At 55.8% G+C, this 55,594-nt stretch carries 55 protein-coding genes and 1 pseudogene (1 of these 56 cut by a window edge); 17 read left to right on the forward strand and 39 right to left on the reverse strand.

Annotated elements, in window-relative coordinates; all coding sequences use genetic code 11:
* Positions 1–148: 148 nt before the first annotated feature.
* From ACFZPT_RS23685 to ACFZPT_RS23700, 4 genes are all read right to left on the reverse strand, one after another.
* Positions 149–781 carry a DUF1493 family protein gene (locus tag ACFZPT_RS23685; protein ID WP_249745140.1) on the reverse strand — a complete coding sequence of 211 codons (633 nt, stop codon included), beginning with the start codon at positions 779–781 and terminating at the stop codon, positions 149–151.
* 4 nt (positions 782–785) lie between these two features.
* On the reverse strand, positions 786–1,268 hold the full coding sequence (locus tag ACFZPT_RS23690) for a hypothetical protein (RefSeq protein ID WP_034111358.1): 483 nt from the start codon (positions 1,266–1,268) through the stop codon (positions 786–788).
* Positions 1,269–1,473: 205 nt separating this feature from the next.
* Positions 1,474–2,073, reverse strand: a complete 600-nt coding sequence (locus tag ACFZPT_RS23695; protein ID WP_034095364.1) for a putative adenosine monophosphate-protein transferase Fic — start codon at positions 2,071–2,073, stop codon at positions 1,474–1,476.
* Positions 2,073–2,243 (reverse strand): YhfG family protein, encoded by a 171-nt coding sequence (locus tag ACFZPT_RS23700; protein ID WP_080758663.1) that lies wholly within the window; start codon positions 2,241–2,243, stop codon positions 2,073–2,075. The genes ACFZPT_RS23695 and ACFZPT_RS23700 overlap by 1 nt, the downstream gene beginning before the upstream one ends.
* A gap of 175 nt (positions 2,244–2,418) precedes the next feature.
* On the opposite strand from ACFZPT_RS23700, the gene ACFZPT_RS23705 reads away from it, so the two are divergent.
* The 3 genes from ACFZPT_RS23705 to ACFZPT_RS23715 all read left to right on the forward strand — a co-directional run bounded on the left by ACFZPT_RS23705 (position 2,419) and on the right by ACFZPT_RS23715 (position 6,212).
* Positions 2,419–3,594, forward strand: a complete 1,176-nt coding sequence (locus tag ACFZPT_RS23705; protein WP_034095365.1) for a tetratricopeptide repeat protein — start codon at positions 2,419–2,421, stop codon at positions 3,592–3,594.
* A 225-nt stretch (positions 3,595–3,819) separates the two neighbouring features.
* Entirely contained in the window at positions 3,820–5,757 is a 1,938-nt protein-coding gene (locus tag ACFZPT_RS23710) for an ATP-dependent DNA helicase RecQ (RefSeq protein WP_099312097.1), read from the forward strand.
* Positions 5,758–5,780: 23 nt separating this feature from the next.
* Entirely contained in the window at positions 5,781–6,212 is a 432-nt protein-coding gene (locus ACFZPT_RS23715) for a thioesterase family protein (RefSeq protein ID WP_034095367.1), read from the forward strand.
* A gap of 66 nt (positions 6,213–6,278) precedes the next feature.
* On the opposite strand, the gene ACFZPT_RS23720 is transcribed toward ACFZPT_RS23715, so the two are convergent.
* The 4 genes from ACFZPT_RS23720 to ACFZPT_RS23735 form a co-directional block, all read right to left on the reverse strand.
* A complete protein-coding gene (locus ACFZPT_RS23720) occupies positions 6,279–6,758 on the reverse strand; it encodes a glycine zipper domain-containing protein (RefSeq protein ID WP_034136493.1) in 480 nt (159 codons plus the stop codon).
* Between the two features lie 207 nt (positions 6,759–6,965).
* Positions 6,966–9,314: an FdhF/YdeP family oxidoreductase gene (locus ACFZPT_RS23725; RefSeq protein WP_099312095.1), complete on the reverse strand. Its 2,349-nt coding sequence runs from the start codon at positions 9,312–9,314 to the stop codon at positions 6,966–6,968.
* Positions 9,311–10,150 (reverse strand): formate dehydrogenase accessory sulfurtransferase FdhD, encoded by an 840-nt coding sequence (gene fdhD, locus ACFZPT_RS23730; RefSeq protein ID WP_034136495.1) that lies wholly within the window; start codon positions 10,148–10,150, stop codon positions 9,311–9,313. Before fdhD ends, ACFZPT_RS23725 begins: the two co-directional genes overlap by 4 nt.
* A gap of 96 nt (positions 10,151–10,246) precedes the next feature.
* Positions 10,247–11,134: a LysR family transcriptional regulator gene (locus ACFZPT_RS23735; protein ID WP_034095371.1), complete on the reverse strand. Its 888-nt coding sequence runs from the start codon at positions 11,132–11,134 to the stop codon at positions 10,247–10,249.
* Between the two features lie 132 nt (positions 11,135–11,266).
* Between ACFZPT_RS23735 and lysM the strand changes: the two genes are divergently transcribed.
* Positions 11,267–11,707 (forward strand): peptidoglycan-binding protein LysM, encoded by a 441-nt coding sequence (gene lysM / locus ACFZPT_RS23740; protein ID WP_034111333.1) that lies wholly within the window; start codon positions 11,267–11,269, stop codon positions 11,705–11,707.
* Between the two features lie 42 nt (positions 11,708–11,749).
* Here lysM and yrfG read toward each other — a convergent pair whose 3' ends face one another.
* Entirely contained in the window at positions 11,750–12,412 is a 663-nt protein-coding gene (gene yrfG / locus ACFZPT_RS23745) for a GMP/IMP nucleotidase (protein WP_034095373.1), read from the reverse strand.
* Positions 12,413–12,498: 86 nt separating this feature from the next.
* Here yrfG and nudE point away from each other — a divergent pair, with 86 nt between their 5' ends.
* On the forward strand, positions 12,499–13,065 hold the full coding sequence (gene nudE, locus ACFZPT_RS23750; protein ID WP_034095374.1) for an ADP compounds hydrolase NudE: 567 nt from the start codon (positions 12,499–12,501) through the stop codon (positions 13,063–13,065).
* Complete coding sequence (cysQ, locus tag ACFZPT_RS23755; protein ID WP_034095375.1) at positions 13,062–13,898, forward strand: 3'(2'),5'-bisphosphate nucleotidase CysQ; 837 nt, start codon at positions 13,062–13,064, stop codon at positions 13,896–13,898. Before nudE ends, cysQ begins: the two co-directional genes overlap by 4 nt.
* 62 nt (positions 13,899–13,960) lie before the next feature.
* Here the strand turns inward: cysQ and ACFZPT_RS23760 are convergent, their stop codons facing one another.
* From ACFZPT_RS23760 to rfbB, 7 genes are read right to left on the reverse strand one after another with little or no spacing between them, the layout of a single operon-like run.
* Complete coding sequence (locus ACFZPT_RS23760) at positions 13,961–14,416, reverse strand: thioesterase domain-containing protein (RefSeq protein ID WP_099312093.1); 456 nt, start codon at positions 14,414–14,416, stop codon at positions 13,961–13,963.
* 26 nt (positions 14,417–14,442) lie between these two features.
* A complete protein-coding gene (locus ACFZPT_RS23765; protein ID WP_034095377.1) occupies positions 14,443–15,828 on the reverse strand; it encodes a sigma-54 dependent transcriptional regulator in 1,386 nt (461 codons plus the stop codon).
* Positions 15,825–17,633, reverse strand: coding sequence for an ATP-binding protein (locus tag ACFZPT_RS23770; RefSeq protein ID WP_034111337.1), 1,809 nt, complete (start codon positions 17,631–17,633; stop codon positions 15,825–15,827). Before ACFZPT_RS23770 ends, ACFZPT_RS23765 begins: the two co-directional genes overlap by 4 nt.
* 36 nt (positions 17,634–17,669) lie before the next feature.
* Complete coding sequence (gene rfbD, locus ACFZPT_RS23775) at positions 17,670–18,539, reverse strand: dTDP-4-dehydrorhamnose reductase (protein WP_099312091.1); 870 nt, start codon at positions 18,537–18,539, stop codon at positions 17,670–17,672.
* Positions 18,536–19,081, reverse strand: coding sequence for a dTDP-4-dehydrorhamnose 3,5-epimerase (gene rfbC, locus ACFZPT_RS23780; RefSeq protein ID WP_034111339.1), 546 nt, complete (start codon positions 19,079–19,081; stop codon positions 18,536–18,538). Before rfbC ends, rfbD begins: the two co-directional genes overlap by 4 nt.
* The gene (rfbA, locus tag ACFZPT_RS23785; protein WP_047881470.1) at positions 19,078–19,953 is read right to left on the reverse strand and encodes a glucose-1-phosphate thymidylyltransferase RfbA; all 876 of its coding nucleotides are present in this window, start codon (positions 19,951–19,953) and stop codon (positions 19,078–19,080) included. Before rfbA ends, rfbC begins: the two co-directional genes overlap by 4 nt.
* On the reverse strand, positions 19,950–21,032 hold the full coding sequence (gene rfbB, locus ACFZPT_RS23790) for a dTDP-glucose 4,6-dehydratase (protein WP_099312089.1): 1,083 nt from the start codon (positions 21,030–21,032) through the stop codon (positions 19,950–19,952). The genes rfbA and rfbB overlap by 4 nt, the downstream gene beginning before the upstream one ends.
* 152 nt (positions 21,033–21,184) lie before the next feature.
* On the opposite strand from rfbB, the gene ACFZPT_RS23795 reads away from it, so the two are divergent.
* The 3 genes from ACFZPT_RS23795 to ACFZPT_RS23805 all read left to right on the forward strand — a co-directional run bounded on the left by ACFZPT_RS23795 (position 21,185) and on the right by ACFZPT_RS23805 (position 25,801).
* Entirely contained in the window at positions 21,185–24,094 is a 2,910-nt protein-coding gene (locus ACFZPT_RS23795; protein WP_379555803.1) for an aminotransferase, read from the forward strand.
* 120 nt (positions 24,095–24,214) lie between these two features.
* Positions 24,215–25,321: an agmatine deiminase gene (gene aguA, locus ACFZPT_RS23800; RefSeq protein ID WP_034095384.1), complete on the forward strand. Its 1,107-nt coding sequence runs from the start codon at positions 24,215–24,217 to the stop codon at positions 25,319–25,321.
* Positions 25,322–25,558: 237 nt separating this feature from the next.
* Positions 25,559–25,801, forward strand: coding sequence for a hypothetical protein (locus ACFZPT_RS23805; protein ID WP_034095385.1), 243 nt, complete (start codon positions 25,559–25,561; stop codon positions 25,799–25,801).
* On the opposite strand, the gene ACFZPT_RS23810 is transcribed toward ACFZPT_RS23805, so the two are convergent.
* Positions 25,798–27,885, reverse strand: a complete 2,088-nt coding sequence (locus tag ACFZPT_RS23810; protein WP_379555806.1) for a TonB-dependent receptor — start codon at positions 27,883–27,885, stop codon at positions 25,798–25,800. The genes ACFZPT_RS23805 and ACFZPT_RS23810 overlap by 4 nt on opposite strands.
* 409 nt (positions 27,886–28,294) lie before the next feature.
* Between ACFZPT_RS23810 and ACFZPT_RS23815 the strand changes: the two genes are divergently transcribed.
* Entirely contained in the window at positions 28,295–29,587 is a 1,293-nt protein-coding gene (locus tag ACFZPT_RS23815; protein ID WP_034095387.1) for an OprD family porin, read from the forward strand.
* A 74-nt stretch (positions 29,588–29,661) separates the two neighbouring features.
* Here ACFZPT_RS23815 and ACFZPT_RS23820 read toward each other — a convergent pair whose 3' ends face one another.
* On the reverse strand, positions 29,662–31,791 hold the full coding sequence (locus ACFZPT_RS23820; RefSeq protein WP_099312085.1) for a M48 family metallopeptidase: 2,130 nt from the start codon (positions 31,789–31,791) through the stop codon (positions 29,662–29,664).
* A 323-nt stretch (positions 31,792–32,114) separates the two neighbouring features.
* Here ACFZPT_RS23820 and ACFZPT_RS23825 point away from each other — a divergent pair.
* From ACFZPT_RS23825 to ACFZPT_RS23835, 3 genes and pseudogenes are all read left to right on the forward strand, one after another.
* Positions 32,115–32,270: pseudogene (locus tag ACFZPT_RS23825) on the forward strand (transcriptional regulator); the annotation flags it as partial.
* Between the two features lie 271 nt (positions 32,271–32,541).
* Positions 32,542–32,703 (forward strand): hypothetical protein, encoded by a 162-nt coding sequence (locus ACFZPT_RS23830; protein WP_158231129.1) that lies wholly within the window; start codon positions 32,542–32,544, stop codon positions 32,701–32,703.
* A 200-nt stretch (positions 32,704–32,903) separates the two neighbouring features.
* Complete coding sequence (locus ACFZPT_RS23835; RefSeq protein ID WP_099312081.1) at positions 32,904–33,230, forward strand: colicin E1 family microcin immunity protein; 327 nt, start codon at positions 32,904–32,906, stop codon at positions 33,228–33,230.
* Positions 33,231–34,078: 848 nt separating this feature from the next.
* Here the strand turns inward: ACFZPT_RS23835 and ACFZPT_RS23840 are convergent.
* The 3 genes from ACFZPT_RS23840 to ACFZPT_RS23850 form a co-directional block, all read right to left on the reverse strand.
* Positions 34,079–35,437 carry a hypothetical protein gene (locus ACFZPT_RS23840; protein ID WP_379555808.1) on the reverse strand — a complete coding sequence of 453 codons (1,359 nt, stop codon included), beginning with the start codon at positions 35,435–35,437 and terminating at the stop codon, positions 34,079–34,081.
* 155 nt (positions 35,438–35,592) lie between these two features.
* The gene (locus ACFZPT_RS23845) at positions 35,593–36,405 is read right to left on the reverse strand and encodes a putative phage abortive infection protein (RefSeq protein WP_379555810.1); all 813 of its coding nucleotides are present in this window, start codon (positions 36,403–36,405) and stop codon (positions 35,593–35,595) included.
* Positions 36,406–36,664: 259 nt separating this feature from the next.
* Positions 36,665–37,219 (reverse strand): hypothetical protein, encoded by a 555-nt coding sequence (locus ACFZPT_RS23850; RefSeq protein ID WP_379555812.1) that lies wholly within the window; start codon positions 37,217–37,219, stop codon positions 36,665–36,667.
* An 815-nt stretch (positions 37,220–38,034) separates the two neighbouring features.
* Between ACFZPT_RS23850 and ACFZPT_RS23855 the strand changes: the two genes are divergently transcribed.
* Positions 38,035–38,157 carry a hypothetical protein gene (locus ACFZPT_RS23855; protein WP_379555881.1) on the forward strand — a complete coding sequence of 41 codons (123 nt, stop codon included), beginning with the start codon at positions 38,035–38,037 and terminating at the stop codon, positions 38,155–38,157.
* Between the two features lie 88 nt (positions 38,158–38,245).
* On the opposite strand, the gene ACFZPT_RS23860 is transcribed toward ACFZPT_RS23855, so the two are convergent.
* The 15 genes from ACFZPT_RS23860 to ACFZPT_RS23930 all read right to left on the reverse strand — a co-directional run bounded on the left by ACFZPT_RS23860 (position 38,246) and on the right by ACFZPT_RS23930 (position 51,450).
* On the reverse strand, positions 38,246–40,714 hold the full coding sequence (locus ACFZPT_RS23860; RefSeq protein WP_379555813.1) for a DEAD/DEAH box helicase: 2,469 nt from the start codon (positions 40,712–40,714) through the stop codon (positions 38,246–38,248).
* Between the two features lies 1 nt (position 40,715).
* A complete protein-coding gene (locus tag ACFZPT_RS23865; RefSeq protein WP_379555815.1) occupies positions 40,716–41,522 on the reverse strand; it encodes a hypothetical protein in 807 nt (268 codons plus the stop codon).
* Positions 41,477–41,758 carry a hypothetical protein gene (locus tag ACFZPT_RS23870; protein ID WP_379555817.1) on the reverse strand — a complete coding sequence of 94 codons (282 nt, stop codon included), beginning with the start codon at positions 41,756–41,758 and terminating at the stop codon, positions 41,477–41,479. Before ACFZPT_RS23870 ends, ACFZPT_RS23865 begins: the two co-directional genes overlap by 46 nt.
* A 1,030-nt stretch (positions 41,759–42,788) precedes the next feature.
* Positions 42,789–43,118, reverse strand: a complete 330-nt coding sequence (locus tag ACFZPT_RS23875; RefSeq protein WP_099602149.1) for a hypothetical protein — start codon at positions 43,116–43,118, stop codon at positions 42,789–42,791.
* A 1-nt stretch (position 43,119) separates the two neighbouring features.
* Entirely contained in the window at positions 43,120–44,454 is a 1,335-nt protein-coding gene (locus tag ACFZPT_RS23880) for a tyrosine-type recombinase/integrase (RefSeq protein WP_379555819.1), read from the reverse strand.
* Positions 44,455–44,792: 338 nt separating this feature from the next.
* Positions 44,793–45,209 carry a transposase gene (locus tag ACFZPT_RS23885; protein WP_379559090.1) on the reverse strand — a complete coding sequence of 139 codons (417 nt, stop codon included), beginning with the start codon at positions 45,207–45,209 and terminating at the stop codon, positions 44,793–44,795.
* A 69-nt stretch (positions 45,210–45,278) separates the two neighbouring features.
* A complete protein-coding gene (xerC, locus tag ACFZPT_RS23890) occupies positions 45,279–46,427 on the reverse strand; it encodes a tyrosine recombinase XerC (protein ID WP_379555821.1) in 1,149 nt (382 codons plus the stop codon).
* Complete coding sequence (locus ACFZPT_RS23895) at positions 46,424–46,636, reverse strand: hypothetical protein (protein ID WP_019360433.1); 213 nt, start codon at positions 46,634–46,636, stop codon at positions 46,424–46,426. Before ACFZPT_RS23895 ends, xerC begins: the two co-directional genes overlap by 4 nt.
* 90 nt (positions 46,637–46,726) lie before the next feature.
* Positions 46,727–46,969, reverse strand: coding sequence for a hypothetical protein (locus ACFZPT_RS23900; RefSeq protein WP_379555822.1), 243 nt, complete (start codon positions 46,967–46,969; stop codon positions 46,727–46,729).
* 95 nt (positions 46,970–47,064) lie between these two features.
* Entirely contained in the window at positions 47,065–47,355 is a 291-nt protein-coding gene (locus ACFZPT_RS23905; protein WP_379555823.1) for a hypothetical protein, read from the reverse strand.
* A 5-nt stretch (positions 47,356–47,360) separates the two neighbouring features.
* Entirely contained in the window at positions 47,361–50,072 is a 2,712-nt protein-coding gene (locus ACFZPT_RS23910; RefSeq protein ID WP_379555824.1) for a toprim domain-containing protein, read from the reverse strand.
* On the reverse strand, positions 50,072–50,305 hold the full coding sequence (locus ACFZPT_RS23915) for a hypothetical protein (protein ID WP_379555826.1): 234 nt from the start codon (positions 50,303–50,305) through the stop codon (positions 50,072–50,074). The genes ACFZPT_RS23910 and ACFZPT_RS23915 overlap by 1 nt, the downstream gene beginning before the upstream one ends.
* A gap of 73 nt (positions 50,306–50,378) precedes the next feature.
* Positions 50,379–50,744 carry a hypothetical protein gene (locus tag ACFZPT_RS23920; protein WP_379555828.1) on the reverse strand — a complete coding sequence of 122 codons (366 nt, stop codon included), beginning with the start codon at positions 50,742–50,744 and terminating at the stop codon, positions 50,379–50,381.
* On the reverse strand, positions 50,741–51,220 hold the full coding sequence (locus ACFZPT_RS23925) for a YmfL family putative regulatory protein (RefSeq protein ID WP_379555878.1): 480 nt from the start codon (positions 51,218–51,220) through the stop codon (positions 50,741–50,743). Before ACFZPT_RS23925 ends, ACFZPT_RS23920 begins: the two co-directional genes overlap by 4 nt.
* 29 nt (positions 51,221–51,249) lie before the next feature.
* A complete protein-coding gene (locus ACFZPT_RS23930; RefSeq protein ID WP_379555830.1) occupies positions 51,250–51,450 on the reverse strand; it encodes a DNA-binding protein in 201 nt (66 codons plus the stop codon).
* 138 nt (positions 51,451–51,588) lie between these two features.
* Between ACFZPT_RS23930 and ACFZPT_RS23935 the strand changes: the two genes are divergently transcribed.
* Entirely contained in the window at positions 51,589–51,900 is a 312-nt protein-coding gene (locus ACFZPT_RS23935; RefSeq protein WP_379555831.1) for a helix-turn-helix domain-containing protein, read from the forward strand.
* Positions 51,901–52,000: 100 nt separating this feature from the next.
* Positions 52,001–52,186, forward strand: a complete 186-nt coding sequence (locus ACFZPT_RS23940) for a hypothetical protein (RefSeq protein WP_379555833.1) — start codon at positions 52,001–52,003, stop codon at positions 52,184–52,186.
* Positions 52,187–52,233: 47 nt separating this feature from the next.
* On the opposite strand, the gene ACFZPT_RS23945 is transcribed toward ACFZPT_RS23940, so the two are convergent.
* The 3 genes from ACFZPT_RS23945 to ACFZPT_RS23955 form a co-directional block, all read right to left on the reverse strand.
* The gene (locus tag ACFZPT_RS23945) at positions 52,234–52,491 is read right to left on the reverse strand and encodes an ogr/Delta-like zinc finger family protein (protein WP_379555835.1); all 258 of its coding nucleotides are present in this window, start codon (positions 52,489–52,491) and stop codon (positions 52,234–52,236) included.
* Between the two features lie 98 nt (positions 52,492–52,589).
* Entirely contained in the window at positions 52,590–53,435 is an 846-nt protein-coding gene (locus tag ACFZPT_RS23950; RefSeq protein WP_379555879.1) for a phage portal protein, read from the reverse strand.
* On the reverse strand, positions 53,347–55,404 hold the full coding sequence (locus tag ACFZPT_RS23955; RefSeq protein ID WP_379555837.1) for a terminase large subunit domain-containing protein: 2,058 nt from the start codon (positions 55,402–55,404) through the stop codon (positions 53,347–53,349). The genes ACFZPT_RS23950 and ACFZPT_RS23955 overlap by 89 nt, the downstream gene beginning before the upstream one ends.
* A gap of 163 nt (positions 55,405–55,567) precedes the next feature.
* On the opposite strand from ACFZPT_RS23955, the gene ACFZPT_RS23960 reads away from it, so the two are divergent.
* Positions 55,568–55,594 carry the 5' portion of a GPO family capsid scaffolding protein gene (locus ACFZPT_RS23960; RefSeq protein WP_379555838.1) on the forward strand. The gene runs 888 nt beyond the window's last position, so 27 of the gene's 915 nt are visible here — the first part of the coding sequence; its start codon is at positions 55,568–55,570; its stop codon lies beyond the right edge, outside the window.

A 55,594-nucleotide genomic window follows, 5' to 3' on the forward strand; every position in this document is an offset into this window, starting at 1 on the left:
TGCCAGTATAGGCATCGGATTTTGATTTCTTGCGGCCAAAGGTCAAGCGAGAAGGCTTAACTGACTGGCATTACCCCTTGTGGGCGGCTTTTTTATGGGCGCCAGGCTGGCGAAGATACCCTTGTGGGAAGGCTCAGTATTTTTGCGCTCAGCTCAGATTTTCCAGTGTTTGCGTGTCCCAGCTGTGGGTTTTGATGGCCAGGTAGAGCATGCCAATGGTTAGCGGGACCTTGTCGCCATGCCCTTTGCTGCGACGTTTGAGGAACACGTCAAAGACCGGTGGGTTGAAGTAGCGATAAGTGTCGTAGTCGCCCAGGTCGAGGGCAAACTCCTGCTCCAGTGCTTCCATAAGCTGCTTGGCTTCACTGCCGTCACAGCCCAAGTCGAAATTAAGTGAGGTTTGCAGGCGGATGGTCTTGTGTTTAGGTAGACCGATTTCTTCGTGCAGCAATTGCAAGAGTTGCTGCATAACGGGGTCTTCGGGGAAGTTGGGGGCGAGGTTCATGGTGGGGGCTGTGGTTAAGTGATGGCTGGTTTTTGCCTTGCAATAAAGATTTTGGGTGCTCAATAACCCGATACCGGTCACAAAGGCAACGACTGGCAAGCTTTCTAAGTGAGCCTCTCTGATCCAAGAGGTGGCATAGAAAAGAAGTGCTGGCCCAGTTACCAAAAGGCAGAGTCCAAACCACTTTCTGAGTGCTGGTAGCTTTATTGTTCTGTCGACGAGTGCGGCCAGTATGAGCAGGAGCAGCAGATTGGTCCACTGGGTGTAATCGCTCATCGTATCAGGCCCCCTGGAACTGTCGGACCATAGCCGACAGTGAACGCTGAGGGCCGATTCCGCCGCTGACCTGCGCGTCCAGGCCTATAACTACGTCGCCGGCGTGATAGCTGCGAATGATGCCTTTCACTGTCAGGGTGGCGGTCGCGCCAACAATGCCTCCGATAGGTCGAGATACCAGGCTGATAGGTGCAGCCAGAGCGCCTCCAATCAATCCTGAGATGATGTCTGCTCGAGTGTTGAGCACGTCTGCCTGTTGCCGATTCAGAGGCGTTGAAATCGCGAGCTTCATTTTGCAAGGTAAGTCGCGGGCAAGCATTTTTTCGTAAAGATCCCTGATGTGGCTCCTCAGCTCGTTTGCGGTGTTTCCTGCTCCCAGTAGGCATAGGTTGCCCAAAGCATTCCGATTTTCAGGCACAACAGTGAAGCGCATCACTGTGAACGTGACGCCATAGTGGCCGATGTGTTGAGTCCTTTCGATGTTCACGGGGTTCTGCCGAGAAAGTAGAGACCGCGTTATTTTCATGCAGTTACGGCTAGCTTCTATAGAGGGGTAAGCGGGCGTTTGGAGCAGTTTGGGAAGGGGATGTCGTGGCGTTTGGTGATTTCCTACAACTGTTTCCGGCATTCGTGGCTAGGCAGCGACGCACCGGGTAGAACTGGTCAAATGTGGAAGCCGGGCTTGGCCACAATCACTGATCTAAAGGTCTACTGATACACCGCTCAAAAATCGCCTCCAAGCCCCGATAGTCACACGCCACGGCATCAATATTCGCCGGTATCCATGCTGCCTGTTTCACCAGCCACCAATTCACCGAAAACCCCGCATTTACGATGATCTGTTCGAACAAAATTCGCTGCGCCCGGCCGTTGCCTTCGCGGAAAGGATGGATGACGTTGAGGTCGCCATAAGCTTCGGCGATTTGTGTCACCAGTTCGGCTTGGCTTGTGCCGACGAACCAGTTTGCCTCTTCCATATGCCGAATGATCTTTGCCGCTTCCGGCTGGATGCGTTCCGGGGTGCAGAACAGGGTGTCGCCTTTCTGGATGTTGACGCTGCGCAGTTCGCCGGCCCAGTCGTAAATGTCGCTGAACAGCGTGCGGTGGAGGTATTGCAGGCGTTCTAGGTCGTAGGGAGGAGGGAAGAGCGGAAGGTTGCTCACGGCAATTTCGGATAATTCCCGCTCGGCTTGGTGCAGTTTGTGTTCATCGTGCAAATCGAGGCGATTGCGCAGGACGCTGCTACCGGGGTAGCAGTACGGGTCCTGGCCTACCCCGTATTTGTCGAGCATCAGCGTGGAGTGTTGCGGTACTTGGCAAGCACGGCTTCGCGGGTCGGCAGGGGTTTGTCGGCGTCGGCCGGTTGGGTCTCGAACCCTTCCAGGCGCAGGCTGGCCAGGTAATTGGAACGGCGGATCTTGTGGTAGTGATCCTGTTTCTGCTCAAAGGTCAGTTCGCTCATCGCAGCGTCCTCCTGGGTGGCAAGGCTTGATTGTAGCGCAATGCGTCAGCTGGAAGGCGGGATAAAAACCACGTCACATTTTGTATAAATACTCCGCCATCGGGCTGAATTCAGCGTATGTTTCACCGCAAAATCTTGTAGGGCGATTCCGCCCTCTAATTAAAGGGAGTTAAGCATGGGTTTGCTTCGTGTTGCTTCGGCGATGTCATTGTGTGCGGTAGCTTTTTCGATCCAGGCTGAGCAATTGCCGATCGAAGTGCTCAGTGCGGTGGTCAAGGACCAGAAAATCGCCGACGCCGAAGTATTGCTGCAGCGCAATGGCGCACAGAACGTGGTGGGCCGCACCAACGCCCAAGGCCAAGTGACGCTGACCAGCGAAGCCGCCGATGATGCGAGCAATCTGCTGATCATCAAAAAGCCTGGCTATTCCAACCTGGTGGTCAAGTGTCCCTGCGCGGGCATGACCTATGCGATCAGCCCGGTTATGGAGAATCTCGACGGCCTGCGTGTCGTGCTGACCTGGGGCAAGACGCCGGAAGATCTCGATTCCCACATGATCTTCCCGGGCAACAATATCTACTTCGAAAACAAGCAGGGCACTGACGCCGAGTTGGACGTGGACGACGTCGACAGTTATGGCCCGGAAACCATCACCCTGCAGAAAAAACACTACGGCGAAAGTTATGTATATGCCGTGCATGACTTCACCAACATTGCTAATCCGGGCTCGCGCCAGCTGTCCAACAGCGAAGCCAAGGTGTTTGTGTACATGGGCCAGTCCCTGGTGCGCACTTACTATGTGCCGAAGAACCGCAGCGGCAACCTGTGGACCGTGTTCCGCATGACCGGCAGCGGTGACTTCCAGGACATCAACACCTTCAGCGGTGTAAAGGTGGACGCCAAGGACGTGCTCGACGAAGTCAAACCGCTGCTGGATGACAGCGTCGCGGTAACGGCAGTAGCCGTTAGCTCCTCCGCACAAGCGGATGCGAAACGTCTGAACGTGCAAGGTGAAGCGGCCTACCAGGCCGGCAATCTGGATCAGGCCATCGAGTTGTTCCGTCAGGCCATCGACCTGGATAACAGCTTCGGTAAAGCCTATGGCAACCTGGGCTTGGCCTATCAGAAGGCCGGTAACACCGCCGAGTCGATCTGGGCCAACCGCAAGGCCATCGCCCTGGCCACTGGTGCGAACGCTGCGACTGTACGTGCCGGTGCTTACTACAACATCGCACGGATCTACGAAGCGGCCGGGCAATTCTCCGACGCGTTGCGTCACTACCAGTTGGCCAAGGAACAGAAGGCTAACCCGGTATATGACACGGCGATTGAGCGCGTGCAGAATCGCTGATTCAGCACTTAGCGCTGTTCTGAACAACTGTGGGAGGGGGTGACCCTCCCACAGTTGTTTGTGGTGTTCCTACAACCACAGTCGCCCTTGTCGAATTTGGCCCAAGGCCATGGCTGTACCCTGTGTATCATCCTGTCTCGTTTTTCCATGCGACCTTTCTCGATTCGCTGAACCGGCTGAACTACGTTTTAAAGCCACCTTCAGCGGTCAATGGAGTGACAGCCTATGCACGACACCCTCCAGCAGGTCTTTGGTTATCCACAGTTTCGTACGGGCCAGGAAGACACCGTCAGCGCTGTGCTGGCCGGGCGTTCGGCCGCCGCCATTTTCCCGACCGGATCGGGTAAGTCTCTGTGTTACCAACTGTCGGCGGTGTTGCTGCCACATTTGACGTTGGTGGTATCGCCGCTGCTGGCGCTGATGCAGGATCAATTGGGCTTCCTGCAGCGTCACGGTATTTCGGCGGGCAGTATCGATTCGGCGCAAAGCCGCGAGGACGCCAATGACGTGATGGCCCGAGCGCGTTCCGGTGAATTGAAAATCCTGATGATTTCCGTGGAGCGCTTGAAGAACGAGCGTTTTCGCAACTTTCTGCAGAGCGTGCGGATATCGCTGCTAGTGGTGGATGAAGCCCACTGTATTTCCGAATGGGGCCACAACTTTCGCCCGGACTATCTGAAGCTGCCGGACTACCAGCGTCAGTTCAATATCCCACAGGCGCTGTTGCTGACGGCTACGGCGACGCCCGAGGTGATTGCCGATATGCAGACGAAGTTCGCCATCGCTGCGAACGATGTGGTCACCACCGGCTTCTACCGGCCCAACCTTAACCTGTTAGTCGAGCCGGTGAGCGGTGCAGACAAGCGTCGCAGGTTGATCCAGTGGATGAACGAGCGGGCCGGCCAGCCAAGTATCGTCTACGTCACCCTGCAGAAAACCGCCGAGCAGATTGCCGAACACCTGAACCGTCATGGCATCCAGGCCGAGGCTTATCACGCCGGTCTGCCCCACGATAAGCGCGAGGGCATTCAGCAGCGCTTCATGGAAGGGCGCTCCAATTGCATCGTGGCCACCATCGCGTTTGGTATGGGGATCGACAAAAGTGACATCCGCAATGTGGTGCACTTCGACCTGCCCAAATCCATTGAAAACTACAGCCAGGAAATCGGCCGCGCCGGTCGCGATGGCCGGCCGTCCGACTGTTTGGTGCTGGCCAACCGCGACAGCCTCAATGTGCTGGAAAACTTTGTATACGGCGATACGCCCGAACAGGAAGGCATCCTGCGGGTGCTGGAGCAGTTGCAGGCAGCGCGCGGTGAAGGGCAGTGGGAGTTCTTGCTCAGGTCATTGGCGGATCACAGCAATATCCGCGAACTGCCACTCAAGACGCTGCTTGTGCAACTGGAACTCAGGGGCGTAATCGCGCCCCGCTATGCGTTCTACGCCGAATACCGCTTTAAGTACCTGGTCGAGCCCGAGGCATTGTTGGCGCGGTTTTCCGGTGAACGGCAGCAGTTTGTCGCGGCGATCATCCAGGTGTGCAAGCGGGCAAAAACCTGGGCGACGGTAGATTTCGATGCGCTCCACCAGCAGCACAATGCCGTGCGCAGTCGTGTGGTGAAGGCCCTGGATTATTTTCAGGAGCAGGGTCTGATCGAGCTGGAAAGCAAGCAGATGACCGAAGTCTACAGCCTGCTGAATACCGACTTTGATCCACAGGCGCTGAGCCAGGAGTTATACACAGGCTTCAAGCAGCACGAGATTGCGCAGGTGGCGCGAATTCACGCCATGCTGGAGCTGTTCGCCACCGAGCACTGCCTGGGGCAGCGACTGGCGCGCTATTTCGGCGATGAAAACGCGCCTCAACGTTGCGGGCATTGTTCGGTCTGCCATGGCCAGGTGGCGCACCTGCCGCCGCCGCCGAGTTTGCCGGCGCTTGTGGATAAAAACTTTATGGGGCTGTGCGGTGATTTTATCCACAGGCATCATGAGCACACCGGCCACCTACCCGGCGCCGAGCGACTGACGCGCTTTCTGGGCGGTATCAGCGTGCCGTTGTTCACCAAGTTGAAAGCACGAACTATTCCCGGTTTTGCCGCGTTGGAAGACTATCCCTATGCCGAGGTTCGCGCCTGGGCCCAGGCCCATTTGAACGAACTGTAACGCCCATTCGAAGAGAGGTGCCGATGCCTGACTCAATGCCGCAACGTGCTGATTACCGTCACTTCCAGCCGATCATTACGCGCTGGCACGACAACGATGTGTATGGCCATGTTAACAACGTCACCTATTACAGCTTCTTCGACACGGCGGTGAATACCTACCTGATTGAACACGGTGGGCTGGATATTCATGACGGCGAAGTGGTTGGATTTGTGGTCAGTTCGTCTTGCGATTACTTTGCGTCGATCGCTTTCCCTGAGCGCATTGAGATCGGTCTGCGTGTAGGTAAGTTGGGCAATAGCTCAGTGCAGTACGAGTTGGCGGTGTTTAAAGCTGGCGAGGAGGAGGCCTGTGCGGCGGGGCGTTTTGTGCATGTGTTTGTGGATCGGGGGACGAACCAGCCGGTGACGATTCCGGGGATGTTGCGCGAGGCGCTGCAGAGGTTGGTGGTGTGACCGCAGAAACCCAATGTGGGAGGGGGCAGCCTCCTGCCACATTGGATTTTGCTGTGTTTTAAGAAATCAACGGTGGCGGTAGTGATGCTTGTTCTTGCGATGCCCGTAAGCATGGCCACGGCCTGGGTGATCGTCACGGTAGTAGCGACGGTCGTCGCGGCCACGATAATGACGGTCATCGTCATCGCTCTTGTTGCCCATGTAATTGCCCAAGGCACCGCCCGCGCCACCGCCTGCTGCTGAGCCGATCAGTGCACCCGTGCTGCCGCCGACACTGCGGCCTACGACGTTGCCGCCCGCTGCGCCCAATGCGCCGCCGATGGCTGCTTCGCCACGGCTACGTTTGTCGGCGCCGACCGCGCTACCGCCCGCGCCACCGAGGGCTGCGCCGATCGTCGAACCGGTGTTGCCGCCCAACTGCTGGCCGACCACAGAACCTAGAACCCCGCCCAATGCGCCGCCCACACCGGCTTCGGTGGTGCCACCGGCCATGGCTGCGCCACTGACCAGGCCAAGGGACAACAAGAGAATCGAGGAGAACTTCATTCGGGAAACCTCAAGGGGATGACGGCGCGATCCTGAGGCTGTATTGACATTGTGACAATAGAAATCCGACCAGTAACACGAGTTGTACACAATTCTCTAAGTTACTGTTTTGAATAGGGAACTTAAGTGATTTTTACGAGTCTTTAGCTACTTCGGAACGGCCGCTTTTATGCAAAAGCGGCCTTTTTTTGTGTCCGAAATGATCGATCAGGCCGAGCGCGACATGATCAAACCGCTCTCGCTCGCCGCTTCCAGACGAATCGCTATAAATTTCGACGTTGGTGTATGGCTGCCATCGCCTGTGCTTTCGAGCGGCACCAGTGGGTTCACTTCCGGGTAATAAGCGGCTGCTTGCCCGGCTGGAATATCAAATGCCAGCAGGGTGAAGCCCTTCACACGACGCTCACGGCCGTCCTCCCACAGCGACACGATGTCAGCCTTCTGCCCCGGCTTGAAGCCCAGACGGATGATGTCGGCTTCATTGACGAACAGCACGTCACGCTGACCTTTGACTCCACGGTAGCGGTCGTCCAGGCCATAGATCGTGGTGTTGTACTGATCGTGGGAGCGCATCGACTGCATGATCAGGTCCGGCACCCGGCCAGTGGCGTGGGTGCGCTCGTGGATCAAGTCCTTGGGCAGCACGTTCGGGCGGAAGTTGGCGCGTGTCGACGGCGTGTTCCATTTGCGCGCACCAGCCGCATTGCCCAGGTAGAAGCCGCCCGGGTTTTTGATTTTTTCGTTGAAATCCTTAAAGCCTGGAATGGTGTCGGCAATTAGATCGCGGATGCGCCCGTAGTCGGCCACCAGCCAGTTCCAGTCCACCGGCTGGCTGCCCAGGGTCGCGGCGGCGATGCCGGCCAGAATCGCCGGCTCGGACTTCATCAGGCTCGACAGTGGCTGCAGCTGGCCATTGGAGCCGTGCACCATGCTGAACGAGTCCTCCACCGTCACCGCTTGCGGCCCTTCGGCCTGGATATCGATGTCGGTACGGCCCAGGCACGGCAGAATCAGGGCGTCTTTGCCGTGCATCAGATGGCTGCGGTTGAGCTTGGTGCTGATCTGCACGGTCAGGTCGCAGTTGCGCAGTGCTTCGAAGGTGCGGGTGCTGTCCGGTGTGGCTTGGGCGAAGTTGCCACCCAGGCCGATAAATACTTTGGAGCGTCCTTCGAGCATGGCGTGGATCGCTTCGACCACGTTGTGGCCGTTGGTGCGCGGCACCTGAAACTGGAAGCGGCGCTCCAACGAATCAAGAAACGCAACCGGAGGGCGCTCGTTAATACCCATGGTGCGGTCGCCCTGCACGTTGCTGTGGCCGCGTACCGGGCACAGCCCGGCGCCCGGGCGGCCGATATTGCCGCGCAGCAACATCAGGTTGGCGATTTCCTGGATGGTCGGCACCGAGTGGCGGTGCTGGGTGATACCCATCGCCCAGCACATGATCACGTTCTTGCCTTTGGCGTACATACGCGCCGCTTGCTCGATTTCAACCAGACTCAGGCCTGACTGCTCGACGATCTCTTCCCAAGAGGTATCGTCGATCTGGCCCAGGTACTCCAGCACATTGGCGGTGTGTTCGTTGAGGAAGTCATGGTCGAACACCGTTTCGGTGCCTTCGGCTTGCGCCTGGCGTTCCCACAGCAACAGGAATTTGGCCATGCCGCGCAGGATCGCCATATCGCCGCCCAGCGCCGGGCGGAAGTATGCGGTGTTGGTTGGTTTGTCGCCGTTGGTGAGCATCTCCAGCGGGTGTTGCGGGTGCTGGAAGCGTTCCAGGCCGCGCTCCTTGAGGGGGTTGATGCAGACCACTTGGGCGCCACGTTTGACCGCTTCGCGCAGGGGTTCGAGCATGCGTGGATGGTTGGTGCCGGGGTTCTGGCCCCACACAAAAATCGCGTCGGCGTGTTCGAAGTCATCAAAGGTCACGGTGCCTTTGCCGACCCCCACGCTTTGCGCCAGGGCCACGCCGCTGGCTTCGTGGCACATGTTCGAACAGTCCGGGAAGTTGTTGGTGCCATAGGCGCGTACAAACAGTTGGTACAGGAACGCGGCTTCATTGCTGGCGCGGCCGGAGGTATAGAACTCGGCCATGTCCGGGCTGGGCAGGGCATTGAGGTGCTGGCCGATCAGGTCGAAGGCCGCGTCCCAACTGATGGGTTTGTAACGGTCGGTTGCGGCGTCGTAGCGCATCGGCTCGGTCAGGCGGCCCTGGTATTCCAGCCAATAGTCACTTTGCTCCAGCAGCGACATCACGCTGTGCTTGGCGAAAAACGCCGCATCCACCCGGCGCTTGGTGGCTTCCCAGTTCACGGCCTTGGCGCCGTTTTCGCAGAACTTGACCATGCCGCTTTCCGGCGAGTCGCCCCAAGCGCAGCCTGGGCAGTCGAAGCCGCCGTTCTGGTTGGTCTTGAGCATCATGCGCAGGTTTTTCAGCGCGTTATCGCTGGTCAACCACGCCTGCGCCACACTGATCAGCGCGCCCCAGCCGCCTGCCGGGCCTTTGTAGGGCTTATAGCGCGGTGTGGGGGTTTGGTCGGCTTGATGATGATTGCTCACGGCTGGTTCTCCATCGCAGGGCTGTAGACCCGCGGCGCACTTTTCTGCGGCAGGTGGATGAGATTGAGGTTGTGCCGACGGGCCCATTGCAAGGCCAGGCCGGTGGGCGACGACAGGCTGACCAGGGTCTGGATGCCCGCGCGCAGGACTTTCTGGATCAATTCGAGGCTGCAACGGCTGGTGACAATCGCCACGCCGCCGTCGGTTGGAATTTGTTGACGGACCAATGCACCGATCAACTTATCCAGCGCGTTGTGCCGGCCAATGTCTTCACGGCCGAGCAACAATTCGCCCTGATTATTCATAAACACCGCCGCGTGCACCGCACCGCTGTGCTGGCCGAGAGGCTGGAACGCGCTGATGCGCTGGCGCAGGCCGTCGAGCCACTCAGCAGGCGGCAGGGGCGCGCCGGCCAGCACTTGCAGATCCGGCAGGGCCTGTTCCACGGCTTCTACGCCGCATAACCCACAGCCGCTGGTGCCCGCTAACTGACGACGCTGCTGTTTGAGGTTCCAAAAAGCGCGGCTGGAGATCTGTACCTGGGCGTATTGCGCAGAGCCCGAGCCGCTAAGCTTCAGGTCATAGATATCGCTGATGTCGGCGATGATGCCGCTGCCCAGGCTGAAGCCGACGATAAAGTCTTCCAGATCCGTAGGCGTCACCAGCATCACCGCTTGGCTGATGTCGTTATAGGCGATCGCCAAAGCCACTTCTTCGGCCAGCGCGGTGCTGGCGACGTCTGAGTGTTCGAGGGTGCAATACTGGTAGCTCTGGCTGGCGGCCGACGCGGGCGTTTGTGCAGCAGGCGCCGCGCAGGCTGGGCGCTGGGCGTTCATGGGGCGTACCACCGGCGGATTGATCAGTGTTTAGACTAGGCGCGACAAAGCGTCGCGTCTAATTGCCAGTACTGATGCGCCGATAGATGACGTCGATCAAGACTCTATTTGCGATTTCTGATACAGCGCAAAGCACGCCTCGGCCAATGCCGAACGCGGTGCACTGCGACGCATGATCAGCCCCAGCCGCGCGAGGGTGTGGGCGTTTTCGATCGGTTGCAGGCGCAGGTGCTCGGTGAGCGCTTCCAGCCCGCCCTCCAGCGGCATGACCGCACAACATAAACCGCCGTGCACCGCCTGCAATAACTGATGAACGGCATCGGTCTGCAGCAGCGGTTGTGGGTGCAGGCCACGACTGTGGAAGTTGTGGTCGATGGATTGGCGGAAGTGCATGCCGCTGGTGAGCATGCCCAGCGGCAGTTCGATCAGCGCTTCCCAGCTCAACGGTGTGTCGCCGAAGCTGAAGAAACGCTGGTCATACAGCAGCCCCATGCGGGTTTCGCCCAGGGCCAGGGAGTCGAAGCGTTCCGTGTCGAGACGCTCCAGATACGACACGCCCAGGTCCAGGCGGTTACTGGCCAGTTGTTCGAGGATCTGCTCGGAACTGAGTGCCGACAGCTCGAAGCGCAGGTTCGGATGCTCTTTATGCAACTGCTGCATCAGTGCCAAGGGATCGAAGCTCGACAACGGCACCACCCCCAGGCGCAACGTGCCCACCAGGTTGCCGCGACACGCCGCCGCCTCGGCCTGCAAACCGTCGTAGGCCGCCAGCACCGTCCGCGCCCACGCCAGTACCCGTTCGCCTGGCGCGGTAAAGCCTTCGAAGCGCTGGCCACGGTTGACCAGCGGTAAGTCCAGCTCTTCTTCCAGGCTGCGCAGGCGCATCGATAACGTGGGTTGGGTGATATGGCAACGGGCTGCGGCCTGGCCGAAGTGACGGGTCTCGTCGAGGGCGATGAGGAATTTCAGCTGTTTGATGTCCATCTTCGCTCCAGGGCTTATTCCAATGGCGTGGGGATTCTAGCGCGTTTGGGTCTTTGGTCGGTCTGGAACCCAAGTCTGCAGGACTGGTCTAGTCTTGGGCATCTGGAATTCATATCCCAAGGAGAGCGCACCATGAGTCTTTTAAGCTTTGTTAAGGAAGCCGGCGAGAAGTTGATCGACCTGTTGACGCCGGGTAATGCCAATGCCAGTGAGCAGTTGAAGGAACACGTGGCCAAAGTGGGTCTGGGTAATCCGAACGTGCAGACCAAGGTGGAGGGTGACAAGGTGACCGTCACCGGTGAAGTCGCCAGCCAGGAAGAGAAAGAGAAAATTCTGCTGGCGCTGGGCAATATTCAAGGTGTTGCGAGCGTGGACGACCAGATCACAGTATCCGGCCCGGTGGTGGCTGCCGCACGTTTCGTCGTGGTGAAAAAGGGCGACACTCTAAGTGCGATTTCTCTGGCGGTGTATGGCAACGCCAACCAGTACAACAAGATCTTCGAAGCCAACAAGCCGCTGTTGTCGCATCCGGACAAAATCTACCCAGGGCAGACGCTGCGTATTCCTGAGTAATACACGGAAGAAAAGTGGGTGGGGGCTCATCCCCCTCTCACCTCAGAGACCGACTATAAGATCGCGGTAGTCACCGACCGCTGCAAACTCGCCAGTGTCTTTCGGCCCCTTCTTGCTATCCGGTTCTTTTACCGCCAGCAAATGCCTTACGCCAAACGCCCCGGCGCTGCGTAGGATCGGCAGGGTATCGTCGATAAACAGACTGCGGGCCGGGTCGAACTCTATATCCGCTTGCAAAGCGTCCCAGAATTGCGGGTTTTCCTTGGCGAAACCGTAGTCGTGGGAACTGATCAACCGTTCGAAATAGGGCGCCAGCTCGATGCGTTCCAACTTCAACGACAGCGAATCGCGGTGAGCATTGGTGATCAGGATCACCCGCTTGCCGGCCTGTTTGATGGCCTGCAAAAACGTGTCCGCATCCGGGCGCAGGGCGATCAGGTGCGCGGTCTCCAGCTTGAGTTCGCGCACCGGGAGGTTGAGTTCTGCGCTCCAGAAGTCCAGGCAATACCATTGCAACTGTCCAGCGTTACGCTCGAACAGGGGCTGCAATTCCATCTCGGCCATGGCGCGGCTGACGCCATGCAGCTCGGCGTAACGCTGAGGCAGGTGTTCCATCCAGAAATGGTTGTCGTAATGCAGGTCCAGCAGGGTGCCGTCCATGTCCAGCAGGACGGTGTCGATGGCGTGCCAGGGCAAAGAGGGCATGGGCGTTCTCATCTAAGTAAAGATATCCGACACAGACAATCGGAAAAGCCACGGTATAGTAACCCGATCACGCCAAGGAGCCGCTTATGCGCCAGAAACCCACCGTCCTCGCCCGCGAAATAGTCGCCAGTAGCCGTTTGTTCCGCGTGGAGGAAGTGCAGCTGCGCTTCGCTAATGGCGTTGAACGGACCTACGAGCGCCTGGTGGGCCGGGGGAACGGTTATGGTGCGGTGATGATCGTGGCGATGATCGATGAGGACCATGCGTTGCTGGTGGAAGAATACTGTGGCGGCACGGACGAATATGAAGTGTCGCTGCCCAAAGGCTTGATCGAGCCCGGTGAAGATGTGCTGGCGGCCGCGGATCGGGAACTCAAGGAAGAGGCAGGCTACGGTGCCCGGCAGTTGGAGCACATTACCGAGTTGTCGCTGTCGCCTGGCTATATGAGCCAGAAAATCCAAGTGGTGCTGGCTACCGATCTGTACGAAGAACGTCTAGAAGGCGATGAGCCCGAGCCGATGCGGGTGGACAAGGTCAACCTGCGCGAGCTGTCGAGCCTGGCGCAGAACGAGCAATTCAGCGAAGGTCGCGCCCTTGCCGCGTTGTACCTTGTGCGCGATCTGTTGACCCAGCGTGGAGCCTTCAACGCATGAGCGAACTGTTTCTGGGTCACCCGTTTATCGCCCCTGTCATTGAACTGGCCCGCCAGGCGGGTGAAGCGATCCTGCCGTACTGGCGCGCGGATGTGGCCGTGACCTCCAAGGCTGATGACTCGCCGGTGACGGCGGCGGACCTGGCGGCGCACCACCTGATCCTCGCCGGCCTGACGGCCCTGGACCCCAGCATCCCGGTGCTCTCCGAAGAAGATGCCGATATCGACCAAAGCGTGCGTGCCGGCTGGCAGCGCTGGTGGCTGGTGGACCCGCTGGACGGCACCAAGGAATTCATCGCCGGCAGCGAAGAGTTCACCGTCAATATCGCGCTGATCGAACAGGGCCGCGTGGTGTTTGGCGTGGTCTCGATGCCCACCACTGGCCGTTGCTACTTCGGTGGCGCGGGCCTGGGGGCGTGGCGTTCGGATGTCAATGAAGCCCCACGGCAGATTCAAGTGCGCCAAGCGCCGGCGGAGGGCGAGTGCTTTACGGTGGTGGCCAGTCGTCGACACAGCAGCCCTGAGCAAGAGCGATTGCTGGAGGGGCTGAGCGAAGGGCTGGGCAAGCTGGAGCTGGCGAATATCGGCAGTTCGTTGAAGTTTTGCCTGCTGGCTGAAGGCAGCGCCGATTGCTACCCGCGCCTGGCTCCGACCTCACAGTGGGACACCGCGGCCGCCCAAGGCGTGCTGGAAGGTGCCGGTGGCGAAGTGCTGGAATTGAGCGGTGCACCGTTCAGTTATCCGGCGCGGGAATCGCTGCTCAATCCGTTCTTTTTGGCGCTGCCGGCCAAGGCGGCCTGGCGTGAACGTTTGTTGAGCTTGGCGCGTTCTTAAGACCTCAAGCGAGCTGACTGTGGGACCTAGCCCCTTCCCACAGTTGTTTTGTGTAGGGGGTTCTAGCGGTGCAGGACGTATTGGCCAGTGAAGGCGACCGCTCTTTCGTCACTGCCCTCATTCACGATCCATGTGTCCAACGTCAACCGCGCCCGCCCATAGCGCTTGTAGGTGGCTAAAAAACGCTTCCACACCTTTTCCTCCGGCGCCTGGCAAATCACCGTGGCGTCCTGTGTCACCGGCAACGGATAACTGATCTGCCCCTCCTGAATCACGATATGCCCGTCCTCGATACCTTCCTCGCGCAATTGCAGGTGCAACCAACCCCAGCCCGCCAGCACCGCGCCGCAGTAGAGGCTGCCGCCGAACATGGTGCTCTTGTGGTTGATATTGGCATGCAAGGGCAGGTGCAACTGCAACTGGCGGTCTTGCCAGTCGAGCACCTTGAGCCCCATTTCCCGGGTCAGGGGAATGTCATGGTGAAGGATGGATTCCAGGTAACGGCTGTCGCGGCTCATGGTGGCCTCTTGGCGGGTAGGAAGGGTCATTCGTCGTCGGCACTGTGCTGGGCGCTGTCGGCGAAGTTCAGCCCGTGCTTGCGCAGTTTGTCGTGCAAGGTCTTGCGCGGTACGCCGAGGGCTTCGGCGAGGCTGCGCAGAGAACTGTGGGGGCGGGCGAGTTCGGCGGCGATCAGGCTTTTTTCGAACTGTTCGACCTGTTCGCTCAAGCCGCCCGGCGTGGATGTCAGCACGCTGCCGGTGGGGTTGTCCGCCGAGCTGTCCAGGGCCAGCTCCAGACCCAGTGCAAAGCGCTCGGCGGCATTCTGCAGTTCCCGCACATTACCCGGCCAGCTGTGGCGCAACAGCAATGCGCGCTGGCCCGGTTGCAGTTCGTGTAGCGGCAGGCCGTGGCGACTGCTGGCTTCGTCGGCAAAGTGTTGGAACAACATCAGCGCATCCTCGCCCCGTTCGCGCAACGGCGGGATGCGCAGCGGCGCCACGTTGAGACGGTAATACAGGTCGGCGCGGAAGCGGCCCTGGTCCGCGGCCTGGCGCAGGTCTTCCTTGGTCGCGGCGATGATGCGGATGTCCAGTGGGATCAACTGGTTGCCGCCCAGGCGCTCGACCACGCGCTCCTGTAACAGACGCAGGAGCTTGACCTGCACGTCCAGGCTCATGCTTTCGATTTCATCCAGAAACAACGTACCGCCATTGGCAAACTCGAACTTACCGATGCGGCGCTTCTGCGCACCGGTAAATGCGCCGGGTTCATGGCCGAACAGTTCGCTTTCGACCACCGACTCGGCCAGGGCCCCGGCGTTGATCGCCACGAACGGCCCGCTGCGTCGGCTCGACAGATCGTGCAACGCGCGCGCCACCACTTCTTTACCGGCGCCGGTTTCGCCGAGGATCAGCACGTCGGCCTTGGTCGCCGCCAGGGCGCCGATCTGCTCGCGCAGGCGCAGCATCTGCGGCGAATGCCCCACCAGGCGCGTGCTCAGTTGCTGGCGGTCACTAAGGGCCAGGCGCAGGCTGCGGTTGTCGAGCACCAATCGACGCAGAGCCAGGGCGCGGCGCACGCTATCGAGCAAAGCGTCGCTGGCGAAAGGCTTTTCGAGAAAGTCATAGGCCCCGGCGCGCATGGCTTGCACAGCCAGCGGTACATCACCGTGGCCGGTGATCAGCAACACCGGTAGATCCGGGTCCTGGCCGTGCAGCTCGGTCAGCAGTTCCAGGCCGTCCATGCCGGGCATGCGGATATCGCTGACCACCACACCCGGCCAGTCCCGCGACAGCTGCGCGGTGAGGCCGGTGGCTTCGGCCAAAGGCAGGACCTTCAGCCCGGCCAGGTCCAGGGTCTGGCACAGGGCCTGACGCAAGTGCGGATCGTCGTCGATCAGCACCACCTGAATCTGGTTATCGATACTCATACACTGCGGTCCTCGGACGGTTGCAGACTGACGCCCGGCGAGCCGGCACGCAGTTTCAAAGTTAACAGCGCGCCGCCTTCCTTGTGGTTGGCAAACAGCAGTTCGCCGCCAAAGGCGCGCATCAGGGTTTCACAGATGGCCAGGCCCAGCCCAAGGCCTTGTGTGCGCGTCTTGGTGGTATAGAACGGCTCGCTGGCGCGGCCCAGGGCTTCCATGCAGAAACCCGGGCCGTTGTCGCGAATGTAGAGGTTGACGCCGTGCTCGGTGGTTTCGGCACTCAGCCAGAGTTTGCGCGGCGGACCTTTTTCGGTCAGCGCGTCCAGGGCGTTGGCCAGCAGGTTGCCCAGTACCTGGCGCAGGCGGGTTTCGCCGGCCTGCACCCATAGCGTGGCTTCCGGCAGATCGCGGATCAATTCCACTTCCATCGAGCGGCGGCGCTTGGCCAGCAGCGCCAGGGCGTCATCGAGCGCCGGTTGCAGCGCCACGCTCTCGGGGGCGTGGCGGTCACGGCGGGCAAAGGCGCGCAGGTGGGCGATGATCGAGGCCATGCGTCCGGTCAATTCGCTGATCAGCTTGAGGTTGCCGCGCGCGTCGTCGGTGCGCTGGTGATCGAGCAGGATTTCGGCGTTTTCGGCGTAGCTGCGGATCGCAGCCAAGGGCTGATTGAGTTCGTGGCTGATGCTCGCCGACATGGTCCCCAGCGCCGACAGCTTGCCGGCCTGTACCAGGTCATCCTGAGCGCGTACCAGTTCCTGCTGGGCGTGTTCGCGCTCCAGCACTTCTTGTTTCAGGCGTCGGTTAAGGCCTTCCAGGTCGCTGGTCCGTTCGGCCACACGCATTTCCAGTTCGCGGCGAGCTTTGGCTTCAAAGGCGATGCGCTCCAGATAGTGGCGGCGGCGCTGCATCAACAGACCGAGCAACAGCATCAACACCAGCAGCGCCGCACCGCCCACGGCCACCACGGTGCGCACCGGGCGGCTGATCAAGGATTTCGGCGCGAGGATTTCCACGTTCCAGCCGGTTTCGGCGATGGCCGTGGACTGGCGCAACCAGGCGGTGCTGCTCAGGTTCAGCGGCTGTGGATCGCGGGTCGGGTAGGGCTGGATTGCGATGATGGCCTGGCGCTCTTCGGGGGTGAGCGGGCGCGTGGCGCGGAATCGCCATTGCGGGCGTGACGTCAGGATCACCACGCCGTTGTGGTCGGTGACCAGCAGTTGTTCCGGGGTGTTACCCCACAGGCTTTCGGTGTGATCCAGGTCGACCTTGACCACCAGCACGCCGATGACTTTTTCACCGTCGCGCACCGCCGCGGCGAAGAAGTACCCGCGCTTGGCGGAGGTGGTGCCCAGGCCGAAGAATCGACCCAAGCGCCCGGCCATGGCTTCACTGAAGTAGGGGCGGAATGAAAAGTTACGTCCGACGAAGCTGTCCTGTTTATCCCAGTTCGACGCGGCGAGGGTCTTACCGGTGGTATCCATCAGATACATCACTTCCACGCCGGCCTGGGCCGCCACGTCTTTGAGCAGCAGGTTAGCGTTGGCCAGGTGGGTACTGACCTCGGGCGCCGCCAGCGCGGTGCGCAGGGCGGGCAGATCGCCGAGGATCTGCGGCAGTACTTCGTAGCGGTGCAGGGTACCCAACAGGTTGGCGACGTACAGGTCGAGGGTCTGGCGGTTTTGTCCGGCCAGCTCACTGCGATAGTAGCGCTCGGCCAGGTGTTCCAGCGGCCACAGCAGCGGGGCCAGGCACAACGCCAGCAATGCGAGGCTGCGCCAGCGGGGTCTTCGCGGAAGGGGTGGAGTCATGGGAGTCGTGCGCCTGGGGGTACAGGCGCATTATGCCTAGTGCGGCTGTGCAAGACACTCGCGCAGTGCGTCCAGCCAATGCGGTTGGGCGACATGCCACTGTTGCTGCAAGAGGCTGCAGTCCAGGCGCGAGTTCAGCGGGCGTTTGGCGGGTGTCGGATAAGCACTGGAAGGGATAGGCTCCAACTCCGAGCAGGCTTTGCCGGTGGTTCGCAGGTGCTCGCCGATTGCTTCTGCAAAGCCGAACCACGACGTTTCGCCTTGGGCCGTCAGGTGATACACCCCCCACGCGCCGGCGGCCCCAGCCTGCCAATGTTCGATCAGGGCGCGAGTGCTGTCGGCGATGGTGCCGGCCCAGGTCGGCGCACCGATCTGGTCGGCGACGATACGCATCTGCGGCTTTTCCTGCAGCAGGCGCTGCATGGTCAGCAGGAAGTTCTTGCCGTGGTTGGAATACACCCAACTGGTGCGCAGAATCAGATGCTCGCCTCCCACTGCCGCAATCGCCTGCTCGCCGGCGAGCTTGCTTTGGCCATACACCCCCAACGGGTTCGGCGTATCGGTCTCGGTGTACGGCGCCGGTTTGCTGCCGTCGAACACGTAGTCGGTGGAGTAGTGGATCAGCGGCGCGCCCAGGGCCTTGGCCTCCTCAGCCAGAATGCCGGGGGCGATGGCATTGATGGCGAAGGCCACCTCTGGCTCGCTTTCGGCCTGATCGACCGCCGTGTGGGCGGCGGCGTTGATGATCAGGTCGGGGCGGTGGGCACGGACCTGCTGGCGGATACGGTCGACGTTGGTCAGGTCCAGTTGCTCGCGACCCAGCACGATCAGTTCGCCGAGCGGGGGCAGACGCTGTTGCAGAGCCTGGGAGACTTGGCCGTGTTGGCCGGTGATGAGGATTTTCATGGGAACAGGTCCGCTTCCACCAAGCGTTTGCCGGCCTGGTCCTTGACGGAAAGTTGCGGCGTCTCGGTCAGTTGCCAATCAATTGCCAGCGTTGGGTCGTTCCATGCGATGCAGCGCTCAGCACTGGGCTGATAGTAATCAGTGGTCTTGTAGAGAAACTCTGCGTATTCACTCAACACCACAAACCCATGAGCAAAACCTTCGGGTACCCACAGCTGGCGGTGGTTCTGAGCCGACAGACGGACCCCCACCCATTGACCGAAGTTCGGAGAACTGCGGCGAATGTCCACAGCCACGTCGAGCACCTCACCTGCGGTGACACGCACGAGTTTTCCCTGTGTGTGTGTCAACTGATAGTGCAAGCCCCGCAGCACGCCCTTTTGCGAGCGCGAATGGTTGTCTTGTACGAAGTTGCGTTCGAGGCCCGTGGCCTGCTTGAACGTGCTGGCGTTGAAACTTTCGTAGAAAAAACCTCGGTCGTCGCCATAGACTTTGGGTTCGAGGATTACAACACCGGGAAGTGAGGTTTCAACCACGTTCACTGGCTATCTCCCGCCAGCGAGTACAGGTATTGACCATAGCCGGTCTTGCCAAAATATTGGGCGCGCTGCAGCAGGTGGTTGCGGTCGATCCACTCATTCTCGTAGGCGATTTCTTCAAGACAAGCGACTTTCAGACCTTGGCGATGTTCGATGGTCTGCACGTACGTCGAGGCTTCGAGCAAGCTGTCGTGGGTGCCCGTGTCGAGCCAGGCAAAGCCACGCCCAAAGCGCTCCACATGCAGATCGCCACGCTGCAGGTACGCGTTGTTGACGTCAGTGATCTCCAGTTCACCGCGAGGCGAAGGCTTGACCGCCTTGGCGATCTTGATCACATCGTTGTCGTAGAAATACAGGCCGGTCACGGCGTAGCTGGACTTCGGTTTGGCGGGTTTTTCTTCGATTGATAGGGCGCGGCCTTCGTCGTCAAAGTCGATCACGCCGAAGCGCTCCGGGTCTTTGACCCAATAACCGAATACAGTGGCGCCGGACGGGCGATTGGCGGCTGTGCGCAATTGATCGCCGAAGTGCTGGCCATGGAAAATGTTGTCGCCCAGGATCAAGCAGACCGGGTCGTCACCGATAAACTCTTCGCCGATGATAAACGCCTGCGCCAGGCCATCCGGAGAAGGCTGTTCGGCGTAACTGAACCGCACGCCGAACTGGCTGCCGTCGCCAAGCAGGTTGCGGTATTGCGGCAAGTCCACCGGGGTTGAAATCACCAAGATGTCCTTGATCCCCGCCAGCATCAGCACTGAGATCGGATAGTAGATCATCGGCTTGTCGTACACCGGTAACAGCTGTTTGGACACACCCAGGGTAATGGGGTGCAAGCGCGTGCCGGAGCCACCGGCCAATACGATTCCCTTCATCATGCAATCAGATCCTTCATGTCGGTGTTGCCCAATCGTTCGCCCTGATAACTGCCGTCCTGGACCCTGCGGCACCATTCCAGGTTATCGAGGTACCACTGCACGGTTTTGCGCAGACCGGTTTCGAAGGTTTCTTCCGGAACCCAGCCCAGTTCGCGTTCGATCTTGCTGGCGTCGATCGCGTAGCGTTGGTCGTGACCTGGCCGATCCTTGACGAAAGTGATCAGGTCGGTGAATTGCGCGACGCCTGCGGGCCGTTGCGGCGCCAGTTCTTCCAGCAGGGAGCAGATACCGCGCACCACGTCGATGTTCTTTTGTTCGTTATGGCCGCCGATGTTGTAGGTCTCGCCGACCACACCTTCGGTGACCACTTTCAATAGAGCGCGGGCGTGGTCTTCGACGAACAGCCAGTCGCGTACCTGTAGACCATCGCCGTAGACCGGTAATGGCTTGCCCGCGAGGGCGTTGAGGATCACCAGCGGAATCAGCTTTTCGGGGAAATGGAACGGGCCGTAGTTGTTCGAACAGTTGGTCAGCAGCACAGGCAGGCCGTAGGTACGGTGCCAGGCGCGCACCAAGTGGTCGGATGCGGCCTTGCTGGCTGAGTAGGGCGAGCTGGGAGCGTAGGGCGTGGTTTCGGTGAACAGGTCGTCCACGCCGTGCAGGTCGCCATACACTTCATCGGTAGAAATGTGATGAAAGCGAAAGGCGCTTTTGGCCGGCTCGGTCAGCGTATGCCAGTAGGCACGGGCGGCTTCGAGCAGGCTGTAGGTGCCGACGATATTGGTCTGGATAAAATCCGACGGACCGTCAATCGAACGGTCGACATGGGACTCGGCGGCCAGGTGCATGATCGCCTGGGGCTCGAAGCGTGCCAGTACGGCGCTGACGGTGGCCTGGTCGATGATATCGGCCTGGACAAACTCATAGCGGCTGTTGGAGGCGATGCTGGTCAGCGACTCCAGGTTGCCGGCATAGGTGAGTTTGTCGAGGTTGAGCACTTCGTGCTCGGTGTGTTGAATCAGATGGCGGATCAGTGCTGAGCCGATAAATCCGGCGCCACCGGTGATGAAAATGCGCATGTCGGAGGGCCTTTTCCTTAGACGGACATTAAGCGGATGAAGCATAGCTTGAGTTGCGCAGCGGGCCGGCGCAAGCACGGTTATAAGCAGGGGGTTGCTTAACCCCCCAAAACAATGGCGATATACACGCCTAAAAATCAGAGGCTCTGCCCATGCTGCTCGCCACGTTGATCCATCGCGCCAGTCTACCTTGCCCGCAAGTAGGCCTCGATCAGGCCACTCAACTCTTGGCGCAGCACTATGGCCTTGCTGGCACTTTGCAATCACTGGGCAGCCAGCAAGACCTCAATTATAGAGTCGACACCCCCCAGGGACAGTTTGTTCTGAAAATCTGCCGGGGTGACTACGCGGCGCTGGAGTTGCAGGCTCAGCACGCGGCGCTGGGTCACCTGCAGGCGCACGCCGAGGTGCGTGTGCCCAAGGTCATCAAGACCCTGGCCGGCGATGAATTGCTCACCCTGACGATCGGCGGGCAAACCCTGCATTTGCGCCTGCTGGACTATCTCGACGGCCAGCCGTTGACCCACATGCCGCACTTGGGCCGTGAGGTGATCGCCGGATTTGGCGACCTGTGCGGCCGCATGAGCCTGGCGCTCGCGCCGTTCGAGCATGGGGGCCTTGAGCGCACGCTGCAGTGGGACCCGCGCCATGCTCAGGAACTGATCACCCACCTGCTGGCCAGCCTGGAACGCCTCCCGCACCGTGACGCGTTGGAGCGCGTGGCCGGGCAGGTTCAAGCCCGGATTCGCCCCTTGGCCGAGCGCCTGCCGTGGCAAGCCGTTCACATGGACATCACCGATGACAACGTGCTGTGGCAGCGCGATGCCCAGCGTCATTGGCACATCCAGGGGGTGATCGACTTCGGCGATCTGGTTCACACCTGGCGCATCGCTGATCTGTCGGTGACTTGCGCGGCCCTGCTGCACCATGCCGAAGGCGACCCCTTTGCGATTTTGCCGGCGATCCAGGCCTGCCATGCCGTGACCCCTTTGCAACGCGAAGAGTTACAGGCGCTGTGGCCGCTGATCGTTGCGCGGGCTGCGGTGCTGGTGCTGAGCAGTGAGCAGCAGCAACGCCTGGACCCGCATAACAGCTACCTGCTGAAAAATGCCGAGCATGAGTGGGAAATTTTCCATGTGGCGACTTCGGTACCGTTCGAACTGATGGAAGCGGCGATTTTGAGCAGCGCTGGCGAAACGCCGACGCCCATCGCCAGCCAGGATTTTGCCCCACTGTTACCAGAGCTGGTCGGTCGCGAATTTGCGTTGATCGACCTCGGGGTGCTCAGCCCGCATTTCGAGGCTGGCAACTGGGAGACACCCGGTGTCGATCGCAGGCTGCTGGACGAAGCAGCAGCAGTTCACGGGTTGGCGGCCAGCCGCTACGGGCAATATCGGCTGTCGCGCACCGTCCCTGACAGTGCCGCCGAGCCGGAGACGTTTCCTCTGCACGTCGAGCTGCATGTGCCCCACGGCACGGTGCTGGAAGCGCCTTTCGCCGGTACATTGCACCAGGACGCCGATGGCGTTGTGAGCCTGCAGGGCGTCGAGTCGAGCGTTCGCTTGGTGGGGGTCAAACCCTCCCTCAAACCGGGTGCGCTGCTGGTCAAAGGGCAAGTGTTTGGCGAGGTTCAAGCGCCGCTGACCGTACAACTGTGCCGCGCCGATCTCGAACCGCCGCTGTTTTGCACGCCTTCGCGCGCATCGGCCTGGCAAATCCTATGCCCTTCGCCTGCTGCTGTGCTGGGGCTGGCTTGCGACGCCGAGCCTGAACTGGACGCTCACGCCCTGCTGGCTCGCCGCGACGCCAGTTTTGCGCGCTCGCAAAAGCACTATTACACCGATCCGCCGCGTATCGAGCGGGGCTGGCGCAACCACCTGATCGACATGCAGGGGCGTTCCTACCTGGACATGCTCAACAACGTGGCGGTGCTCGGCCATGGGCATCCGCGCATGGCTGCGGTGGCGGCGCGGCAATGGTCGCTGCTCAACACCAACTCACGCTTTCACTACGCCGCCGTCACGGAGTTTTCCGAACGCCTGTTGGCCTTAGCTCCGGCGGGCATGGACCGCGTGTTTCTGGTCAACAGCGGCACCGAAGCAAACGACCTGGCCATTCGCCTGGCCTGGGCCTACAGCGGCGGGCGCGACATGCTCAGCGTACTGGAGGCGTACCACGGCTGGTCGGTGGCGGCGGACGCCGTGTCCACGTCGATTGCCGATAACCCCCAGGCTTTGAGCAGTCGTCCGGACTGGGTGCATCCAGTGACGGCGCCCAACACCTATCGCGGTGAGTTCCGCGGGCAGGACAGTGCCCCAGACTATGTACGCAGTGTGGAACACAACCTGGCGAAAATTGCTGCCAGCAAACGCCAACTGGCAGGCTTTATCTGCGAACCGGTATATGGCAACGCCGGTGGCATCTCCCTGCCGCCGGGCTATCTGCAACAGGTGTATGGCCTGGTGCGCGCTCAGGGCGGCGTGTGTATCGCCGATGAAGTGCAAGTCGGTTATGGGCGCATGGGGCGCTTCTTCTGGGGCTTCGAGGAGCAGGGCGTGGTGCCCGACATCATCACCATGGCCAAAGGCATGGGCAACGGCCAGCCACTGGGGGCCGTGATCACTCGCCGCGAAATCGCCGAAGCGCTGGAGGCTGAAGGCTACTTCTTCTCGTCTTCTGGCGGCAGCCCGGTCAGTTGCCGGATCGGCATGGCAGTGCTGGATGTGATGGAGGAAGAAAAGCTGTGGGAAAACGCCCAAGTAGTCGGTGGACATTTCAAAGCTCGCCTGGAAGCCCTGATCGAGCGTCACCCGTTGGTTGGCGCGGTGCATGGGTCCGGTTTCTACCTGGGCCTGGAACTGGTTCGCGACCGGCACACCCTGGAGCCTGCCACCGAGGAAACCAAAATACTGTGCGACCGCTTACGGGAGTTGGGCATTTTTATGCAGCCTACCGGCGATTATCTGAACATTCTGAAGATCAAACCACCGATGGTCACTTCCCGCAGCAGCGTGGATTTCTTCGTCGACATGCTGTCGAAGGTGCTCGATGAACAGTTATAAATAGTCGATTCTTATCGATAATTAGGCCGGATGCTTCAGGCTGAAGCCTCTTAACTGCTTTTAAAGCCGATTTTTATCCGTTATAAAGTCGGCCATCACCCCTTCGGAGCACCGAACGCCATGACCACTTTGCACAGCACTCCCCGCGCCGATGGCTTCCATATGCCCGCCGAATGGGCGCCACAGACCCAGACCTGGATGATCTGGCCTGAGCGCCCGGACAACTGGCGCCTGGGTGGCAAGCCGGCGCAGGCGGCCCATGTGGCCGTGGCCAAGGCTATTGCGCGGTTCGAGCCGGTGACGGTGTGTGTGTCCGCCGGCCAATACGAAAACGCGCGGGCGCGTTTGGATGTACCGAATATTCGCGTGGTGGAAATGTCCAGCGATGACGCTTGGGTACGGGACACCGGCCCGACCTTCGTGATCAACAACAGCGGCGAAGTGCGCGGCGTCAATTGGGATTTCAACGCTTGGGGCGGTTTCGACGGCGGCCTCTACGCGCCGTGGAACCGTGACACACAGGTGGGCGGCAAAATCCTTGAGATCGAGCGCGCCCCCCGTTACCGCACCGAAGGTTTTGTGCTGGAGGGTGGTTCGATCCACGTTGATGGCGAAGGCACCCTGATCACCACCGAAGAATGCCTGCTCAACCGCAATCGTAACCCGCACCTCGACCGCGCCGAGATCGAAGCGGTGCTGAGCGCCAATCTGGCGGTGGATAAAATCATCTGGTTGCCGGACGGCCTGTTCAACGATGAAACCGATGGACATGTGGATAACTTCTGCTGCTACGTGCGCCCGGGCGAAGTGTTGCTGGCCTGGACCGATGACCCGCAAGACCCGAACTACGCGCGCTGCCATGCCGCCATGGACGTCCTGCAACGCAGCACCGATGCCCAGGGCCGCTCGTTTACAGTGCACAAAATGCCGATTCCGGGGCCCTTGTTTGCTACCGAAGAAGAATGTGCCGGAGTCGACCCGGTGGATGGCTCCCAGGAACGTAATCCGACCGTGCGGTTGGCGGGTTCCTACGTCAACTTCCTGATCGTCAACGGCGGCATTATCGCGCCGAGCTTCGACGATCCGCTCGACCATGAAGCCAAGCGCATCCTGCAGGACCTGTTCCCGCAGCATGAAGTGGTGATGGTGCCGGGTCGTGAATTGTTACTGGGTGGCGGCAATATTCACTGCCTGACTCAACAGCAACCCGCGCCGCACAAAAACTGAGTGCGGTTGTAACAGCGCTTCAACGACGACCTGGCGCTACGCGCCTCCAGCGTCCAAGGCAAGCCCGCGGCCCTACTAGCCCGCGGGCTTTTTTGCGCGCGCAGGCCCCTGAACCTGGCGCATTGGCATAGCTCTTGTATCGGTTTTGCCATAGCAGTGGCCCAAGGTGATGACTGCGCAGTTCTGTCATAAACCTTGAGTAAGTTAGCCGCTCACGCAGTCGGAGAGAGCGCTGAAATGAACGTCGAAATCAACCCCATGCGCGCGCGCCCGCTTCATCCTTCACGGGTCGACAGTGACGCCATCCATGCCCTGGCGCTCTGGTTGAAGGAAAACAGCGCGCGGCAGGTCAGGCAACCCGACCTGCGCAGTGTCTTGAGTGAACGCTACCCGCAGGGGTTGTTCAGTGAGGATGAAGTGCACGCGCTGTGCGAGCTGATGCACAGCACGCTCACCCCCATACAGGCTTCCAGTCTCTAGAAGCTATAAGTGCCCGTCACCACCAGGCTGCGCGGATCTCCCGGCTGGATCTGCGCAACGCTGGTGGCCGACGCGTAGTAGGTTTTGTCGGCGATGTTGTTCAGCGCCGCCGTCACATCCCACGTCTTTTGACGAAAGCCGGCCAAGGCGTTCCAGCGGCCATAGCCTGGCAGGACCACGGTGTTGAGGCTGTCGGCATAGCGGTCGCCGACCAGCGTCAGGCCGGTTTCTGCGTACCAGCCCATTTCCGGTTTCCAGGTCAGGAACAGGCTGGCGTTACGTTTGGCCACGTCACTGACGCGCTTGCCTTCAAAGCCGTTGTTGTCCTTCTCCACCTTGGCATCCTGCAGGCCTACACCGCCGCGAACATACCAGTTGCCGCCGATCTTGCCGGTGGCTGTCAACTCCACGCCTCGTGAGCGCTGCAGGCCGCTGAGCAAGGTGATGGAGCGGTCGAGCGGATCGCTGGTACGGCGGTTGTAGAGTTCCAGTTCGTATACGGCCAGGGTGGTGCTCAAGCGATCGTCGAGCCAATCGCTTTTCACGCCGATTTCTTTTTGTTTGGTCAGTTCGGGGCTCAGATCGTTGACGCCGCCGGATGCGTTTGGGGTGATGCCGATCAAACCGCCACCCGCAGGAGAAAAGGTCTTGCTCCACGAGGCGTAGAACGAGTGGTTTTCCAGTGGCGTCCACACCAGGCCAAAACGTGGGCTGGTACTGTGATTCTTCACCGCTTGTTGGGTATTCAGCAGCTTGTTGGTGGTGTCCACCTCGAAACGGTCATAGCGCAAGCCAGCGAGCACTTGCCATTGATCGTTCAGGCGCAGTTGGTCTTGCACATACAACGCACGGCTATCCACTTCGGTGTGGTTATTGCTCGACGCGCTCATGCGCCCGGTGTGGCTCAGGTGGCGATCAGGCTGGTTGAGGTCCAGATCTGGCACGGCCTGGCCCCCACGGTTCACGGCGGTGGCGGTGTACAGCTTCGGATCGCGATGCTGGCTGCCCAGCTCAAGGCCCGTGAGCACGCGGTGTTCCAGGCCGTATGTGCTGAAACCGCCCTCCATTTCCAGGTTATTGAACACATTGCGAGTGGTCAGATCCTGCTGCCAGCGTTGGCGCGTCACGCGGTTGGTCGCAGCGGTGTAGCCGGTCTGGTAGGTGTTGTCGAAATCGCTGTCGAGTTTGAACACGCCCAGGGTGTGGCGCAGTTGCCAATTGTCATTGAGTTCATAGGCGAGTTTGGACCGTAAGGACTGGGTTTTATCGTCGATGTAGTCGCGGTTATCAAAGTAGGTAGTGCTGCGGCTTACGTCGGCAGGGCGGCCGTTGACACCGGGAACGCCGCGGTCCGGGGTGCGGTTGTAACGACTGTATTCGTACTGCACCAGCCAGTTGAGGTCCGGGGTCAGTTGCCAACTCATGGACGGCGCAAACAACTGACGACTGCCGCTCACGTCGTCGCGGAAACTGTTGTTGTCCTGGTTGCCCATGTTCAGGCGCAGGCTGATGTTATCGCTGGGGTCGGTGCTCAGGTCGGCGTACACACTACGCCAATCATTACTGCCACCCTGGACTTCGAGGGTTGAGGCGCGCCCAGCCGAAGGCAATTTGCTTACGCGGTTGACGATACCGCCCTGGCCGCCACGTCCGTAGAGCACTGCCGCCGGCCCTTTAAGCACTTCGATGCGTTCGATGTTGTGCAGGTCGCGCACGTATTGGCTGTCGTCGCGAATGCCGTCCAGGTAGAAATCGTTACTCGCGTCGAAGCCACGGATACGCAAGCTGTCGAAGCGTGTGTCGGCGCCACTGCTGACGTTGGGAATACCGCTGAGCGCTTGGCCGAGGTCATTGGTGCCATAGGCGCGCAGATTTTCCGTCTTTACCGAGTCGATGGCCTGGGGTACGTAACGCACTGGCGTTGCCGTGCGGGTGGCAGTATTGGTGGCTTTGACGCGCGGGTCGTCTTCGTCGGCGTCGGCGCTGATCGATGTGGCGGGTAAAGTGGTGGTGGCGCAGGCGAAACCGGCAGACAACAGTACAGAAAGCCCAAGGGTGATGGGCGTCAGGCGAGGGGCGGGCATGGAGAAATGCATCCAGAAGGTTTTGGAAAAACAGTGCGCCAATGGTAATGCTTTGCATTTGCGTGCGTTATCCATTACTAAACGTATCCACCATGAGATATGTTACTGGATGTGTTTACAGACGATTGGAAAGCGTTTTTTTGTCGTTTTCAGATATGCCAGCGACAGGCTCTTAGAATTATTTCGCCTAAATACAGACGATTCGCGAAATTGACACATAGTTCAACGCGCGACTAGGATTGCGCCCAACGCCTGTGGCTAACCGCCATGACTCTTCCAATAAAAAAAGGCCCGCGGCATGTTCAGTCGTCCGCGGGCTTTCTTTTTTCTGGAAAAAGTCGATATCAGAAAGCGACATGGAGCCTGGTATCACAGCGCGTACTCAACCCGTAATAAGGAATACAAGAATATGTTGAAGCAACGGATGAGTCTGATCGCTCTGGGGATTTTGAGCGCATCGACAGCAATGGCTAATGACCAAGACCAATCCAAGGGTTTTGTCGAAGACAGCCACCTGAATATCGCCGCACGTAACGCTTATATCAGCCGTGACTACAAAAACGGCAAGCAAGACAAAGCCGAGTGGGGCCAGGGTTTCATCGGTAAATTCGAGTCCGGCTTCACCCAGGGCACCGTCGGTGTGGGTGTGGACGTGATCGGTCAGTACGCTATTCGCTTGGACGGCGGTAAAGGCCGCAGCGGCGCTGGCGGCATCGACTTCTTTAAGCAAGGCGATAGCGGCTCGGCCGCAGACGACCTGGCCAAAGGCGGCGCTGCCGTGAAGTTCCGGGTGTCCAACACCGTGCTCAAGTACGGTGATCAGTTCCCTAACGTCCCGGTTCTGGCCTACGACAACTCCCGCCTGTTGTCCGAAACCTATACCGGCACCTCGATCGTTTCCAAAGAGATCGAAGGCCTGCAACTGGACGCCGGTCACTTCACCAAGGAAGCGCGTAAGAGTGCTGAAGGTACCGATAGCGGTAACCTCAAGAGCATCAATTACCTCGGTGGTAGCTATAAATTCACCGAAAGCCTGTCCGCCGCTCTGTACGCGTCCGATATGGAAGACGTGCTGAAAAAGCAATACGTCAACGTCAACTACGTGCTGGCCTTGCCAGAAAAGCAGTCGCTGACCTTTGACTTCAACGGCTACAAAACCAAGCTGGACAAGAGCTTCGCCGAACAGCGCGGCGATGCCGATGCCCGTGATAACAAAATCTGGAGCCTGGGCGCTACCTGGGCTGTCGGCCCACACAGTTTCACCGTGGCCCATCAGCGCAGCACTGGCGATACCGGCTACCTGTATGGCGGCTACCGCGATAACACTCCGGACACCGGCTTCGGTGACGGCGGCAACACCATCCTGCTGGCCAACTCCTACTGGTCCGACTTCAACGGTAAAGATGAGCGCTCCTGGCAGGTCGGTTACGGCCTGGACTTCAGCACCTTCGGCGTGCCTGGCCTGACCTACAACGTGGCCTACGTGCGCGGCACCAACATCGATGACGGCTCCAACCGTGGCGATGGCACCGAGCGTGAAATCTTCAACCAGTTCAAGTATGTCGTTCAGAGCGGCCCAGCCAAAGACCTGAGCCTGCGCGCTCGTGCATCCTGGTTGCGCGTCTCCAACAACGCCAGCAACTACAACGTGGGCGGTAACGAACTGCGTCTGTTCGCTGACTACCCAATCAACGTGTTCTGATTGACCGCACGTTGCGCCTGATGTCAGGCGATAAAAACCCCCGACTGGTTCGGGGGTTTTTTTATAAGCGCCGATCAGTCCTGACGGCTTTGCAAGATGCTGCGCGCCAGCGACGCGTTCACGTAATCGGTAATCAGCGACAGCCCTTCATAAGGCGCGATCTTTCGGTTATCGATGCACAACTGCGCCATCTGCAACACCACCAGGCGCTTCTTCTTATTGAGTCGCACCCCCGGCACGCCGAACGCCGTTTTGCGCAGTTCGGGCAGCGGTGCTTCGTCCGTCAGTTCAAGCGTGAGCCAGATGCCTTGGATCGGTTGCAGCGACACATTGGCGATATGCTCAATCGGCAGCGGTTGCGCCAGGTTGGCAAACACAAAATGCTCCGGCGTGAGCCGCAGCGCGATCTGCGGCGCGCGTTTGTAACGGCGCACGCCCAGCCACACAAAGATCAGCGCGATGCTGGCGATGGCCGCGCCGGCACCTAAGGTCGACAGCGGCGTGCCTTTCACGCGCGATGGATCAAGCCAATGCAGACTCATAATCAGCAGCCCGAGTACCACAAACGGCACCGCCAGTACCGTCGTGATCAGGGCGCGCCGCCGGCCACCCTCGTGCAAGGCGTGTTCGCCCTGAGCGGAAGCGGCCAGTGTTTCCAGCAGTTCGGTTTGTGCCTCGTCTTCGGCGACCACGGCCTGGATCAAGTCGTCGGACAGCTGTTCGCTAAGCGCTGACACCGAACTGAAAAAAACCGCCAACTGCGCCTGCGCCGCCTCGACATCCACCGCGCGGGTAGCGTTGCGCGTGGTCTCATCCAGCGACACGTTCAGGGCTTGCAGGCGTTCGCCGTTGGAAGGGTGGGAGTCGGTTGGGTGTGGTTGGTGAATGTCCAGTGCGTCAGGCGGTAGTTGCAAGGCTTGTTCGCGTAATACAATCAGCAGGCCCTGGGTCAGGTCTGCTGTCGACGCCGTCTCGCACAACGTGATCAACGCGTCCTCTAGGTGCGGTTGCAACACCGAAACGCGCAGCAAGGCCGAGGCTGCCGCCCCATTACCCGCCAACCGCGCGCCGGCGGCATCGGCCAGCAGTTCGCGCTCGCGACTCCAGTGGTTCACCGCGTGGTCGAAGCACTGTATGAAAAACACCCCGAACAGAAACGACGGACGCATCAGCCACCCTTGGATCAGATCGCTGGCCAGCAATGTCTCTTGCAGCGCCTCCAGGCTGCGATTGACCCCATCGTAGATCGGCAGAAAACGCAGGCTGTACTCCGTGTCCTGCCCCACAAAGTGCGCCAGCTCATGGCCAATCACGGCATTGATTTCCGCCGGATCCAGCAGCCCCAGGTACGGCAACGGCACATGCAACGTCCGCCCATGCAGCGAGGAGTGCGCCGGCAGCAATGTGGCGTCGCTGGACGTGACGTAAAAGCCTTGGGCCAAGCTCACCACGATATGGTCGGGCGGCAAAGCACCGAGCCGCCCCGCCAATTCACTCACCAGGCGCCATAAACCTGGAGCCTGTACGGGCGCAACTTCCCGCGCGAAAATCTCCATGGGCGCCGGCGTGAACATCACCAGCATGTGGCGCAATTGCCGCAGCAGCAGCCAGATGGAATACAGGCAGAACGCCGCAACCACCCCCAGCACCGCCATCAGCTTGACTTCACCACTGCCCAACCGGCCTACATGCCACATCCCCAAGCCTTCGAAGCACAAGGCTAGCGCCACTGCCGCCGCCATCGCCACCACATGGCTCACCAGCCCATAAGGCAACAACCGACTGCCTTGGGTGAACACGCGCAGTAATGTTTCTCGCGATTGCAACGCCCGCCGTCCCGCCCAGTGCGTCCCGGCCAACGCCGCCAGGCCGATCACCGCCGCCAGCAAACCGAACCCCACCACCCACGGCGCCAACCCGCGCATCGCCCGATTCACCCGATGAGCCGTGGGTAACTCCGCTTCGATCTTTTCCAGGCGCGAGAGCGCCAACTGCACGCTGATCTTCTCATTCGGCAGATCGACACTGGCCATAGGGTTCCTCGCCGCCAGCGCCCGCAGTTGCTGTTTCGCAATGCTCACATTGCTGTGGTAATCGATCATCGCATTGCTCATCTCCTCCGCGCGCTGTCGCTCCCAGTTACCCAGGGCAGCCAACAGCAGCGGGAAAATCACCAAAAGAGCGATGAGTTTTAGAGCGTTCATGGGAATCCGTTCGTGACGCTGGGGGATGTTGGTTATACCGAAAAGGGTTGGGGGTGGGCAAAGTGCTTTGGCGGTCACCTCGCTGACCGAGGCCCTTATGCATATCGATCAACAGTCCTCACAGCCGGATATCTGAAAACAAAGGAATTGCCAAACGCCAACGGACTTCCTCTTCACTCCTTTAGTCGAAATTGTGCGAGCTATTGATGCTGTAACCGGTGCTATCTGCTGACACCTTCTCCCTGGCGAATCCGTTTCCGGCGCCTCAAGAGGCTTCCACGTTGGCAAACTAAGCGCACTCCATAAGCGCTGACGCGACCGACTCAAGGCACGGGGAACTGAAATTCATGTCAACTTTCACAACATTTGGCATGCCTCTCGACACTACTATGGAGTCGCTGCGTATTGAGGATCTGATTCCTGCCGATGCGAGAACCTGGGAATTCATGGGCCGAGCCTATGAACAATTGAAATGCTGATGCCCCTTATCTTCGGTTCAATACAGTTATATAGGGGTTGTTCACCAGACGCTTAGTGCGCCAATTAAAGCGGGCGGAGGATGAAATACCGACTGATGCGCCGCATTCCCATTGCTTTTCGCGCCTTGGTCAACTTGCTGACGCAGATATCCGGTGTATTTCAGCAGCGTCGGCCTATCAATTTGTCGTGCATCGTTAATTCTTGATGCGCGCACCGATGCCACCGGCCACGCCGACATCGCCTGGGCGGTAGTGCGCGCGCTGGCCCACCGTGAAGGTAGCCCTGGAAGAACCCAAGCCACCCGCCACCCGCAAGCACCGCAAGGTCAACGCGTTCAGCCTCGGCGAATTCGAGTCGGCGGCGGACGAGGAATACCAGAAGGCTCAGATTGGCGTGAACGAAGGCATGGGAGCTTCTGGTCGCTGTTCGTGAACATGCCGGGGGGCTAGAATTGCTATCCTATCTTTAACTATTTTTTGAGTATTTAGACTTTAGATGTGTCGCATTTTTCGCACTGTTGTCATATTAGAAGAATTTCTAGTCAGCTGTATGACGACGAGGGGGGGTAAAAATAGTCGATTATTCATAGGAAATATCAATTTTTGGTATTAGTGCATGGAAGGACGTTGGGCATGGAAAAAAGCTACTATTTGAAAAATCTAATTATTGGGCTGGTATTGTTTTCGATTGGCACATTCGAATTTAAATCAGATGCTAATGCAGTAATGTTTTTTTTGATTTATGGCATTAATGCGTTTTTGTTTCCGTTTGCCAAGCGTCTAGTCGAAGACTTGGTGTTTCGTTATACATCTAAATATTTTTGGAGGTCGGGTCCGTTAAGGACCGGTGCTGCAAATGGCGGGTATGCGCTTTTATATGGTTTTTATTTTGCGCTGGCTGTTCCTCTTGGTTTATTGTTTTTAATAATGTTATGTATCAAGAAAAAGTCCGCCGTATAGGCGGACTTTTTTATGGGGTTGCTATGAGGTTTTTATTTTTCTCACTAATGCATCGTAAATTAGAGCGTCCGTGGTAGCGACCAAGCGCCAGAATGCCCAGAGGATTTGCTGCGATAACCCCAAACACCTCACTAACTTGGGCTATTGCTGCGACGCTAAGTGAAAACCGAGTCAGCCCCCCCCTCTATTCTCCCGTTAGGTGCGCTTTCTGTGGTTGAGGCTACTCAAATAGTACGTTTTCATCAGCTTGCAGACAGCGTGCGAGCTGATGTTTCGTCTGGTGGGGGCTTGGCTATAAGGTTTGTCGACCATGAGTCATGGGGAGACTGCGGGGATTTTGGAAACCGCGATTGAAGTTGGAACTCAGCTTGTCCCGGCGGCAGCGTATAAAAAACCGATACAAAAATGAGTTTGGACGTTTTATGGACGTTTTGACGAAAACGAGACATAGGATTCTCGCCGTTTCCCAAACCCCAGAAACCACAAAGCCCCGCATTGCGGGGCTTTGAGATATGGTGCGGCACCAGGAGTCGAATCGAATGGTAGTTTATTGAAATTTAATATAAATGTAATAACTAGCCTACAAGTATACCTCTAAAAGTACCCGATTGTTGCTTGCCATAGTTTATGGTGGAGCATAGGCTGTGCTCGCAATAATAAATATGTATGGTTGAGTTAATTTTAGTGGTTGGCAGATGGCGAAAAAATGGTTTGAGCTCTCTTTGTTGAGAAAAAAAGGCGACAGATTACCTGTTAGGTAACCTAGGGGTAAAACTTTCTACTGCTGTCGCCAGTTTGTAGACCCTTCTTTTCTTTGTTTGGACTTACACAAATTAAAGGCGAATTGATTACCAATTGTCCACTGGTTGGGAATCCTGCAAGATAAGAGATCGATAATGATGGGCGTGTAGTGTTGGTGCATAAAGTGGATTGAAGTTTTCACTTTCTCTCAAGAGTAACGAGTACCTGTGATCTTTTGATTCATGTTTGTGAGATAGATCGCAATTAAGCCCGAGTGGCTTCAAGAACTTCTCATTGAACTCGTGGGAGTCGGCTCCGGACATAAATATCATCGATTCGATCGATGGTCCTTCAACAATATTTGCTGATCCACTAAGTGCCTCGAAGCCAAATTTCGAAATAGCGCAATATAGTTTGATGTGGAACTTGTTTTTCTTTATTGTGCCGTCAATCGCTTGTGAACTCAGTCCAAGCTCTTGCAGCTTGTTGTAGTCAATTCCTGATATGCTGCTGTAAGCTTTCTCAAAAAGTTTCACCTCAGAGGAGCGGGTTACAATTTTTGTTTTTTCTGGTGATATCTTACGCACCACGTTTAGCCAGTTTTCTACCCTCTGCTCACTTTTAAGGTACTGATGGCCGATAAATGGAGTTATTAAATATATGTCGTCAAACAGAATTGCCCACCTGTGCTGTAGTTTTCTTAACCATTGCATGATTTGAGTTTTGGAGAAGCTCCCTGGTGTTAAGTGTCCTTGCAGATTTTTTGCGCCTACTATATTGATTAGCGCGAAATCAGTTTCTTTAATATTTGCCGATTCGCTATAGGGCTTGCTGAAGTATGATACGGTATCCAGTCCGCACTCACATTTACAGGGAAGCCTGACAATCTGATATTCCGGCCTAGGCCCCCCGCCGTTTGCCAGATACCAGTTTAGGTATCGATCAAATCCATTTGATATATTGTTGATTTGCCCGATAAGTATTTCATACGCTTTTTCATCTAAGCCGGCACCGCATTTATGACATGTATAAAGTGGTTCCCCGGTCGGGCTATAGTTATGGTCAAGTTCATGAAGTCCAATATCTTGCGCAAGATAGTCATCGCATGTGGCAATCTCGCCAGTTTCTAAATTTAAGGGCTCAGGCATACCCTCAAGAAAAGCATACTCAATTTTCTCAGCGCCTTCATAAGCATAGCAAACGTCGGGATTAACTACCTTTATTCTAGACAGTTTTTGACATTTAGTGCACTCAAAAGTCACCACTCCGTCTTCATCGAATTTTGGGATTAGTGCTCCATTGGGTAACGTAACATTAGATGTCAAGGCTTGCGTAAATACTATTACGCTTCTACATCCTTGGCATTGTATGTTGTATTTTTTTACATTTTCAGGCTCAATTAGCCGCTCTCGCATTTCTCTTAAATCATGAGTTCCAAATATTATTTTTCCGTTTTCAAATTTCATCCCTAAATCTCGTCGAGATGCTGCGGTTAAAAGAAGTATTACCTGTCGCGACGGCATGGTGTAATTAACGTCAACCTCGCTGCCGTCGTGCTAGGAGTAGATTTATTTCGCCGTTCTTGTCGATCCTAAAGATAAAGTTTGAGCGGTAATAAGTATTACGCAGTGCTGAGGCTTGCTTGGATTTCAAGCGCTTCCGAATTTTCGCCGAAAACTTTAGCCTTCATCAGCTTTAAGTCGGAATGATGGAGTAATAGTTTCACATCTAGGTTATCAAACAACGCGTAGTCTTCAGCGAATCTCATGAACTTTCCCCCTTTCTTGCTCAAGCAGTTATAGAAAAGAAAAACCAGTTCGTAATCCGATAGCATGGAGCGCACAATAGTTCCCAGATGTTTTTTGTCTACTCCGTCAGAGTTTTCAATAAACCTGAAAATTGAATACAAGCTTCTGAAGTATAGGCCTAAATCACCACGATGTGACTCAAGTACAGAGTTATATGCAAACTTGGAGGCCTCGCTCGTTATAGTGCCCTCTTTGCGAAAGCGAACGAATCGTAATCTAAGCTTCCTGCGCCAGCTCCGAAAGCAGTCTCTTCCCTGAATGACAACGGCATGACCATTCCTTGTTAAGTGCAGATCAAATCCTTGGACAATTTGCTGCTGCAAACTTAGCAAGTTGTAAAATTGCGATTCGATCTGTTGCCTATGAGTCTGAGCATGGCTCGACTTAATATCCTTTCTTTGAAAGTGAAGCGAAAGTAGTACGCCAGAAAATGCGAGTGCCGAGAAAAACGCATTAAGTGTTCCAAAGGCATCACCAAAAGTACCGCTGCGAACGCCTTTCAATTCTGAGACATCCAGTGAATCTGCGTATCCAGAATACAAAAAAGCGTAATATATAATGTAAAAGCTCAGGACGGAAAATATCCCAATGGATATGATAATTCCAGATCCTATTTTTTTGCCCACCAGAGTATCTCCATGTATATCGACCCAATGTCGGTGGCCCTTAATACTCCACCTGGAGCCAAAATGCCATTATGTCCCGATGCGGAAAAACGGGGTCAGACCACGATTTTCGATATTTAATTGAAAGCGTGGTCTGCCCCCTATTCACAGTACAGTAATTGGGTCAAAATGACCCTGTAAGGCAACCTTCATCGAAATATTATAGCGAGAGGTCGACACTAAAACGTTTTGGTTATGCAAAAACTCTCACCAATAGTAGTTAAACCCCGTTTACTCTTTTCTGATCCAAGATGGATATTATTTTTTCCGACAATTTCTTTTCTCTAGGGGATGAGATGAATTTTACAAAATCATCATTTTCATATGCGTGTAGATATTTTTCGGGGACTTCCGAGTCAAACAAAAACAGAAGCTGCTCTAGGTCTGGATGAGTTTCTTTCACTGTATTAAAATATTTTTTTGATGGCAGGCTGTAATTCCTTTTTACTTCAAGGCCTATTACGTGGCCGGAAAACTTTAGCAAAAAATCAACGCTATGATTTTTTGTATAACTAAACCCCTTATTTTTTTTCATATAAGCCTTTAATATTTGTTCCACCTTGCTTTCGAAGGCGTATTCTTTCTCGACAATTTTTTGTATTGCTCCGAGCTCGACTTTTCCGCTATATGATATTTTTTGCTCTTTTCCATTTGTATCTTTAACTATTAACTGTGTCATCTTGCCATCGAAGGTTTTTTTCAAGGCTTTTTTTGCCAAAACAGTAATAAGCGGGATGAGCAGCGCAACCGCTGTTGAAATAATAAGCTCATCCATTATAGTTTCTCCTTTGCCCACGTCATGATTAAACTAACCACGTATACGGCCCCACCAATTGCTAAGGGCATATCTAACACCCAAAGCTTTCTTATAGGTTGTTCGGTTGTTAGAAAGCAACTTCCAGCCCATAGAAACAAAAAAACAAAAACCAAAATCCATGTCAACCCTACGACCTGACTATCTCTGGTGGTCGTTAAAAAGCTATTAGGGTGACCTGGGATATTAATCTGTAGGACTTTTGGTTTAGTGAGTGGCATAAGAAAAGATAGTGCTGCAGCAGCTAGAGCGGGACCAGCAAATGAAGTGTTTTCTACCTTCATTATGTATTTCAAACCCCATTCGAAAGCTACAAGGATTAACGGAAATCCATACGTTATTAAAGAGTACATTATTTTCTTCGTGCTTAATCTGGTAGGGTTATGTATAGCTTATTTTTGTGAGAAGCGTGGGCACCTTCTCCTAGGTACGGACCATCCAGACGATAGCTCAACGCCACCATATAGTCTACTGCCTGCTTATGGCCGATTGCGATTTTCAAGATTTTTAGCTCGATGGATCATACGTTGGCAGATTTCTCGCCTGCCGTTGACATTTTGAGCTTTCCCTAAAGGAAATGTTGCGGAAGAGCCTCAAACCGATCGAGGCAAGGATGTAAGTTCCTCGTCAAAATGTTCAAACCCTAATAGCTCTGCTGCGCCTACAAATACCGGTCTCAAGGCGTACACGGGCGAAAAGGGGACTGATTTATTTTTTCTCTCTGTCCCGTCCTGAATAAGGTTTACACCTTCTGATCTGTTTTTCAGGAGGACGTAATGGAATCAGCTAAAAGGCGCAGTCAGCGCGACTACACGCTGACCTTTAAATTGTCGGTCGTCGATCAGGTCGAAAAAGGCGAGCTGAGTTATAAAGAGGCTCTGTACGAAACCCTGGAATAATCATAGTCGCCCGTGGCAATTGGGCCTCCAATTAAAAATTAGCAGGGACGACTTGAGAGAATTATTACATTCACGTAAAAATAAACCCCTATTGGATGTCTATGTATTTTCTTATTTCAAACTGAACAAGGTCATCTTGCGAGTTTACATAGTCAGCGAATTCGCTATTGAATTTAACCTCTCCAAGCTCACTTATTGAAATATTGCCTGTCTGCTTGTCACGCTCCAATTTATTCACCAAAGACCCACTAATGCCCATCTTGACGAATTCGGCATTTGTTTTTTTGTTGGTTCCGTAAATATGTAGATTGTACTCATTCTCAGTAATCAGTCTCAAGTCATGAAGGGCTTTCACGTATTCATTGAGTCTATAAGAGACAAAGTCACTTTCTATCTTAATTTTCACTAGCGCCAAGTTTACCAATTCTTTGTCTGTTTTTTTTGATAGATCTATGTATACATTGCTGCCATGTACGCCGTCGGCCCTGTTTTTGGCTATCTCGCCATAGGAACTTCCAATGAAAAACTCTTTTCCACTATCGATAAGTTTAATGCTGTGGAAATACTTCACTGTGTCTGATAAGTGATCTTTAAGATTTAGGCGATGGAGATTTCTTGTGAATAGTTTGTAGAAATCTCTAGCTTTTGGGTGCTGAAGGCGAAGAAACGCGGCATCTGAAATCTGATTTTCAAGAGCCTTGATAAAATATAAATACACTTTGTCAATTACGTCGGATGTTATCCATTCCTCACTTGAGGAAATTGTACCTAGGCGTCTTTCAAGTAAGCCAAAGACTCTCTCAGGATTATAGTACACAGAAGAAATGCCTGACTCCATAAGCGTGTGCTTTACTTTGCTAGACTCGTCCCCATCACTGTGTATCAAAAAGTCCTCTTTGCTCTGGATATATTCAAATTGATTAACTTTCCTCTCTAGAGTCTCTATACCATCTTGATCTATATTTTCGCGCGCTATGTCTAAGTCTTTAATGACTTGGCTCAAGTCGAAATTCAGCAGTAGAGGGTTTTCTATGTTGTCTTTAAATATTCCATTTTTTAGAAGTCTTATTTTATTTTCCATCTTTCCACCCTTCCGATTAAACTGGTCTGAGTTTACGAAATGTATAGGTGGAAGAAGTTTGTCGAGAGATTTTCTGCTGTCATCGAACACATCGTTAAGTCTATTTACCCTGCCAATCAAGTTGGTTAATGATTTTCCATCCAGATCGTAAGTGTTTAGAATAAATAGGTTGTCGATCGGCAGGTTAACTCCCTCTAGAATTACTGAATTCGCAATCAGGTATTTTAGCTCTTTGGTTTGTGAAAACTTGTGCTCCAAATATTCTTTTACTAAATCCGGGAGCTTTCCATGCAAATAAATCATCCCCTTTTTTATATGCTCTACGCAATAGAAGTCACTATGAACGTTGTTTGAAATGGTCTGAGATAAATCGCCGAGCACACTTGAGCCAATATATGGTAGCTCCTTGCTTATAAGCATGGAAAGCTCTTCAACTTTCTTCGGTGCTCTGAGGTATAGGAAGTTCTTCTCTTTCTTGTTTTTTATTATGTAGTCTACGAAACTCGACTCATTCCCTAAGCGATAAAACTCATTCATGAATCTATTGTAGGCGTGCTGTTCTCCATTTGATTTATATTCATAGATTTCTGGTTCTTTAATATTGCTTGCTATGCGCCGTTCAAAAAACTCCTGATTTTCATCAGTTTTAAGATTTTCTGTTTCAGATACCAAGGGTGATAAATAATAGTTTGTCGACTCCGGATTTCTAAGCCTATTCCTACGTATTAGCCTTGTTAGCAGAATACTTCTTCCATCCATTTCAAATAAGTTGTGGGCTTCATCAATTATCAGCAGCTCAAAAGATATATCTTTGTTTTTTAAGAGCCTGAGAGCACGCTCTTGAGTGAATATGGAAATAAAATTTCCTGCCCCATCATACATTTCATCATGAAATATAATGTGGCGGAGCGGGAAATTAGCTTTGATTAACTTGTAAGTTTGTATAAGGAGTGATTTGGTTGGTACGATGATTGCGGTTCTCTTGGGATTCCTTGCTTTTATTATATCTATAATTAATGTGCTTTTTCCAAAAGAGGTCGGCGCGATGTAACAGTTCTCCTTGCTACCGCTGTTAATTATTTGCTCTCGATATTTTTTTTGCTCGTAGGTTTCAGTTATGTGTTTGTTTAGAAATTTTTCCAACTGGTACTCTAAAGTGAAGTTTGTGCTTGTTGAATTCTCGGTTAATTTATTTTTTGATATGTACTGCGCTACCGGGTAGATCCCAAAATTTGAGCTTGCATCTAGTAGTGGTTGATAATAATTGTTATTAATCGCGCACTTCAAGGTTATATAGTATGCAATCTCAAAGTAGGGGGATCTTCTCTTGTCGCCACTGTATTCGTTAAAAAATACAATTGCACAGCTTAGGATGAACTCCAGCTCTCTATTGTCAAGCTGGATGTTTAGAGAGGTCTTCCTCATAACTTCTGAAAATAATTTATTGCTCTTGAGCCAAGTCAGGCTAATTGCCATTTTACTTCTCCAGGTATTCAACAAAGCTATTTAGGCTAGATTTTGTCAAGCACATAGCTTTAATCGTTTTTCCGTCAAAGCTTAATACGAAGCTGTTATCATTTAAGATTTCAGCGCTCGCTGTTGAGTCCCACACGCCATTTAGGAATATCGTTGAACATGTGATGATATTGAATTCGGTTATCTTGTTAAAGGTTCCTTGGTCAAACATATCCTGAAGATTTTTAATTTTCTTTCTGATTGATTTTTCCGTTCCTACATCTATATGGGAGGCATGGTTGTAGGCATTCTTCCATGGGTTGTTTTTACCTTTCTCACTTTTCCCAGAAACGTACTTTTCTAAATCGGAGTAGGCATGTTTAAGCTTATCTTTGTGACTGATTCTTTTACTGGATATAGAGCCGGATTTACTTTCAAGTAGATAGGTTTCAGAGTCTTTAGAGAAAAAACCATCAAACCCTTTTTTTATTGATCCTTCTTCTAGATTAAAGAATAGGAATTCCTGTTTGTAACCAATCATTCTTAAGTATAAATGAGCAAAAAGCTCCGCGGCTGCTCCCATTCGAGTATTGGTATCTTTATCTTCCAGAAATTTTCTCAGCCTTATTTTAACTAGGTCTAGCTCGCTGTCAGAGCTGCCCTCACATATCGATACCAAAAAATCATCAAGATATTTAGTTATTTTGGTATCCAACGATTCTATATTGATGACATGTAGTTCGTGTGTGGAAGATATTAGCTTTATTTCAACTGGAAGCATTTTTATAGCCCAGGTTTTTTCGCTTGGTAATAGGGGGGACGCTGCCATGGCCAGACCTCTCCAACAAATCGGTGGATCTGCGTGGTGCTGCCTAACGTATTTAGAGTGATATTGTGCAGCTGGAGATAGATGTGCTTGCCCGGCTTCCGGGCGAGCAGTCGCACCGAAAGTTCACCGTGATAGCCTTGGCTTAGCGGCCGCTTGAGCCGAGCGAGAAAAAATGCGCCCGGAAAAATCCAGTTCGGCATGCCCCAGATCTGGGCGATGATAGGGGTGAAGTCCATTTTTCAACCTCTCCAGAAATCCTTATCCACCCGCATCTTACCGAAATTTCGAGTAATGGCACGATAGTATTGCGCGATGCTGAGAAGGTGTGTGGTCGCGTTGAGATTTAGCCCCGTCTACCGACCAATGCCATGATCAAACTCCTCTCGAAGCGAAACCTTTTAAACCATCCCCACGTCATCCCGCCAAGAATGCTGAGTGTTATCAGGGATCAAGGCCCCTGCGACCTGTGAGGGTTGTCCACTAACGCGGGACTGGCGGCTCCTTACGACCGGGAGCTTGGGCATCTCATGATCTGGCCTCCTGAGCACTTCCGAGGAAGTGGGCGGGCGGAGGCTGCATTGGCTGACGAGACCAGCGCCGCGAGATCCTGAGTCGGGTGAAGGCAGTGAGGCGATGACCGGGGCATGCCTGACTGTCAGTCAGGTGCAGTCCATTCCCTGGGCTGCGGCACCATCATCTGCATCGCTGTTGCTGGTGACTTCGGTGTTTGTCACGCCGATTGTCACGAGGGGGAATGCCGCAAAGCCTTGTACGAGTTGGGCTGCAGCAGCGGTAGGAGCGCCCGTCTCTTTCCGGGAGAAAGAGACGGGCGCAGGTTGGCGCAAGGAAATGGCCAAGCGGATAGGTTGCTGCAGGGCAGCTATAAAGGGGTATGAGTTGCCGCAGTGGGCACTCTGGTAGAAGTAGGCATCCATCACATCGCTGTGACCGTGCGAGCCACCGGACGCTAATCGCACTTTGGGAGAACCACCACCGTGTGGCGTAGCCTTAAAGGTTCTGGCTACCTGGGTTGCTGTCAACGACAGCGCTTTGCCCGATATTTTCTACGCCTGTGGATAATTTGGGTCAAGGCTCGAATTTTCGGAAACTCTGCGGCTGTGGATGAAATTATCCACCGGTGGAAATCCGTGGTTTTCCACAGACAGTTGCGTGGGCTTTAGATTTTTTAAGTGAGGTCCATCCAAACAGGGCGGCTTTGCAGCCCTGTTTGGATGGACCCGCGTGGCAGAGCAGATTGCGAGAGTCTTACGGATGTACGCTTGCTTTACTGCGGCACTTTAAAAGCCAAAGCAGTGTAAGCACCGTCGGCCAAAACAACGTGTTAAGAATGTCGTGAGCGCTTGCCTGCCAGCGCCAGTATCCGAAGCTTCCAATATCGTCTCGCCGGTCTACCCACTCGCCAGCACACGCAATGATGAAAACAACCAGCCAGCCAAGGTATGGCCTGAATCGTCGGGTGCCGACGATCAACGTTAGATAGACCGCCATGCCCAAATAGATATGCAACGCATCTTTTGACAGCCCGGTTGCCGACACGATGGCGAGCTTGATGCTTTGTGCGGTTGAGATATCCATATCAATTCCTCCTCTCTGCGCCAATGCCAGGCTTCGCCTTTATCCGAGTAACGTTATCTCCAATCTGGTTGGCAAATTCGTGCGGAGTGACATGCTCCTGCCGGTTGGCCTCTAGGTACCGGCTCCACCAGTTCATGATCAGCCTGCGCTCCTCGATGAACTCGGCCTTGTGGATGTAAGCGGCGCGGACGTTGTTGCGCTCCTTGTGGCTCATCTGCCGTTCAATAGCCGTCTCCGACCACAATCCTGACTCGATCAGTGCGCTGCAGGCCATCGAACGAAATCCATGTCCGCAGATATCGGTTTTGGTGTCGTATCCCATCGTCCGAAGCGCGTTGTTCACGGTATTTTCGGACATGGGCTTCCAGGGTTTGGCATCCCCTGCGAAGACCAATGCGAATTTGCCTGTGAGTGCATGGATTTTTTCGAGTAGCGCCACTGCTTGCGGCGATAAGGGTACTAAATGGATGTCCCCTGCCATCTTCGTACCCCTTGTGGAAAAGGGTACGCCCTCCAACGCGGGCCGAGTGTCCGGTATCTCCCAGACGCCGCGCTTGAGGTCGAACTCGCTCCAGCGGGCGAAACGCAGCTCGCTGGATCGTACAAACACATGCAGCGACAGCATGACCGTCAGCCGTGTAAGTGCCCGGCCTTTGTAAGTGTCGATCCGTTCCTGTAGTTCCGGCAGTCGCGATAAGGGTAGAGCGGGGCGATGTACCACCCGCGGGGCTTTGATCAAGCCTTCGAGGTCGTAAGCAGGGTTTGCGGTGATAAGCCGGAGGCGTTTTGCCTCGCGCATGATGCTCTGCAGGTAGTTTTGTACCCTTAAAGCTACGTCTATCGTTCCGCGCTTCTTGATCGCTTCCAAGGGCTGCATGAGGTCATGGGTGTCGAGGTCGACAATGGCGCGGGCGCCGATCAGCGGGAACACGTGAGTTTTGAGGCGGCTCATCACTGTCTTGGAATGGCCTGGTGCCCACTTGGCCGACATTTCCGTATGCCAGTCGAGCGCAACGCTTTCAAAGGTTCTGCCTTTGATCACGGCTTTCGCCTTGGCTTGGTGCTTGGTCTCTATGGGATCAATGCCATCCGCCAGCATTCGCTTGACCTCCAAGCGCTTGCGGCGCGCATCGGCGAGGCCAACGACGGGGTAGTTGCCGAACGAGGTCAGTCCTTCGCGTCCGTCAGGTTTGACGTAACGGAGCCGCCAGCCTTTGCGGCCATTGGGTTGGACTAGGAGGTAGAGGCCATCGCCGTCGAAAAGCTTGTAGGCGCGGTCTGTAGGTTTTGCCAAGCGGCAAGCTGCGTCGGAGAGCGGAGCTGTGGTGCGCGACATAAGGGTACTCCCTTTTATCGAAGTGACCTGTATCCCAAACTCTACCCTTAAAACGGTTGGAATCCACCAGTTTCTGACGGAAACCGATGGAACGCCAAAACGAAAAAACCCGCCAGAAGGCGGGTTTTTCGGGGGTTCTAGAGATTTTGAAAGCCTTCTCTGGAACCTTGGATGGTGCCGGCACCAGGAGTCGAACCCGGGACCTACTGATTACAAGCTAGGTGCTCAGAACATACGAATCAATAACTTACGTGATTCATTGTTACGTACGGACACGCCAAAGCCCGCATAAACAGCGGGCCCTAGTTTGCTTGTTACGTGGGGGTTTAGGAGGCAGCCTAAGATGCGAGAACTCGACGTAGCATCTTTTCTGCTTCTACATCGTCCTTGCAATGGTAAATCTGCTTAGCCATCAAACGCATCGAAACTCCAGGTTTAACCTCTGCGTCGCCGTCCGCTAAGTCAACGCCAGCTAGATCCTCTTCCGAAGGCAGTCCCCCGGGGAATCGCACGATTACCCACACGTCCGCTGCGCGGAACGTTTTACCGGTTCTCGTTTCGACAGCTTCCATAAGTTGAGTGATTTTTGCAGCTCCCGCTCCGTACATAATTGCAGCGCCTAGCTTCGGGCTCAAGCGCACCCCAATCAACGGTGGGGCATTGTGGAAAGTTATATCGCAGTAGCCCTCGGTCTCTGATAACCGTACGAGCTGCTGCATATTGTGTTGCAAAGGGCTGATAGCATCGCCTGACATACCGTTTCCTTATCAGTGGTTGGCTGCATGCTGAGGCTAGCAGATGCCAGTATTCACCGAGCGGCATTATCAGTCCGCGGAAGGGGATACTGTTGGAATGCTTAAGTCGTAAACGTCCATCATCTTGGGATCACGATGGCCGCTGGCTTCCTGCTTTTCCGCTCGGTTACCCACGGTGTCGGTAATGCCGCGTCGTTTCAGGTCATGTAACGCAAATCGTTGTTCCGGAGTGATGAAGTCGTCTGCAAGCGCAAGGGTTATGAATCGTTGCCATGCTGTGTCTAGGCTCGTTTTGCGCAGTGGACCGCCATGGGAGGCCACGATGATGTTCCTACGTGACGGCATGATCGGAATCGCGGTTTTACGCTTGGCCCATACCTTGGCCCGATAGGCTTTAGCGTTGTCCCAGGCTTTGCGCAGACGTGGCGTCCAACGCACGATGTTGTCCCGACTGCCTTTGCGGCGGTTGGTCAGTATTCCGCTTTCCAGCTCGTTTTCGTCGGTGAGCGTCACAACCTCGATGCCGCGTAACCTGCAGAGGTAAGCCAGCTCCATAACGTAGCCAAGGTATTCCGGACAGCCGCCTTTCTCGTTGCGCTGCAGCAAACCTCTGGCAATTGCCCGGTCGATAAGAGCATCCATGACCAGGTGATTCGGCAGGCGACGCTGCTTGCGCTCCACGGGCGCTTCAATGCCCAGGGCCGGGTTCACTTCCAGGAAGCCGCGATTGCGGCCCCACTGCAGTACACGGCGCAGGTAGCGCAACGCGTGAGCGGCTTTCGATGGAGTGCCTTCGTCCGCCAGTCGGTCAACGATTCGTTGCACCAGGGCAGAAGTGAATTTCTGAACAGCCAGATCCCCGAGCGGCTTTCCCAGCTTGGTGGGAATGTTTAGAAGAACATCGCGGGAGTAGCAGTAGTCGTCGTGGGTTTTTGAACTGAGCTTCTTGTACCGATCGCTGTCGTGGAACTGTGCGCAAACGTAGCGGAGCGTTCCCCGATCAACGTTGGAAGCCTCGTCCATGATCTGGTGCAGTTCTGCCAGTGAGACGCTCACTGGCGCAATGTTGCGCCGGCGTTGTGTGCCGGTTTCGTCACGGTGAAGGGTGTACCAAACCCCTTCATTTCGCTGGTCAAAGTAAACGGCCGCTGGGAGAGCGGCCTGGTCAATGTGAGCGGGAATGTGCGGATTATGCTTCCGCTTCCTTGCTTTCCTCATAGGATGTCGGCGTCGTATCGCTCTGCAGCGGCGGGCTTCATGCCTGCGGCTTGGTTGATAAGGTCCAGCGTTGTCCATGGTCCAGTGCGGCCACGAAACAGGCGAACGCCCTGGTCAACCAGCGACCGTTCCACATCAGACCGGCGTTGATAGCCAGTGATGCGCTGCAGGTCGGTGAATACCAGGACGTTGTCCGATCGGGAGTTCATTGCTAACCCTCTGTGAGCTGGAGCACCCCGGGCAGTCTAGCGTTGCAGCCGGGGCATGATTATTAGAAGTTGGGGATCAAACTGCTGGAACTATTGATTGGCCAGCAGATGGGACACAAATGCCTTTTCACCTGCAGTGAGATCACCTTGTAGGTGGGCCATGGTGGTGACTGCCTCAAGGCGGATCCGGGCGTCGGGCGTCTTGTGAACCTGGTAATCGAAAAGCGCGGTACCGACGATTTGGATGGCCATCAGGTGCCGCGCCGCCTGCAGTCCTTCTGCTGGCACTGTGGTAGCCTTCGGGTCGCTGCTGCTTTGGTGCTTTGCTTGCATGGTGTTGCCCTCAGTGGTGGTTGGTACCGGGGAGCTGTAACTCCTCGGTACCCTTCATTTGCCGGCGTAGCCGGTGTCCAGTTCGGTGATTAGGCTTATGCCTTTCGCACCAGGTGAATAACCAGGTCTTCAAACTCTCCTTCGTCGTTGCAGGACTGCCACTCCAGCACGGCCTGCACTTGTTCGCGGGAGCAGTCCATGACGAAAATCTCGCTCTGGCCACCGGTGGCCCGAACCTCAAGGATCTGGACGAGGTCGTCAGCGCCGTAGGCTTCGGCAAACACAGTTCTGCCCTCGTAGCCCAGTCGAACCATTACCGCGTTGATCCGGCGGATCTTCTCGGCTGCGTTGTCATGTTCCCGCTCAACAATCAATTGGATGTGCATGACGCTTACTTCCGGAAAATGAAACAACGCATGGTCGAAGGGATGTGAGCAGTTGGGGCCATGTCCTGCTGCCGCGCACGGATAGCACTTTCCACGCGTTTCTGAGTATCCAGGCAAGGATGTGCACGGCAGTCTTTGAGCAGCCGGCGCAGGACCGCCAGGTCCGGAATGCGCTGGCGATGTTCTAGGGCAACCTCGGCGAACTGGTTAAGGTTGATGGCGATCAAGCCCGCTTTTTTGCTGTGGTTGACCATCGGGGCCGAGGGCAGCGATTCCAGGTAATCAAACACCTGCCAGAACTCGTTCACTTCCTTCGGATCGGTGCTGATTGCCGCCTGGCGCTCGTTGGCCGCTTTCAGAAGGTATTTGCGGCAGGCCTGGACCATGTCGTCCGGGATAGCGATGACGAGCTGCAGGCAGTCCAGCAGGGCCAGCATCATGCTGTGGTTCTTGATGACCCGATCGGATGCCAGGTTACGGGTGGCCCAAAGCTCGGCGCGGTATTGGGGATACAGTTCCGCGAAGCGCTTCAGCACCAGTGGCTCGGCGCGCATTGCTTTCACCATAAAGTGGCTGACGTGCTCGAGTTCGGTCTGAACGATTGCATCAGCAGCCTTACGGCTCTTATCGGTGATCACAGGCTTGAGAAATGGCAAGCGAACGATACGGCTGATGATCGCTTCGTGGCCGGTAACGATGGCGTTCTGAGCGATTACGATAGACGCGCGAAACGGCGGCTCGTAGGTATCGTTGCTGTTGGACTTGACGCCCCGGGTACGCAGGGTGCCGCCGCCATAGAAGTCCTTGAACTGATCCCACTCGAAGGCCTTGGTATTGTCCTCGTTGGTGTTTCGGTCAGCCTCAAGAAGCACCAATGGCAGGTTGGCCACCTGGCCCATTGCTCGGCTCAAGCCTGAGAACGAACTTTTTGCCGGATCGAAACCCTCGTAGGTCCGCCCGAACAACTTCCAGATGAACTTGATCAGCGTGGTTTTGCCCGAGTCGGGCTCACCCGACATTTCCAGAAACGGGAAGCTCTCATGTTCGGCCCGGATCTGCTCGGCGAACAGCGAGCCAAACCAATAGGTAAGGGCAAGAACGCCATTCTCGCCGAAGACGGTCCAAAGGTTCGGCAGCCAGTCTTCGCGATAGCCCTTACTGTCCAAGGCCATTTTGATTTTTACCGACTTCATCAGGCACTTAACCCGCTGCTTTCCGAACTCGAAATAGTCCTCGTCGTTGGCCTTGTAAATAGACCCGCCGTGGATAGCGATGTCGTTGAAGATGTACGCCTTGTGGTCGCGGCTGTAACCCAGGAAGTCGATGGTCTCGACGGTTTTCAGGCGTTCTGTTTGACGAATAATGATCTGGTCCAGATGCTTCTGCGTGCCCAGCCAGGTCGCGCCCGAATACATCAAGCGGGTCTTAAATTCGCTGCTCGAGGAGATTTGCTTTGGCGTGAATGTGTAGTTCTCTCCGTGGTCGTCATGAATTCCCAACACCTGGAAGTAAAACCACGCCTCGTTGGTGACGTCATTCACCTGCTTGTAAAGCGCCTCAAAACGGCAGTTGGCCAGAAGCTTCAGGCTGCAGACGTTCTGCAGCACCTTGCGGCGTGCAGCTTTGTCGTTGAGCTGTTGATCTTCGTGGTCTTCGCTGGTTGCCAATGCCTTCTGTTCTTCCTCAAGCTTCGACAGATCGAACTTGGCCCAGTAGGTTTGGTTGCCGAAGTCAAAAGCGAACTCTGGGAAGCCTTCTTCCCAGGTGTACATCAGCAGCGCCTTTTCCTTCGGTGAGGGGGCCAGCAGCAAATCGCCCTCATGGCGCGCAGCATCCAGATCACGCTTGCGCTTATCATTGCGCGCCTTACCTTCTTCTTCGAACTGCCAGCGCTGGTGCAGGTCGTTCCAGTCGACTTTCTTATCCCGCTGTGGAATCAGCGCTGCCTTGCACGTGAAGCCCATTTCACGTGCCTGTTTGACCCAGCGGAGCAGGTAGCCGCGGGCAGTTGGTTCATTGTCCAGCGCCCAGACCAAAGAGGGCAGGTTGCCCGCACGTTGTTCGACCAGGTGTTTCAAAGCCTCTACTGGGAAGTTCACGCTCGACATGGCGGACACCGCGTCGACGTCGTTTTGCACCAAGGCGGTGGCGTCGAAGATGCCCTCAACGATCCACAGTTCTTTGACATTGGCCAGGTCCACGCTCGGCGGGCACCACCATTCACCCTGGGCGCTATATTTGGGCTTGAACCGGGCTTTCATCTTGCCGAAGCGGGAAGGGCGATCTATCAGGCGCTCCCAGTAGCCACCGTTCGGTAGGGGGAATCGAACCGTGGAACTAGACTCGTTCGTTTCGTGGTTGACGTAATTTTCTTGGGTGAACCAACCGGTCATATTTCCGGCGTTCAAACCACGAGCGAATTCTAGATACGCGCGGGCAGTTACGGTGGGGTCGTTATCAGTTGCCGGCGCCCGCTTGCTCCAGTCCTCAAACAGATCTTCATAGATTTCTTTGACGTGCTCGATATGGCCGCAGCGCTCCGGCCGGCCGCAGCGGATCTGCCAGGGGTTGTCGTGGCGGGCGTACAGCTCTTTCTTGTTGCAGGCGGGGCAAACACCGCCCCGCATGTAATTCGTGCCTACGCGAAGCTTCAAGCCGAAGTCGTCCTCCAGCCGCTGAAGTATTTGAGCGCGGATATCTTCATTCATAGTTGACATTATTTCGTTGCCTTAAGGCTGTGAGAGAGCGCGGCCATGAGGCGTTTTTGCGCTGCCATTACCGGGACATGGGCGAGAATTGCACCGTGGCGCTGACCGTCCGCAACAAAGCGGAACTGGTCTGCGTACCAATGTTCATTGAGGCTCAAGCGATACTGTTCACGCAGCGCGCCCAGCAACGCCTCGGCCTCGGCCGGGGGCAGTTGAGTGTTGACAATTACGGCGTTTACCATCGTTAAACCTCGATTTCGGGCGCAGCTCACCCAAACCCACGAGACGTGGGGCCGGCGTTGGATTGGGTTAGGGTTACGAGTTGGCGGAGCGCAAGCGCACGTTGTCAGGCGCGGTCAAAATGCGTTCATAGATCAGGCTGACGGGTACGGACCAGAAAACTCCTTTGATGGGGTCCTTGATCACCGCGACATTGGTGTTGCTGTAGTCCAGATCGAGGCGTTGACGGTAAGCCACTCCCTGCAGCTCTAAATGGGCAAGGGAAGTCAGCTTGATTGCAACTGATTCGGATACGTCGAAGGTGGTCACCAGGTGATTGATGGTGCGGTTAAGAAATGTCGAAAGGTCCCCCAGATGTTCGGCTTGATGACGCTCCAGGAAAGCCAGCGCGGCGTTCTGCATGCATTCCTGATAGTCCAGGGCATTGGTCTGGCTGGTCATTGGGCTTTCCCCGATTTTGCGCGGTAAAGTTCAATAGCGGCATACACTTCGGCGGTGCGCGCGGCCATGTGCAAGGTGTGAGCGTTCCGGATTAGCTCGGCTTCATCGTCGTTGATCACTGCATCATCAAGCGCTTGGGCAATGATCTGGTCGACCGTCCCCTGCTTGGCTGAACTCTGCATCGCCCGCGCATACATCTCCACATTGTCCAGGCTGTCTGGATGTGCGACAGGAACGAACATGCCGCCATACATCGCCGCAACATAGTTGGGCAGGTGGTGGGTACCGGTGACCTGCTCCAGTTGGAAGATCTGCGAGTCGGTCAATGGACGACAGCCGTTGTTCTCATATGCGTGGTTATCGAATTTCTTAAGCGGTAGGCCGATCCGAGCGGCAGCACATTCGCGGCCACCTGAGTAGCTGCATATGATCGCGCTGACCACTTCCCGGCGTGTTTTTAGAACTCGACTTTTCATCTTCTGCTGTTCCCCCAGTGCAGTGGCCATTACTGTGCGATCACGCCGTCTTTGATACCTAGCAGTACGGCGGCCCGATGTGCCTCCCCACGGCGACCTTTTCGACGACCGTTTAAAAGGTCGCTGACCAAATTCTTGTTCAGGTCATGTATCCGACAAAATTCCGCGATGCTCATGCCCTTTCGATCAAGGGATGCGCGGGCTTGCTCAGGCGTAACGGGGGCGGGCATAGTGTGTTCACTCCTGTTGAAACGGGTTGTTTTGTGTTCATTGGCGGTGATTATGCACGTTAATTTGGTCTTGTACAGGGGTGATGCTTGAAAAATTGTGCATCCGATTCAGGGAATGAAGGATCTGTTGGAGACCGATTGCGTGAAGAACGCATCAGGTTGAACCTAAGTCAGGAGGACTTAGCGGAGGCAGGGGGGGTGAATCGCAATACTCAAGGCACTTACGAGCGCGGCGGTCGTAATCCAGACACGTCATACCTGAAGGGCGTGGCATCTTTGGGCGTGGACACGATTTATGTTCTCTGTGGTCGACGCCTGGTCGGTACTGGCTTGAGCGATATCGAGGCCACGGTGCTTGCGCACTTCCGAAGTATTCCCGAAGACGATCAGCGCACCATCGTACGCATTTTGCGGGCCATGGCTGAGGATGTAGCGCGACAGAAAAAGTAGAACCGTTCGTAACCTGGTTGTACATTTTTGGACCTTCCGCTTTAAAAGTTCTCCAGTGCCGATACCTTCGATCCAGCAATGCATCTATGGAGAAGTACGCATGTTGGATCACGTTCAAATTGACTGCCTGACCTCGAAAAACGACCAACCTCGCTGGGATGATCTGAATGATCTTGAGCGTCGTTTAATACAGCTCTTCCGTTCGATGAGTGAGCGAGATCAACAGCAAATTCGCCGAGTGACTGAAGTTATGGTCATGAGCTATGGCGTGAACGACCGTCAGTAATTTCTAATGAAGTTGGACCGTCGACTTTTCATGCCGGCGGTTACAACTCACGCGACATTGTGCGATCCCAAACTGTCAAATAGCTCTCGCTGCTCGGCTCTGGGCATATCCCGCAAACGATCAAGCAGCATTCTTTCGTAGGATTGAACGGAAGGGCTGAGCGTGTGCGAAAACGTCAAATTCGCCACCCAAGTGTGGCCGCACGTTGCGTCAAGGCACTGGCAATAGAGCTTGGCAAAATCTCGCGATAGTTCTTCGCGTGAAGCAATCCGCCCCTTATTCCCGCATTTGCATACAACTCTCATTGTGTCCCTCCCCAGGGCAGCCAATTGCCACTATTTTGCCACACTTTGTAGTGGTAATAGCTGCTTTATGACGTTTGGATAGTGTTATCGACTGGTTCCTAGGTTTCTTGCCAGGATATTTTCCTGTCGCGACGGAGCGTGCCGTTCAACTGATTGAACAGCTGACAAATCGGTCGGATTTCGTTGCTGGTATACACGCGATCGATCTTCTCGATGTCCCCAAACCCCCCGCTGTTTTCCGGGATGATCCCGGCCAGGGCAGGGTTCATACGCCACGCCGCGATGACGTCATTGCGCGTGATGTTCTTCACCTTCTCCAGCTCGTCCTTGGCTTGGAAGTCCCCCACGGGGATGATCTGAATGGCGTTTTCCTTGCCGTTGGGGATGTTGACGAACATCGAGCGGAAGTTGCCCACGCCCTTGCTCGCGCTGATCTGGGCGCGCAGGTTCTCTTCGTCTTCTTCGGTCAGGTCCGGGTCGTTGGTGTAGAAGATGTAACCCGCGTGTGCGCCGTTGCTGTAGTAGCGCCGGCGGAACAGCGTCGCGGCTTCGTTGAGCAACAGGGCCTGCAACCCGCCCAGGTAGTCGGGAACGCCGTAGATGTTCTGTTCCACGTCGTAGTCCAGGACGTGTTCGATTTCGTCCTGCTCGAAGTCCATGAACTTGCTGTCGGGCAGCAGCATCCTGAAGCCCCCGTCGACCTTCACCCGCATATTGATCGCGGGCAGGTGCTGCATCTCAAGCACTTCGCCGAAGGCGTTGGTATCTCGATAGAAATACGCCTCGCCGAACACCATGTAATCCAGGCTGGCCCGGCCCATGGTCTGCGTGCTGCAGCCCTCGGACGGGATGAATTCACGCAGCAGCAGGTTGCGTTTGAATTTCGGAATCGCGCCGTGGTGCGCGTTGGCGCGCAGCAGCTTGGCCAGGCCCGCCCGCGACACCGGCGGCTTGTAGATCTCGCCGTCGTCGCTGAGAAATACCCCCAGATACTCGCCGATGTTGCCGGACAACACCTGTTCGGGTTCCCCGAAGGTGAACGCTCGCATGGACTGCTGCTGTCGCGCCTGCTGGATGGTTTGGGACTTTTTGTGTCGTGGCTTGGGCATTGGTTCCGCTCGTGACATAGCGACTACGGCGCCGCTTGTTGGTGTTGAGGGGTTCATTGAACAGGGCGTGCATGATCGACCAGGCGATATCGGCGTGGCCGGTAGCGTCGGTGCGCGAAGCGCTGTAGGTCACTTGGCCGCTAGTGGTGGTGCCGCGTTTGATGGTCAGGAACGCCTGGGCGATGTCGGTCCAGCCGGCGTCCCATTCGATGCGACTGCCCTGGATCGTGTCCTGGGCCTTGAGAACCAGAGTATTTTTGGTCTCAAGGCTGTAGTGAATAGCGGTCGCACGCGGGTAGAAGTCCCGCACCAGGTCGAACACGCCGTAACCGATACCAGTCGTGTCGATGCCGATGTGCTGCACGTTGAAACGCTCGGTAAGCTTCTTGACCTGATCGGCCTGGTACTTGAACGACTGGCCGCGCCAGCTGTGTTTTTCCAGGATGCGGAATTTCGCCCCGGGTTCCAGTGGCGGGGCGACCACCACGCAGGTGGCATCGTCGCGGGTCCGGCTTGGATCGTAGCCAAGCCAAACCGGGCTGTTGCCGAACGGCCGATCCAGTTCCGGGTTGTAGTCCTCCCACAACGACAGGTCGGAATAGCACCGTTCCAGATCTTTGAGGCCGAACGCACTCTGGCTGCTGTCGATGAACTTGCAGTAAAACAGCTGTTGAAATTTGTCTTCGTCGTACTCCAGCTGCAGCTGCTCCAGGTCGAACAGATCGCAGCCGCCATCGATCGCATCTTGGATGGTAATGGTCTTGCGCCATTGGCCGTCGGGGCACAGCGCGCCCTGGGTGTAGGACGCCTCGGTAGGCCAGGTACCACCGGCCTTCTTCCCGCGCTTGCTGTTGCGGAATTCCTCGCCCGACCAGAACGGGTAAGCCTGGTGCGACACGGCGCTGGGCGTCGAGAAATAGGTTTTGCGCCACTTCTTGTGGGTGCCCATGGCGCTGGCCACGGTGCTGAGTTTTTCGAAGTCACGAATCCAGAAGTATTCGTCGACATAGACGTGGCCATGGTAGCCCTGGGCGGTGCTGCTGTTAGTCGACAGGAAACGCAGTTCGGCCCCGTTGCTGAGCGTAATCGGGTTGCCGGTCAGCTCGATGTCGAACCACTGCTTGGCGAACTGGATGATGTAGCTGCGGAAAATCTCCGACTGCGAGCGGCTGGCAGACAGGAACACCTGGTTGTCGCCAGTCAGCACCGCATCCATGAAGGCTTCGCCGGCGAAGTAGTAGGTCAGTCCCACCTGTCGACTTTTTAGAATGTTGCGGATGCGGCAAGTCAGCGGGTTTTGCTTGGCCGCGAACAGCTCCTGCTGGTAGCGATACATCTTGCTGATGAACTTATCCAGGAAGTCGACTTCGGTCAGCCCGCTGATGTCGTTCTTGGCCTTCTTTTCCTTCTTCCTATCGCCGCCTTCGCCACGATTGGAGCGTTCTCCACGCGGGCGCCTGCGCGGTTCCTGGGACTCGCCCAGGTCGTCGCTATTCGATTCGGCCACCGGTGCGGGCTTGGCCGCTTGTTTCAGCAGGCGTTCGCGAACGATGGTCAGTCGGTCCAGTTCGTTGAGGTCGTCTTTGGACAGGCTGCCAACTTTGTCCAGGAGCAGGGTGATTCGCCTGCCGACGGCGGTCAGTGGCTCTTCGTCCGACAGCATGTCCTCCCATCCGCCCTGGCGTATCCAGTAGTAGACGATCCGGATGTTGGGCAGGTTGAGCTGCGCCTGAATTTCCTTGGCCTTACAGCGGCGCAGAAATAGGCGTTTGGCGGCTTCTTTAACTTCGGTCGAGTAGTACATGGGCCGCAGTCTATGCGGCGAAAAGGCCGTAAACGCGAGGTTAAATTCCGTGATCCACCTATATCTTGAATATAGGAGAAACGCGCATTTGAACCGTTTGTTTGGGGCTTGGCGGCTCCCTATCGTGGCGGCTCATTCAACCGATTGAGCGCAGTTAACGTCCATGCCCCGTTCCCTTGTTTCGTACTGG

It is taken from the genome of Pseudomonas sp. MD330_10, assembly GCF_042610415.1.
Taxonomy (GTDB): Bacteria; Pseudomonadota; Gammaproteobacteria; order Pseudomonadales; family Pseudomonadaceae; genus Aquipseudomonas; species Aquipseudomonas rhodesiae.

What these genes read in the sequence shown, in the direction of transcription:
- ACFZPT_RS23685 (WP_249745140.1), bottom strand. Translation starts at nt 781, where the DNA reads ATGAGCGATTACACCCAGTGGACCAATCTGCTGCTCCTGCTCATACTG.
- ACFZPT_RS23695 (WP_034095364.1), bottom strand. Translation starts at nt 2,073, where the DNA reads ATGCTCGACAAATACGGGGTAGGCCAGGACCCGTACTGCTACCCCGGT.
- ACFZPT_RS23700 (WP_080758663.1), bottom strand. Translation starts at nt 2,243, where the DNA reads ATGAGCGAACTGACCTTTGAGCAGAAACAGGATCACTACCACAAGATC.
- ACFZPT_RS23705 (WP_034095365.1), top strand. Translation starts at nt 2,419, where the DNA reads ATGGGTTTGCTTCGTGTTGCTTCGGCGATGTCATTGTGTGCGGTAGCT.
- ACFZPT_RS23710 (WP_099312097.1), top strand. Translation starts at nt 3,820, where the DNA reads ATGCACGACACCCTCCAGCAGGTCTTTGGTTATCCACAGTTTCGTACG.
- ACFZPT_RS23715 (WP_034095367.1), top strand. Translation starts at nt 5,781, where the DNA reads ATGCCTGACTCAATGCCGCAACGTGCTGATTACCGTCACTTCCAGCCG.
- ACFZPT_RS23720 (WP_034136493.1), bottom strand. Translation starts at nt 6,758, where the DNA reads ATGAAGTTCTCCTCGATTCTCTTGTTGTCCCTTGGCCTGGTCAGTGGC.
- fdhD (WP_034136495.1), bottom strand. Translation starts at nt 10,150, where the DNA reads ATGAACGCCCAGCGCCCAGCCTGCGCGGCGCCTGCTGCACAAACGCCC.
- ACFZPT_RS23735 (WP_034095371.1), bottom strand. Translation starts at nt 11,134, where the DNA reads ATGGACATCAAACAGCTGAAATTCCTCATCGCCCTCGACGAGACCCGT.
- lysM (WP_034111333.1), top strand. Translation starts at nt 11,267, where the DNA reads ATGAGTCTTTTAAGCTTTGTTAAGGAAGCCGGCGAGAAGTTGATCGAC.
- yrfG (WP_034095373.1), bottom strand. Translation starts at nt 12,412, where the DNA reads ATGCCCTCTTTGCCCTGGCACGCCATCGACACCGTCCTGCTGGACATG.
- nudE (WP_034095374.1), top strand. Translation starts at nt 12,499, where the DNA reads ATGCGCCAGAAACCCACCGTCCTCGCCCGCGAAATAGTCGCCAGTAGC.
- cysQ (WP_034095375.1), top strand. Translation starts at nt 13,062, where the DNA reads ATGAGCGAACTGTTTCTGGGTCACCCGTTTATCGCCCCTGTCATTGAA.
- ACFZPT_RS23760 (WP_099312093.1), bottom strand. Translation starts at nt 14,416, where the DNA reads ATGAGCCGCGACAGCCGTTACCTGGAATCCATCCTTCACCATGACATT.
- ACFZPT_RS23765 (WP_034095377.1), bottom strand. Translation starts at nt 15,828, where the DNA reads ATGAGTATCGATAACCAGATTCAGGTGGTGCTGATCGACGACGATCCG.
- ACFZPT_RS23770 (WP_034111337.1), bottom strand. Translation starts at nt 17,633, where the DNA reads ATGACTCCACCCCTTCCGCGAAGACCCCGCTGGCGCAGCCTCGCATTG.
- rfbD (WP_099312091.1), bottom strand. Translation starts at nt 18,539, where the DNA reads ATGAAAATCCTCATCACCGGCCAACACGGCCAAGTCTCCCAGGCTCTG.
- rfbA (WP_047881470.1), bottom strand. Translation starts at nt 19,953, where the DNA reads ATGATGAAGGGAATCGTATTGGCCGGTGGCTCCGGCACGCGCTTGCAC.
- rfbB (WP_099312089.1), bottom strand. Translation starts at nt 21,032, where the DNA reads ATGCGCATTTTCATCACCGGTGGCGCCGGATTTATCGGCTCAGCACTG.
- ACFZPT_RS23795 (WP_379555803.1), top strand. Translation starts at nt 21,185, where the DNA reads ATGCTGCTCGCCACGTTGATCCATCGCGCCAGTCTACCTTGCCCGCAA.
- aguA (WP_034095384.1), top strand. Translation starts at nt 24,215, where the DNA reads ATGACCACTTTGCACAGCACTCCCCGCGCCGATGGCTTCCATATGCCC.
- ACFZPT_RS23805 (WP_034095385.1), top strand. Translation starts at nt 25,559, where the DNA reads ATGAACGTCGAAATCAACCCCATGCGCGCGCGCCCGCTTCATCCTTCA.
- ACFZPT_RS23810 (WP_379555806.1), bottom strand. Translation starts at nt 27,885, where the DNA reads ATGCCCGCCCCTCGCCTGACGCCCATCACCCTTGGGCTTTCTGTACTG.
- ACFZPT_RS23815 (WP_034095387.1), top strand. Translation starts at nt 28,295, where the DNA reads ATGTTGAAGCAACGGATGAGTCTGATCGCTCTGGGGATTTTGAGCGCA.
- ACFZPT_RS23820 (WP_099312085.1), bottom strand. Translation starts at nt 31,791, where the DNA reads ATGAACGCTCTAAAACTCATCGCTCTTTTGGTGATTTTCCCGCTGCTG.
- ACFZPT_RS23835 (WP_099312081.1), top strand. Translation starts at nt 32,904, where the DNA reads ATGGAAAAAAGCTACTATTTGAAAAATCTAATTATTGGGCTGGTATTG.
- ACFZPT_RS23840 (WP_379555808.1), bottom strand. Translation starts at nt 35,437, where the DNA reads ATGAAATTTGAAAACGGAAAAATAATATTTGGAACTCATGATTTAAGA.
- ACFZPT_RS23850 (WP_379555812.1), bottom strand. Translation starts at nt 37,219, where the DNA reads ATGGATGAGCTTATTATTTCAACAGCGGTTGCGCTGCTCATCCCGCTT.
- ACFZPT_RS23855 (WP_379555881.1), top strand. Translation starts at nt 38,035, where the DNA reads ATGGAATCAGCTAAAAGGCGCAGTCAGCGCGACTACACGCTGACCTTT.
- ACFZPT_RS23860 (WP_379555813.1), bottom strand. Translation starts at nt 40,714, where the DNA reads ATGGCAATTAGCCTGACTTGGCTCAAGAGCAATAAATTATTTTCAGAA.
- ACFZPT_RS23865 (WP_379555815.1), bottom strand. Translation starts at nt 41,522, where the DNA reads ATGGCAGCGTCCCCCCTATTACCAAGCGAAAAAACCTGGGCTATAAAA.
- ACFZPT_RS23870 (WP_379555817.1), bottom strand. Translation starts at nt 41,758, where the DNA reads ATGGACTTCACCCCTATCATCGCCCAGATCTGGGGCATGCCGAACTGG.
- ACFZPT_RS23875 (WP_099602149.1), bottom strand. Translation starts at nt 43,118, where the DNA reads ATGGATATCTCAACCGCACAAAGCATCAAGCTCGCCATCGTGTCGGCA.
- ACFZPT_RS23880 (WP_379555819.1), bottom strand. Translation starts at nt 44,454, where the DNA reads ATGTCGCGCACCACAGCTCCGCTCTCCGACGCAGCTTGCCGCTTGGCA.
- ACFZPT_RS23885 (WP_379559090.1), bottom strand. Translation starts at nt 45,209, where the DNA reads ATGTCAGGCGATGCTATCAGCCCTTTGCAACACAATATGCAGCAGCTC.
- xerC (WP_379555821.1), bottom strand. Translation starts at nt 46,427, where the DNA reads ATGAGGAAAGCAAGGAAGCGGAAGCATAATCCGCACATTCCCGCTCAC.
- ACFZPT_RS23895 (WP_019360433.1), bottom strand. Translation starts at nt 46,636, where the DNA reads ATGAACTCCCGATCGGACAACGTCCTGGTATTCACCGACCTGCAGCGC.
- ACFZPT_RS23900 (WP_379555822.1), bottom strand. Translation starts at nt 46,969, where the DNA reads ATGCAAGCAAAGCACCAAAGCAGCAGCGACCCGAAGGCTACCACAGTG.
- ACFZPT_RS23905 (WP_379555823.1), bottom strand. Translation starts at nt 47,355, where the DNA reads ATGCACATCCAATTGATTGTTGAGCGGGAACATGACAACGCAGCCGAG.
- ACFZPT_RS23910 (WP_379555824.1), bottom strand. Translation starts at nt 50,072, where the DNA reads ATGTCAACTATGAATGAAGATATCCGCGCTCAAATACTTCAGCGGCTG.
- ACFZPT_RS23915 (WP_379555826.1), bottom strand. Translation starts at nt 50,305, where the DNA reads ATGGTAAACGCCGTAATTGTCAACACTCAACTGCCCCCGGCCGAGGCC.
- ACFZPT_RS23920 (WP_379555828.1), bottom strand. Translation starts at nt 50,744, where the DNA reads ATGACCAGCCAGACCAATGCCCTGGACTATCAGGAATGCATGCAGAAC.
- ACFZPT_RS23925 (WP_379555878.1), bottom strand. Translation starts at nt 51,220, where the DNA reads ATGAAAAGTCGAGTTCTAAAAACACGCCGGGAAGTGGTCAGCGCGATC.
- ACFZPT_RS23930 (WP_379555830.1), bottom strand. Translation starts at nt 51,450, where the DNA reads ATGCCCGCCCCCGTTACGCCTGAGCAAGCCCGCGCATCCCTTGATCGA.
- ACFZPT_RS23940 (WP_379555833.1), top strand. Translation starts at nt 52,001, where the DNA reads ATGTTGGATCACGTTCAAATTGACTGCCTGACCTCGAAAAACGACCAA.
- ACFZPT_RS23945 (WP_379555835.1), bottom strand. Translation starts at nt 52,491, where the DNA reads ATGAGAGTTGTATGCAAATGCGGGAATAAGGGGCGGATTGCTTCACGC.
- ACFZPT_RS23955 (WP_379555837.1), bottom strand. Translation starts at nt 55,404, where the DNA reads ATGTACTACTCGACCGAAGTTAAAGAAGCCGCCAAACGCCTATTTCTG.